This is a genomic window from Candidatus Uhrbacteria bacterium, assembly GCA_016187485.1.
Taxonomy (GTDB): domain Bacteria; phylum Patescibacteriota; class Patescibacteriia; order UBA9934; family UBA10169; genus JACPJO01.
This window is the reverse complement of sequence record JACPJO010000005.1, coordinates 167,756-225,426: the sequence shown is the minus strand read 5'-3', so window position 1 is coordinate 225,426 and position 57,671 is coordinate 167,756. Positions and strand designations below refer to the sequence as shown.

The window sequence follows — 57,671 nt, the reverse complement described above, 5'->3', positions numbered from 1 at the left end:
TCTTGACACTATCCATACGCATGAGATCGTGGATCTCCTCAAAAAGATCCACGCTTTTGGGACAACGGTACTTCTTGTGACGCACAATCGTGATGTGGTGAACAGCCTCCGTCAGCGCGTGATCACCTTGTCCGACGGGAATATTGTGTCCGACGAGGCCCACGGGCGCTACAAACTCGCATGACCCTTCTTCGTATTCTCAAATTCGGCTGTCAAAATATCGCCAGAAATTTCTGGTTGTCTGTGTTGACCGTGACCATGTTGTTGCTTACGCTTATCACGATCAACGTCCTCCTGGTGCTTCAGGTGGCGGGCCAGACGGCTATTACGTCAGTGGAAAAACGCATTGATTTGGTTGTGACGTTTCGTCCGGATACACGCGAAGAGCTTGCGCGTGCGACGCAGCAATACCTTATCGCGTTCTCACAGGTGAAGGATGCGCGTGTCGTGACGCCCGACGAAGCGCTTGCGGAGTTTCGGCAAGAGCGTGCCAACGACCCGGAGGTTCTTGAAGCGCTTGAACAGGTGGGGGACAACCCGTTTGGATACTCGCTTGTCGTGACCGCGCGCGACCCAAATGATTTTCCGTTTGTGCTTGAGGCGCTCGACCATCCAAGTTATGCCCCTTCCATCGAGCAAAAACACTTTCAAGATTACGAAGCGATTATTACGACGCTCGCCAACATGACGCAATCACTTCGGATATTCGGGATTGTCCTTGCGGCGCTTTTTCTCTTCATCTCGATTGTGATTGTCGTGAACACGGTGCGCGTGGCCATCTACATTTATCGCGAAGAGATTGCCATTATGCGTCTTGTGGGCGCATCGAGCGCTATGATCCGCGGGCCATTTTGGTTTGAAGCCGTGTTGTATAGTTTTCTTGCTACGCTGGTTGCCGCGGGCGTGACGTATCCTGCCATCCTTATTTTGGAGCGCTACGCCGACTCTTTCTTTGCCCCGGAAAATGCCGGCATCTGGGACTTCTATGTTGCCTACGCACCGGTTGTCTGGGCGGCGCAATTTCTTGGTCTTGCTCTTATCAATATTCTTGCCGCCAATCTTGCGATGAGGAAGTATTTGAAGGTGTAAGCATTTCTGTGTTATCCTCGCCGCGGCGATCCGGGATCGTCTAATGGCAGGACATGGGCCTTTGAAGCCCAGTATCGTGGTTCGAATCCACGTCCCGGAACCACACTGTACAAAGAATCTATGAACGATTTCTCGGAAAAAATTTGTCTCTTTATCGGCCGGTTTCAGCCGTTTCATACCGGTCATTTGATGGTTGTGCAGGGCATGGCGAAAAGCTGTGCGGGGGTAGTTATCGCCGTGGGCTCTTCACAGGAGAGTGACACAAAGGAGAATCCTTTTAGTTTTGAAGAGCGCCGCGAGATGATTCAGCGCGCATTGCAAGGAAAGGATTTGATTCCCCAATTTGATATCACGATTGTGCCCGTGTCGGATATTCCCGAAGATGAACGGTGGCTTGACCATGTTCGGGAAAAAGCCGGAGCATTCGATGTCGTGTGGAGCGGCAACGCAGGAGTGTTGGCACTATGTCGTGCCAAAGGTGTGGAGGTAAAGGAGATCAAGGAAGTGCCGGGTATTGATGCGACAGATATTCGCCGTATGATGATGGAAGATCAAGCGGCTTGGGCGGAGAAAGTCCCGCGTGAAGTGGCGGAGTACCTCAAAAGTATCCAGGGCCCCGAACGTGTCAGGAACCTCTCTTAATAGTTCGACACCTTCTGTAGAGGTGTGTTAAGGTGGGATGGATCCCCTAGAAGGCAACTTCGAGGGAGTTTGATTTTTATGACATTTGATTTACAAGCGGGCTACAAACCAGCTGGGGACCAACCAAAAGCAATTTCGGCGCTCTCGGAGGGGATAGAAAAAGGTCTAGACAGGCAAACGTTGTTTGGCGTCACGGGGTCGGGAAAGACGTTTACAATAGCAAACGTCATTCAAAACATTGAGCGACCCACGCTTGTTATTGCTCACAACAAGACGCTCGCAGCGCAGCTCTGTAATGAGTTTCGTCAGTTTTTCCCGCACAACGCAGTTGAGTATTTCGTAAGCTATTACGACTATTACCAACCGGAAGCTTATCTGCCACGTACGGATACATATATTGAAAAAGATGCGCAGATCAACGACGAGATTGATCGTCTGCGCCATGCGGCGACGCAAGCCGTGCTTTCGCGCCGCGATGTTGTGGTGGTGGCTTCCGTGTCGTGCATTTATGGCTTGGGTTCGCCGGAGTCGTATCAAGCGTCGGTTGCGCATCTTATTGTTGGCGAAACAGAACGCGAACCACTTTTACGCCAGTTCGTGCAGATGTTGTTTGAGCGAACAACCGCTGATCTTACTCCGGGCCACTTTCGTCTTCGTGGCGATGTCCTTGAACTGATGCCGGTGAGCGAAGAAGTGATTGTTCGTGCAGCATTCGAAGGAGATAAGCTTGTAGCGCTTTCTCGGCTCTCCGCCGTCACACGCAGACACGAGCGCGCGCTTTCTGATTATTGGCTTTTTCCCGCCAAGCATTTTATGTCGACGCCTGTTTCTCGGGACCGCGCCCTTCGACAGATCCGCGAGGAACTCGATGTGCGCCTCGGAGAATTCGAGCAGGGAGGAAAAGTGCTCGAGGCCGAGCGTCTTTCGCGGCGAACGCGTTACGACCTTGAGATGATCCGCACGACTGGGACGTGCGCTGGTATTGAAAATTATTCGCGCCATTTTGACGGACGTAAAGAAGGGGAACCGCCTTTTACTCTGTTGGATTACTTTCCCAAAGACTTTCTGTTGGTGATTGACGAGTCGCATGTCACGGTGCCGCAAATCGGTGGCATGTTCCATGGTGACCGTGCGCGCAAAGAGACGCTTGTGGAGCATGGGTTCCGGCTTCCGAGCGCTGTGGACAATCGTCCGCTTACCTTTGAAGAGTTTGCGGCAAAGGTCGGACAGACGATTTTTGTAAGTGCCACGCCTGGACCGTACGAGAAAAAGACGAGTCAACAGATCGTCGAACAGATCATTCGCCCCACGGGACTAGTGGACCCTGAGGTGATGGTGCGTCCCGTAACGGGAAATGGGGCGGGTGGCAAAGGGCAAGTTGAGGATCTCATCGGGGAGATTGAGATGCGCGTACCCAAAGGGGAACGTGTACTTGTGACGACCCTCACAAAAAAAATGGCCGAAGACCTGACGGAATTCCTGAGCGAAAAAAATATCAAGGTGCAGTATCTCCACTCGGGTGTGGAGACGCTTGACCGTATTGGCGTGCTCACCGATCTACGCCGGGGAAAATACGATGTTGTGGTAGGGGTAAATCTCTTGCGCGAAGGCTTAGATTTGCCCGAAGTCACGCTTGTGGCGATTTTAGACGCCGATAAAGAGGGGTTCTTGCGCTCGGAATCCTCGCTCATCCAGACCATCGGCCGCGTGGCGCGCAACGTAAAGGGACAAGTGATTCTCTATGGCGATGAGGTAACAGGCTCGATGCGCCGCGCGATTGCAGAAACGAATCGACGGCGCGAACTTCAACTTGCCCATAACAAAGAGCATGGCATTACCCCACAAACAATTCAAAAAGACGTGGGAGATATTCGCGCTCTTCTTGGTGGGGAAAGTGAGGAAGAGGTGAAGTCCATTCTTCATATCGAGCTTACTGCTGAACCGCACGAGATTGAGGAAGTGATACGCGAGAAGGAACGCGAAATGAAGAAAGCGGCGAAAGAACTCCGTTTTGAACTTGCCGCTCTTCTTCGTGACCAGATCGGCGAATTGCGTCAAGAATTACAACATAAGGTATGAAGAACACCATCCGCATCAAAGGAGCCAGAGAACATAATCTCAAAAATATCTCGCTCGAGATTCCGCGAAACAAACTTGTAACCATCACGGGTGTTTCCGGCTCTGGTAAATCCAGTTTGGCGTTCGATACGATTTTTGCCGAAGGGCAAAGGCGCTATGTTGAATCACTCTCTGCTTACGCGCGGCAATTTTTGGGGCAGATGCAAAAACCTGACGTGGATGAAATCGAGGGCCTCTCGCCGGCGATCTCTATTGATCAGAAGGCGCACTCAGCAAACCCACGCTCAACGGTGGCCACCATCACGGAGATTTATGATTACCTTCGCGTACTCTTTGCGCGCATTGGCAAACCGCACTGTGTTGTGTGCAAACGCCCGATTTCGAAAATGACGGTGGAAGAGATGGTGGACCGCGTACTTAAAGAGGTGGCACAGTGGCAAAGGGGCACAGTGGCAAAGGGGCACAGTGACAAAGTGGCAAAGAGGGAAGTGACTGTGCTGGCGCCGGTCGTGTTGGGCCGTAAGGGAGAGTATTACCAGCTCCTCTACGATCTCTACAACGGTGGTTTTGCACGCGTGCGCATAGATGGCAAGACGCATGACCTTTCCAAGAAGATTTCTTTGGGCCGGTACCAGCAACATACGATTGAAGTTGTCGTGGATACCCTCTCGATGGCGACGCTTTCCACAAAAGAAGGACGCACGCGATTGGCGGATGCGATCGAGATTGCGCTCAAGCACAGTGGGAGCACGGTCGGGTTTGTTTTTCCAGATAAGACCGAAGTCACGCTCTCCTCGAAATTCTCTTGCCCGCACGACGGGTTCGCCTTTCCAGAAATTGAGCCACGCCTGTTTAGTTTTAACTCTCCCTATGGAGCGTGCCAGGCGTGTCATGGACTGGGGACAAAAGAATTGTTCTCGGAAGAAGTGTGTCCGGTGTGCGGAGGACTTCGTCTGCGTCCGGAGAGTTTACATGTGTGGATTGGCGGGAAGTCTATCATGGACGTAGCGGCCCTTTCTATTGAAATGGCGACAGATTTTTTCTTGGCCGTATCGCTTTCGGAGCGCGAGCGCGCGATAGGTGAGATGGCTCTACGCGAGGTGCTCAATCGTCTGCAATTCATGCTCGATGTGGGACTGCATTACCTCACGCTTCACCGCATGGCCGGGACACTTTCGGGCGGGGAGGCCCAGCGCATCCGCTTAGCCAGTCAAGTCGGCACACGGCTTGTCGGCGCCCTTTACGTGCTCGATGAGCCGACGATCGGCCTCCATCAACGGGACAACGAACGGCTCATTCAAACATTGGAAGAACTTCGAGATTTGGGAAACTCCGTCATTGTGGTTGAGCATGACGAGGACACTATCCGCGCTTCGGACTATATGATCGAGCTTGGGGTGGGCGCGGGTGTGCACGGCGGCGAGATTGTCGCAGAGGGTCCTGTGCCAGAGATCTTTACGGATAAAAAGTCTCTTACGTCTGCCTACCTCCGTGGGGATGAGCAGATTCCTGTTCCAAAAAAACGCCGATCTATTGGTGAGGATGTTATCAAGGTTATTGGCGCTGGGGAAAACAATCTCAAAAATATTTCTGTCCATTTTCCTCTTCGACGCCTTGTCTGCGTCACGGGTGTTTCTGGATCGGGAAAATCCACGCTCGCGTATGACATTATGTACAAAGCGCTTTCCCGGCGACTCTATGGAACAAAAGATGCGCCGGGGCACCACAAGGCTGTACTTGGAACAGAGTATATTGATAAAGCAATTTTGATTGATCAGTCGCCGATTGGCCGAACCCCGCGGAGCAACCCCGCGACTTACACGGGGGCGTGGGGGCCTATCCGCGATCTGTATGCGGAGCTTCCGGAGGCACGATATCGCGGGTACAAACCCGGCCGATTCAGCTTCAACGTGCCCGGCGGTCGTTGTGAACAGTGCGAAGGACATGGGGTTATTGCGATTGAGATGCATTTCTTGCCGACCGTGTATGTGCCCTGTGAAGTATGCAAGGGACGGCGGTTTGATCGCGAGACCCTTGAGGTTGAATACAAAGAAAAAAATATCGCGGATGTACTCGAGATGACGATTGAGGAAGCCGCGAAGTTTTTCGAGGACATTCCTCTTGTGCAAGATCGTTTTGGGAAGCTCTGCGAGGTGGGACTTGGATACTTGCGTGTGGGACAGAGTGCGCCTACACTTTCAGGAGGAGAGGCTCAGCGCGTGAAGCTTGCCGCGGAACTTTCCAAAATGGCCACGGGCCGGACACTCTACCTGCTGGATGAGCCGACCACAGGGCTTCACTTTCACGACGTGCGCAAGCTCATGGAGGTGCTCCACAAGCTCGTGGACAAGGGCAACACGGTTATCGTCATTGAGCACAACCTTGATGTCATTAAGCAAGCGGATTGGATTATCGACTTGGGTCCTGAAGGAGGCGACAAGGGTGGCGAAGTCGTCGCCGAAGGCACGCCCGAGGACATTTGCAAGGTGCCAGCGAGTTACACGGGACAGTATTTGAAGAAATATATTTAGGTCTTATGGGTCGTGTTGGTCTTATAAGTCTTATCTTCTTTCTCGGCGCTGGGTGTGTGGCGCCGGGAGGATCAGAAACACCGAAACCTACGGTGGCTTTTCCTGTGGAAAATTACCGCGAGGGGAGGTGGTTTAAAAGTTTTGGCGAATATCTTGATGATCGGTTTACCGGGTATCATGTTGCCGACGATGTGGAGGCGGACGTGGCAGGAGAAACACCGGTGAAGGCGGTGAAGGATGGCGTCGTACGGCGAGTGGATTACATTGGGGGATACGGCGGACTTGTTGCGATTGAACACGGTGACGTGACGGCTCTTTATGGGCACATGGATTTGGGGTCCGTTTCTCTCAAGGCGGGAGATTCAGTGAGCGCCGGACAGATTATTGGAAATCTCGGTGACGACAAATCGGAAGAAACGGATGGTGAACGCGAGCATCTGCACTTTGGATTGTACAAAGAAGGGGAGAGGAAGATTCACGGGTACGAACAGCAGGAAGCAGCCGTTCAGAAATGGCTCAATCCAAACGATTGGTTTGCGGCACAAGGGCAAGAGGCAACATCGCCGAGCCGCACGATTGACCCAGCCATTGAGCGCGGGGGTGACGTCCTTCGGCTCTCATTTGATCTTCCTGCCGGTTGGGAAGTAGAGTGGGTGCCGCAGCTTGAAGCGTGGAATCTCTTTGCTATGTCTGGCGAGGGGTCAGCGCGTGAGCGATCGCAGATGTTTATTCGCTATTTTGACGCGAGTGATTTTCTGACACTCTCGACCGTAACGATCTACTCAGCGGAAGATCTCAAGGTGGGAAGAGGGAACTATACAGCCCGTCGTTACGACATCGAAAAAAAGCCGGGCGTTCCCGACTTTCCCGACCAACCCGCATGGCGCAACGAGCGCCACATCGTCACGGACTTCCGCGACAGAGAAGGCGCGACGCGATACTACGTTGTCGCCGCAGCTCCTGGTCTTGATCCGAAGATTTATGAAGAGGTACTAGCGAGTGTGAGAGTGAGTTTTTAGGGAGGGTTGCCCCGATAGACAGGAAGTTACTTTTATGCTAGGTTCCACGTATCCGGAAGGCGTAGTGACTTTCGGAAAGCAACCGCATACGGAGGTTCTGTCATGTTCTCTCGTTCATTTCTGGTCGCGGCGCTCCTCGCCATCGTGTCCCTCCTTCCGATCACGAGCGTGGCAAGGGACGTGTCCTACAGCCTCGAGTCCACTAGTGAGGTCGGGAAGCAAGCGTACATCCTCCGCCAGTACGTGAACGCGCGTGTCGGACTGGAGGCACTGACGCCTCTCGCAGAGCCGGCGTTCACGCCCCAGGCCAGGATTGGCAATGCGTTCGACACGTTCGCCCTCCACGCTGTCCGGCTTCTAGTCGGCGGCTACGTGTTCACGGAGGAGGAGGAAGGCCGCATGCTCGCGGAATTGGAGCAGGCGCCGAGGGACTACGCGAGGAATATTGCTGACTATCCCCCAGCGGAGCGCGACAAATGGACGCTCGGGCTTTCGCTCGCCATCGCCTATGTGCTCGGCGATTCCCTACGGTTGAATCCTGCACTCGATCGCCAAGTGTCGCAGCAGCGGAGCATGGTTGCGCTCAAAGTGCTCCGGGAGGCCGTCAATCGAGATCGGGACACCTCCGAGTTCGATTCGCTCGTGGAGATGGTGCGAGAGGTACTCGACGAGGCCACGGAAGCAGGAGCGGAGACGGCTGTGGCTGTCTTCATGGCTCGCTACCACGGGTCCTACATCGAGCATCCATCGGACGAGGAGTGGCACGGCTCGTCCGACCAACATCTCCGCCGCGGTCTGGATGTTCTCCAGGCGGCCTTCATTCGGGCGGACGACAACCTGGCGCAGGCTGCGTTGCTTCTCGAGATGACGGATTTGCGAAAGGCCATGGTCGATAGGCTCATGCCTGCGAGTGGCCGCAACCTGGATATCGCCGTCCAATCCCTGACGCACACGATGGCACGACGGCAGTGCGCTCTCGAGGCCTTTGCTCGAGCGGCGCCGAGTCAGATCGATGGGCCGGAGACGTTCCAGCGTGCCAAAGAGAGCGTTGTCGGCGCGTTCTTTAGAGAGTTGTATCTTCTGGCGCAGGAGGTTGGGGATGCGGCTCGGGCCATCAAGGTGGGAGAAGAGTTCGACCAGTTACTGCAGGGGAATCTCCGGTTGGAAGGCGCGTCTCTCTGCAATCCGTACAATCCACACCAGGGTTTGCCGGTCGGACCGCTGTCCCTCGTCACGGACGATATGGAGCCGGAGGCGCTCGCCAATGTGGCCGAAGTGTTCTACTTCTTGGCCAGGGCCCACTGGGACAGACTTCTTGTCGAGGAGGTTGGGTCATCTCACGCTGCGTCCATTGATCGATGGACCGAGCGCTTCCTCGCCACATGTGATGAGGTATCGTCTCGGGCCAAGGCTGGATCGCTCAGCGTGCAGAGGGTCGAGGCACTGACTCTCGAGGCGAACAATCTTGCGACATTGCAAGAGAATCTCGGCCGGGATGTCCGAGCGCACGAGATCCGCGTCCTCTTCGACCGGACCATCGCACCCATGCTTCTCGCCGCGCAAACGGACAACGCCATGAAGCACTAGGGTTGCCTCCCGCTCGGGGAGGGCCCTCACTTACCTACCGCCCCATTGGGCGGTTTTCGTATCTAAAGAAAGCACCCCATACTACCTACAACACCGAGTGTTGTAGGTTATTGTGACAGGTTTTCCACAGCGACACCTTGATTTTTAAATGAAAATATGATTGACTAAGCAAAGTAAGTAATAAACTCCCCACTATAAGAGCTGGGGAGTTTATGTTTTTGACGACAACACCGAGTCTCGACATTTTATGAGGAACACTGAATTAGCCATCGGAGAGTATTACCACGTCTTTAATAGAGGAGTAGATCGACAAACCCTCTTTCATAATGACGGGGATTTTGAAAGGTTTCTTTTGCTGCTTCATTTTTGTAATCAAGAAGATCGGCTTTCCAGGGATATACTTAGAACAACACCGAGTGTTGTTCTAAAAGAGAAGCGGCTTGTTGCAATCTGCTCTTACGTTATTATGCCGAATCATTTTCACATGAAATTGAAGCAGGTAAAGGAAAATGGGATTCAGAGGTTCCTTCAACGATTCCAGATGGCATATGCAAAATACTTTAATACTCTCCATGAACGTAGAGGCACACTCTTTGAGTCTGCCTACAGGTGTGTCCATATCTGCAGGGAATCTCAATGGTTCCATCTCACAAATTATATTCACTTAAACCCCCTCGATTTAAGCGGAATATTATGGAGGGAGGGGGTTTCTAAGGAATGGCCAAAAGCCAAAACATTCCTGGACGTGTATTCCTGGTCTAGTTATCATGCATTTCGTGGACAGTTGGAGCGAGTCCCTATTTTAGACGAGCAGTATCTAAAAGAAAGAGCTCCAGACCCGTTAGAGTACCTTAAGGAAATGGAAGAGTGGGTCGGCCGCATGGCACTCACATTCGATATTCCGGGAGGTTCTTTCGACGAATAAACCACGACGACACCGAGTGTCGTGTCGTCGTCAAAGTTCTCGTTTTTCCCACCAGGTCTTCAAATCGGGATAAAGAAGGGCGAAGGTCCCCGTCAACAAACCGATGTCGCGGACGGTGATAGGATTGATGCCGGAGACAGTGAGAACAATCACAAGATGGATCATGCCAAGTAGAGCGGCGAGCCAGACGTAGAAATCCAGTAGAAGAGCAAGGCCAATGAGTAGATCTAAAACGGCGGTGCTGGTCATGGCCTGTTCAATAGGCATGGGAAGAATACCCGCTGCCCAGGGTTGCAAAAACGCGCCCCACGCTTCAGGCTCTTTAAAGATAAGTAGTCCGATCCACAGGAAGGTAATGGCAATTCCGACGCGCAGAATATGGTAGGAAGAGTCTTTCATAGAACAAGAATAAAACCTTTGGTTATCAAAATGGCGGTCATAAGGAAGATGGTGAGGGCGGAAAAAAGACACCATGTACACCACGCACGAACCACGCGTGCTTGAATGTAGATGAAATAGAGGGAAGTTATGGCGGCACCGGTAACCATCATGGCAGCGATGACGCTCCAGAGGGCGGTAGCTCCCACTCCGAGCACGACAAGCGCTGTAAGGACCAGCAGACCCGTATAAAATCCGAGGCCGAGAAGGTCGTTGTGTACGCCAAATGTTCTGTTATACTCGCTATTTAGTACCAGCTCGCACTGACCGCCGATCGGGCAGACGGGATGTTCCTCTGCGAGACGTTTGTGGAGGAGGTAGCGCGCTTCGGCGACGCCGATGGCGGCAAGTGTAAAAAGAAGAGCGAAAGATGTCATAATGCACACAGTATAACACGCATGATTCCAGAGATGATTACCATCAAGAACGGAAAGCTCCCGGATGAGCCCGGAGTGTATTTTTATTACGACAAGAGGGGAGAATTGCTTTACATCGGCAAGGCGACATCGCTCAAACGCCGGGTGGAGTCCTATTTTGTCAAAGCGCATACGCGCCGTACCGAGGAACTTGTCGCACGTATTGCGCGAATTGAATATGAGCAACTTCCCACGGTGCTCGAAGCGCTGGTGCTTGAGGCGAACCAAATTCGCGCGCATCAACCGTTTTACAACGTGCGCCAGAAAGACGATAAGAGTTTTTGTTATCTGGCTATCACGAATGAACAGTATCCACGACCGTTTATCCTGCGCGGTCTTGAGCTTGAACGTTTAGGAGTGCGACCGTTTGAGCGGAAACTTTCCCACATCGCGCGCAAGCAATTCCTTACGCTCTTCGGCCCCTACATGAGCGCGCAGAGCCTCCGTGTCGCGCTTGATCTGGTCCGGAAGTTTATTCCGTGGAGTGACTGCTTACCCGGCGCGCGCCGCGCCTGTTTTTCTGTCTCGATCGGACTCTGTCCCGGCGTCTGCATAAAAACCATTTCCCCCACCGCCTATCGCAAATATATCCGTGACCTCATACTCTTCTTTCGCGGGCGAACACGAGAACTCCGCACACTTTTACGAGAACGCATGGAGAACGCCGCGCGACGGGAACGCTTTGAAGAAGCCGCAACGCTCCGTAATCGTCTGTTCGCTCTTGATCATATCCGTGACGTGGCGCTTATTCAGCGTGACGTGCCGGACGTTCGGGGAACATATGAAGAGTCAGGGATTGATCTTGAAGGGCGCATCGAGGCATATGACATCTCAAACATTTCTGGCACCTCGGCTGTGGGATCAATGGTGGTCTTCGAGCATGGAAAGCCGGCAAAGGACAAGTACCGCCGATTTAAGATTCGCACAGTGAAAGGCGCGAACGACGTGGCTATGATGGAGGAGGTCCTCCGCCGTCGTTTGGCCCGAGCTCGCCGGCAGCCCCATGCATGGCCGCTTCCGGAAGTCCTGGTTATTGATGGAGGGGAGGGGCAGGTGAGAACGGTGGTTGAGGAGGTTGGAAAAATTGGAAAGGGTGGAAAAGTTCCCAAAGTCATCGGTATTGCTAAAGGCTTTGATCGCAAACAGGACCGTCTCGTCTTCGACCACCATGACGCGGAACTTGCGCGCGTGGCGACGCGGGGTAAAGAGTTGTTTCAGCGCGCGCGGGACGAAGCACATCGCTTTGCCGTGGCCTATCACCGTAAGTTACGCACACGCTTCTCGCTTGGGCTGTGATATACTCTTAAAAACTTTTCTTAATTTTTTTATGCGATCACGCGATCCGCTCGTTCATGTGGTCGCCGGAGGATTTGTCGGCGCGTTTGCCGGCATGCTCGGCGGTCTCATTTTTGGCCTTCTCATCTTCCTTATTCTCTCCCTTTCTGTCCCGGCATCCTACATGGGGGGCGAGTTCATACCCGTGCCTATACTTCTTACGATGGCCATGGGGTGGGGAACATTGATTGGAGGGATCTTTGGCGCCATTGTTGGTCTCCGGAGAAAGTAGATCCACTATCAGAAGTTATAGACGGGGTCCCTCGACCTCGTCTTTGTTTTCTTTATCCACACCTCCGTATTGCCGGCAAAAACAAAGTGGTATAAAGTGGGGAGCGAAGGGTAAATCGTGGTTGGACGTGGGGAATCTCTTTTCCCATTTTTTATTCCCCTTCGCCGAGCCTCAGCTGGGCTTTCCGTGGAAGTCAACATTGGTCGTGGGCGAACCCCATATGTTTTTTGGTGAATACCGACATCGTTTAGACGAAAAAGGACGCGTGGCCATTCCGGCCCGCTTTCGAGATGCTCTCAAACGCGGTGCGGTGGTGACACGAGGCCTCGACACCTCGCTGTTCCTGTTCCCTAAAGAGGAGTGGGACAAACTGGCGAAACGTTTAGCTAGTTTGCCCTTGGGGCGCGCCACTTCTCGCGCGCTTTCGCGGCTTATGCTTGCGGGCGCGATGGAGGTTGACGTGGATAAACAGGGACGCGTTGGTCTGCCCGACTACCTTCGGCACTACTCTGGCATACGCAAAGAGATCGTTTTCGCAGGCGTCTTTGATCGCATTGAACTTTGGGATCCTGCCCGTTGGGAGTCGTATAAACGCTCGGCGGAGAAGGATTCGGGGAATATCGCTGAACAACTTGGCGAGCTTGGCCTATGAAGATCTTCTCTCATGCCCCGGTTATGTTAACGGAGGTGATAGAGGGCCTGGCGCTTCGTCCAGGCCTTACGGTTTTAGATGGAACCGTAGGACTGGGCGGGCATGCCGGGGCCATTCTTGAGCGAATCGGGAAAAACGGGAGGCTTCTGGCCATAGACCGCGATCCTGCACAGCTTGCACGCGCCAAAGATCGCCTCCGAGGGTGGAAGAATGTGGAGTGGAACGCGGGATCGTACAAAGACGCGACCCGCATAGCTTATGAACATGGAATTCGTAACGTGGATTGCGCACTGTTGGACCTCGGGTTTGCTTCGTCCCATGTGGACGACCCCGCACGCGGTTTCAGCTTTCAGACGGAAGGGCCGCTCGACATGCGCTACGATCCGTCTCTTTCCTTCTCGGCTGCGGACATCATCAATACGTGGAGCGCACAGGACCTCGCGATGATCTTCTCCCGTTATGGAGAAGAACGACATGCCGCGCGCCTCGCACAGGCGATCATTGCTCGCCGGCGCGCACAGCCGTTCCACACCACGACTGATATAGCCAACTTCATTGCGGAGCAACGCCACAGCGATAGCCGTCGGATTCATCCAGCGACGCATATCTTCCAAGCCTTGCGCATTGCTGTAAACGACGAGCTCGGCGAACTCCGCGCAGGACTGCCTGCCATCTGGAACCTACTCGCTCCGGGCGGCCGTCTCGCGGTCATCTCCTTCCATTCGCTTGAAGATCGCATCGTAAAGATGTTTATGCGAGAGCGAGTTGCAAAAGGAGAAGGCGCTTGTCAGCCAAAGAATGCACAGAAACCAACAAAAGAGGAGATTCGCACAAACCCGCGCTCACGGAGCGCGCGACTGCGGATCATACAGAAATATGTTTCAACGATCCCCCAAAACAACGCAACAAGGAACAGCACGCACCTCCATGTGGACGCTCCTGCTTAACACGTTCCTCCTTGTGGCCTCACTTGTACTTGGCATCCTTTACGTCAGTACAGTTAATGTGGCCGCACAGATGGGATACGAGATGAAAGACTTGCAAACGCGCGTGGACGAACTTGCTATCGCGAATCAACAACTGGAATATCGAGCGGCGGACAATCGCGCTATGTATAACGTCGCGCGCCGCGTCTCGATTCTCGGCATGGTACGTCCCGAGTCTGTCTCGTACGTCCCAGCAACAACGCCTGCCGTGGCTGTTGCTCCCTGACGGCGTCGGTCCTGTGCATCTTCCGGGTGCAGAGGATCGACGCAAGTCGAGCTCTTCGGCCGTTTCGGATCTTCTGAAACGTTCGACGAGAGAAAACAAAAACGAAAAGAAACGAAAGCTCCCTCCTCTGGGAGTTTTCGATTTTCTCTCGCTTTGTGATAGTGTGCCGACATGTTTACGCTGCACAAAACGGATAAGGCACGCCGGTGGGGCACTCTTCTCACGGGACATGGGACTGTTCCCACGCCGTGTTTCATGCCTATTGCTACGACAGGCGCGGTTAAAACACTTTCCCCAGGTGACGTGAAGGCGCTTGGCGCTAGTATGATATTGACTAACACGTATCATCTGCTTTTGCGTCCGGGAATGGATGTGCTCAAGGATCTTGGTGGACTTCACGGTCTTATGGGCTGGGCGGGCCCACTTCTTACCGACAGTGGTGGGTATCAGGTGTTTAGCCTCTCTCGACTTAACAAAACAACAGAAGACGGTGTCGAGTTCCAGTCGCACATCGACGGATCTCATTTGTTTCTTACCCCGGAGCGTTCGATGGAGATGCAAATGGCCATTGGCGCGGATGTTTTAATGCAATTTGATGATGTTGCTGCTGGCGGTTCGCCGCGTGAACGCGCGGAGGAGGCGATGGAGCGTTCTCTCCGCTGGGCCACCCGCTGTAAGGATTATTTTTCTTCCTGCAAGCCGCATAGTACAAGCGACAAGCTTTTTGGTATTGTCCAGGGTGGCACACACGAGGACCTTCGGGAGCAATCAGCAAGAGCCCTTGTGGATATCGGTTTTGATGGATACGCCATCGGCGGACTTTCGGTAGGGGAAGCGCGCGAAGACGCGTACCGGATTGTGCGTGGGGCGACTCCGCTTTTGCCGAACGATAGGCCACGTTACTTTATGGGCGGCGGCATGCCGGAAGAAATCGTGTATTATGTGCACCAGGGAGTGGATCTGTTTGACTGCGTGCTTCCCACGCGCAATGCGCGCCACGGAACGTTGTTTGTCTGGCGGGGACACCCATCAACGATTCAATGGCGTGAGGATAAGACAGATTTCTATGAGCGTCTGCATATCACGAACGAACAGTATACACGCGACGACTCCCCTGTTGATCCTCTCTGTGATTGTCCCACGTGTATGACAACGTCGCGTGCGTACCTCCGACACCTTTTCTCCGTGGGCGAGATGCTGGCCTATCGGCTGGCGACGGTTCATAATCTTCGTTTTTACTTGCGCCTTATGGAGGCGCTTCGTGCTTAATATGTTGTGGCCGTGGATGATCGCGAGTTTTCTGGTCGCGTGCGCTTCTACACCCCTTGTGGCCGCGTGTGCGGTGCGTGCGGGTGTTTTGGATGAGCCGAAAGAGGAAAGGAAAACTCACGCCCGCCCCACCCCGCTGCTTGGGGGCCTTGCGGTGTTTGTCGCTGTGGTCGTTGTGACGGCGATAGCGCTCTTTGCCACAGACCGTCTTACCGTAGGTCTGATTGACGTGCGACACTATGTGGGTTTCTTTGTCGGGGGAACCATCCTTATGATCGGGGGAGTCCTTGATGACCGATTTCGTCTGCCCCCGTCCGTGTCGTTCCTTTTCCCTGTCTTTGCCGCGCTCGCAGCCGTTGTGGGAGGGATCGAAGTGAGTAAGCTCACGAATCCGTTTGGCGGCGTTCTTGAGCTCTCGGCGGGGACTTCACAGATTCTTGTCTTTGTCTGGCTCCTTGTGGTGATGTATGTGACAAAGCTGCTTGACGGGTTGGATGGATTGGATACGAGCGTTGTGGTCACGGGCACTGTAGCCATTCTTTTTCTCTCTCTTTCCGCTACCTATTTTCAACCGGATATTGCGCTGTTTGCAAGTATCGCCACAGGCGCTCTTCTTGGATTTCTGGTCTGGAATTGGTACCCGGCGAAGATTTTTCTTGGCGAGGGAGGGAGTACGTTTGTTGGGTATTTGTTGGGGACACTTGCGATTATTTCTGGAAGTAAGGTGGCCATGGCATTGCTCGTCTTGGGTATTCCCGGGATGGATCTCCTCTCTGTGGTTGCCCAACGTCTGCGCGGGGGGTGGCATGCAGTCGTGGAGGGCGATCGCCGGCATTTACACTATCGTCTGTTGGATAAGGGCTGGAGCCAACCGCGTGTTGTCTTTTTTTACATTATCGTCGCATTGCTCTTTAGTCTTGTCGCTCTCGCTCTTCAAACACGGTAGCGGTCATCACATACAGCAGAAATCCACGCGAGGCGTGGACGTGAAGAAAGAACGGACGAAGTTGTTGCTGCGGCTAGGCAGCGGGCGGATGGGGATCAGGCTTGTCTCTTGTTGAACGCAGGTGCAGCCACGTCGTGGCGGCGGCCTCGTATTCGGGGGAAGCTGGGAACCACGCGACGGCACCGTCCACGCCGATGCGGAACTCGCTTGTCGTGATGATGCCGCGGATCGCCGTGACGATCGGCTCCATGGAGGGACGGTCCTCACTGTAGAAGACGAACCGTTGCTCGAAGTAGGCCATGGTCTCCTCGAAGGTCCATCCGCGCTTGGCGCAGAGACCGAGCATGCTCTTGGCGATGGACGTGCAAAGGCTGACACTCTGTCCCTTCGCCGTGGAGATGATGTTGAACAGGTACAGGTCGAAAAGCACATCGAGCGAGAGCGAGCTCAGCTCCTTGTACTTGTCGGCTGCTCGCGCCACGCGCTTGGCTTCCTTGGCTAGTCCGTCGTATGCCTCGGTCTTGAGCTCGAGCTTCCGCTGCTCGGCGCGGTAGAGGGAGGAGAAGATCACGCACAGGGCACCGAGGGCGGCGAGGGTGGAGACGGTTGCGATGAGAACGTACGGGTCCATTGGGCACTCCTGGGAATTTTCCGTGGGGGTTTGCTGATGCGCATCTCGGCTCCCTGCCGTGCGCACCAGTGGGGCACTTTCGCACAAAACTTCACTCCCGTCAATCGCCACCCCCAAATCTCTCTTAGTGATCACTAAGAGAGAAAACACGGACAAAAAACTTTCTCTTCTTACTTTAGCGTTTTTCTTTGTCAACCCCCACTTATCCTCACTTAGTGATGACTTAGAGAGAAAGTTTGGGATTGGATGGGTTCCCAATTTGAAAAAGGCCGTGGGGCCTTTGTGAGAAGAAGAGGGGTCGCTAGGCGGCCGGAGGAGCTCGTTGACATTTCCCCCTAAGTCCTCTACACTCTCCCCATTCTTAAACGAGCCGTTGGCTTTCAAGTCCTCTCTGCGAGGCGCCGGCGGACGAAAAACATCTATGTTTGCAGTCATTGCGACCGGAGGGAAACAGTACCTCGTGCACGAGGGGCAGGTGCTCAAAGTGGAGAAACTTGAGCAGGCCGTTGGCGCGCCGCTGGAATTTGACGCGCTTTTGGTGGCGGAAGAGGATGGAGGCCAGATTACTGTGGGAAAGCCTGGAAGCGGCAAAATGGTGAGCGCCACAGTGGTGGAGCATGGCCGCAGCGAAAAAATCTCGGTCATCAAGTACAAAGCGAAGGTCCGTTATCGCCGCAAGGCAGGCCACCGACAGCCGTTTACGAGCATCAAGATTGAAAAAATTGCATAACAAAAACGATGCTTGGCACAAAGTCGCCGGGCATCGTTTTATATTTCGCGCCGACCAGCAAATGCATCCCCAAGCGTCACCTCATCAGCAAACTCTAGTTCGGCGCCGGTGGGCAGCCCGCGCGCCAAGCGTGTCACGCGCCGGCTCAAAGGTTTCAGCGCTTGGAAGACATGGCTCATGGTCATTTCCCCCAAAAGGTCAGGGGAGATTGCCAAAATGATTTCTTCAATTTTCTGGTCGGTCATCACGCGTTCTACGAGCTCGCGCACGCGCAAATGCTCCGACGTGACTCCTTCGACAGGATCGAGAAATCCCCCAAGCACGTGGTAGCGTCCGCGATACGTTCCCGTTGCTTCTACGGTGGCAATGTCTCGCGACTCTGCGACCACGCACAACAGCCGGTCGTCCCTTGTAGGGTCGCTGCAGAGCGGGCAGAGAGGGGATTCCGCGTGGACAAAACACCGCGAGCAGAGCTGGATGTGGGAAAGATTATTGACGGCTTCCGCAAACGATTCACGCGCGGCTGCGCCCTGTTTCAAGAGCGCGTAGACATATCGAAGCGCCGTCTTTGGTCCGACGCCTGGAAGACGCATGAACTCTGTCATGAGAGTTTGGATGGGTTCGGGAAACTTCCTCACACGCCAAGATTTTTGAATGCATCCAGCCCGCCCATTTCTTTTACTTTTGCCGCCATCTTTTTTTGGATTTTCTGCACGGCTTCATTGAATGCTTCTTTAAGCGCCCCCTCGAGCCTTATTTTTTCTGTGAGCATGGTGTCGGCGACTTCTACACGTTGCACGACTTGATTACCATCCATCGTGATGCGTATGCCTCCGTGCGCGGCTTCACTTACTTCGATAATTTCCGCAAGCGCGCTCTGCATCTTCTTTGCCTGATTGCGCATGTCCTTGATGGCTTTAATTTTGGAGAACATAGAGGTAGCTTGTAGGAGTTAGGGGAGTTGCCAGAGGACATGGTAGCACATTACGTCTCGTCGGATGAGACATCGGATGAAGGTTCGGGGGGTGGAGGAATCTCAATCGTTTCCAAAGGCGGAGGCTCAATGAGTGGCATCGAGGGTTTTTGAGATACTGATGGCTGTGCGGAAGGGTGGCGTCGATCCATAGACCGGAAACACACGCGTTGTGGATCAAAGGCGAGCCGCACCATACCCACGGGCCCATTGCGGTGTTTCGCTATATAAATTTCTGCGGAACTTCGTTCTTCGAGCGGCAGTTCTTCGTTGCGGAAATTCGGGTCAGCCGATTTGCGATAGATGAACAACACGACGTCGGCGTCTTGCTCAATAGAGCCGGACTCGCGTAGGTGAGCGAGTTTGGGGATCGCGGGTTTGGAAAGCTCGACCGCGCGGTTCAACTGTGACAGCACTACTACCGGGACGTTGAGTTCGCGTGCAAGCTGTTTGAGTCCGCGGCTCATTTGGGAGACTTCTTGTGTGCGGTTGCTGTCATTGGTAGATCCGCCTGGGGCCTCCATCAACTGAAGATAATCAATAACAACAAGACCAAGCCCTTTTTCGCTTTGGAGGCGCCGGCATTTTGTGCGGATCTCCATAATATTGGCGCCGGCGGAATCGTCAATGAAAATTGGCGCCTCGGAAAGAACACCAAGCGCATGTCCAATACGCGGAAAGTCGTCGTCGCGTTCGGAAAGCCGCCCCGTGCGCATCTTCCACAAATCCACGTTTGCCTCGGTACAGATCATGCGGTCCACCAGTTGCTCCTTGCTCATTTCAAGAGAGAAAACGGCAACAGGCAGTTTTGTTTTGATCGCAACGTTGCGTACCACATCAAGAGCAAGACTCGTCTTTCCTACCGATGGGCGGGCAGCAAGTACGACCATGTCGGACTTCTGCAGGCCGGCAAGGATACTATCGAGCTCGGAGAAACCCGTGGGGAGGCCGCGGAGCTTGCCGCGTTCGCGATGGAGTTCATCAATACGCTCGAATGCTTGCGCCAAAATATCGGTAAGCGGCACAAAGTTTTGCTTAAGCATCCGTTGGGATACGCCGAAAAGCCGCTGCTCTGCTTGGTCGAGGAGTTGTTCAATTTCCTGTTCCTCGTGGTACCCAAGCGCGGAGATATCGTTTGCAGCGGAAATCAGTCGGCGCAAAACCGCCTTCTTCTTGACGATGTCTGCGTAGTGTCCCACGTGCGCCGCCGTGGGAACCGTATTGGAGATCTCTGCAAGTCCGCTTCGTCCGCCGATCTCTTCAAGCTTACTCATTTCCTCAAGTCGGTTGCCCACCGAAAGCACGTCGATCGGCTCGTGACGCGCAAACAAATACATCATGGCCTCATAGACAGTGGCGTGAGCCGGGCGATAGAAGTCCTCGGCGCTTAGGCGGTCGGCAATCTTGATGGCGGCTTGTTGATCAATCAAAAGCGAACCAAGCAGAGATGCCTCGGCCTCTAGATTGTGCGGGGGGACGCGATCGATTCCTGCCATAGGGTGGGCGTATAGTACGACCAGCGTTACGCTCTCGCAAGCGCACAACCTGTGTATGTTTTGGGGACGGTTCGCAGTAACTTTGGTATACTGATGCCAATATGACGGAGGCGCGGAAACGTTCCCTGCAAGCAACCGCAGTGTTTGTTGGCTCGACGCTTGGGGCGGGGGTGTTCGGGCTTCCGTATGCGTTTGCACAATCGGGGTGGGTGGCGGGCGCGTTCTTCCTTGTCGTACTTGGATTTTTTCTCCTTCTTCTCCAACTTCTTTTGGCGGAGATCACCATACAAACGCCAGGGCAGTCGCGACTGGTGGGACTCGCAGGGCACTACCTCGGCCCGGGCGCGCGCGCTATTGCCATGCTCATTTTTTTTGGCGGGCAGTGGGGGATTTTGCTCTCGTATCTTATTTTAGGTGGCGAATTTTTGCGCACGCTTTTTCCTGCGCTCCCGCCGCTTGCGGGACCCTCGATGTTCTTTCTTGTTGGCCTCTTGCTGGTCGTTCTTCCGTTGCGCCGCGCCGCGTCTTTCGAGCTTCTCATCGGTGCTGTTCTTCTCACACTGTTTCTCGTACTCATGCTTTCTGGCCTCCCCGCGTTTGATCCCGCTCTCATTACTGCGGTGAACCTTGAGCATTTTTTCGTTCCCTACGGCATTATCCTGTTTGCTACTTCTAGTCTTGGTGTCATGCCCGAGATGCATGCGATCTTGGGTGAGAGGTATGAATATCGCTTGCCTCGCGCCGTGTTGTACGGATCGGGAATTATTTTTCTCCTCTACCTTCTTTTCACATTTCTCATGGTGGGTGTGACAGGTTCAACCACGACTCCCAACGTGCTTCTTGGCTTTGCGCGCGTGATTGGACCCGACATGGCAGCGGTGGGATCAGTGCTCGGCCTTCTCACGCTATGGTCTATTTTCATGATGATTGGAGAGCAGTTGAAAGATACGTGTCGTCGTGATCTTGGATTTGGTCGTCTATCGGCCGTTGTACTTGCTCTTGGAGTTCCCGCACTGCTCTTTCTTTTTGGTGTACGCGAGTTTATTACCGTTATTAGTTTTACCGGCACGGTCTTCTCGGCGCTTCTTGCCTGCCTTATTCTTGTCATTTACCGCCGGCTTCAACGCACCGTGTGCCGCCGGATAAAATGCTTTACTATTCCACTCCCACTCTTGTGGCTCATCGGCCTCCTCTTTTTTGCGGGAGCCGTCGTGGAACTTCTTTCGCATGTTGTATGATACATCCTCTCGCGCGTCTTGCCAGCCGGTTTGTCATCTTCTGGGTTGCATTCCTTCTCCTCGTACATGCGGCGTCTGTGTTTGTCGTCTCGTATGCCGTGTTGTACACCCCTGGAAGTCTGTGGCCAGGGTATGCCATGATGGCGAGCATCCCCGTATTGAGCGCACTTTTCTCCGCGCTTTTCTTTCGCGGCCACCCAACGCCGTCTGCGCGGCACGGCGGGGAGATGGCGTTAGCGTGGGGAGCGTTGTTTGCGCTCGCATCCGCTCTTCTCAATCCATTTCTCTATGGTATCCCATGGCAAACAGAATTTACCGAGCTGTTCTCGATAGCGGTAGATCTTGCGGTTGTGTTGGGGTTTCTGGTACCTATCTTTCTCAAGCGCCGTCGTGCTGAAGATGTGCCGCTCTTAGAACATTCAGAATCAGCATGGCAACCGTCATCGGCCCCACGCCCCCCGGAACAGGCGTGAGCCAACCAGTGTTTGCCTCCGCGACAGATGGATCCACGTCGCCGACAGTTTTGTCGTCTACGCGCGTGGTGCCCACATCAATCACGATGGCGTCAGGCTTAATCATCGGGGAAGTAATCAGTCCGGGTTTTCCTACAACCGTAATAAGAATGTCGTAATTTTTTGTTTGCTCGGCGAGAGTGGGGGAAGAGGGGTCCAGGCGCGTCGTTTCAACGCCGCGCTCGGCCAGGAAGGTTTGCAGAGGATTGGCAAATAATTCTGATCCGACAACGCATGCATGTTTTCCTGTGATCGACTCGCCTGTTGACTCGATGAGTTTCATGATGCCAAGCACGGTGGGTGGAGCAAGAGAGGAGTTTTGCGGATGGAACCCGTCCACATCTTTTGCCGGGTGGATAGTGCGGATAACCGCGTCTTCGTCTTGAGAGGGAAGGGGGAGCTGGACTAAAATTCCGTGGATGTCCCCGCGCGCGTTTAATTGCTTCACAAGGAGGACAAGTTGGTCTGTCGGCGTATTTGCGGGAAGGACATGTTTTTCAAAAAGAAACCCGACCTCTTCGCAGGCTTTTTCTTTGAGCTGCACGTACAGGTGTGACGCAGGATCGTCACCGACCAAAATAATTGCAAGACCGGGCTGGTGGCCGAACTCGCGCGTCTTCTCCGCCACACGTTCTCGAATCCGCTCAGCTAATACTCGCCCATCAAGCATCTTCATCATAACGCCCGCCACGATACCAATTTCTCTCTAAGTTGTCACTAAGAGATCACTAAGAGACAACGTGGAGATTTCGGCTTGAGACCACTGTTTAAGAAATGAAATATATTCCTTTGGAGTAGGAAACATTTCCTTTACAATCCGCATCTCAATAATTGGAATGGCTTGTGACCTTGTGCTGTATGCGTGGTGACTCGACCATGGGTATTGTTCTAGGTGGGCAAGAGCATCGTTCCAATTTCTTACACTCCCATTACGCCAATCGTGGGCAGTGAGATCCAGGGCATTTAAGTGAATGTATCGTGGTATATGCTCTAGGTATGCATCTGATGAGATGTGCTTGGCCTGGAAGGCGTTTTCAAAGAATCGGCCTTTTCTCCCATATTTTGCATTAAAGTACTTTGCATAGCGCATACCGATTTTGTGGAGATACTTGGAGATTCCGCCGTCCTGTTCCTGACGCATTGCCAGATGAAAATGGTTGGGAATGAGGCAGTAGCTGATAATAGACACAAGTGTAGTGCGAGAGTGTCGAGAAGTTTTAATGCTCTGGGAACTATTAAACTGATAAAGGTATCCGAGGAAGACGAGATAGTCCTCTCTCTCTCGGAACATTGTCTGCCGGTCTACGCCACGATTATAAATATGGTAAAACTCCCCATTTGTAAACTCTTCTAGCCGCATAAATTCTCTCTTAGTGATGACTTAGAGAGAGTTTTGTTTAGAAAAAACAAATCTCCCAGCTCAAGGGGGAGATTTGTTAAGCTGTGGTTATGTAAACACTTTTTCTTGTTCTTGTCAACCCCAGTTATCCTCACTTAGTGATCACTTAGAGAGATAAGTGAGGGAAGGGTAAAGGGGAAAACGGTCAGTGAGGGTGCGGACGGACTGTTTGATGGCGGCAAGTTTTGCCTCATCGGTATGTTGGGCAACGGCCTCTGCAATGTATCCGGCGATTTCGATCATCTCGCTCTCCTTCATGCCACGGGTCGTGAGCGCCGGCGTGCCAAGCCGGATGCCCGAAGGGTCGAATGGCTTGCGTATGTCAAATGGCACGGTGTTTTTGTTGACCGTGATACCGGCTTTATCGAGTGCAATTCCTGCTTCCTTACCGCTTAGCCCTTTGTTCGTGAGGTCGACGACCATCAAGTGGTTATCAGTTCCTCCCGTGACAAGCTCAAAACCATGCCCCGTGAGTGCGCCCGCGAGCGCTTTCGCATTCCTCACGATTTGGTGGCCGTACTCTTTGAATGAATCTCGTGCCGCCTCGTGGAGAGCGACGGCGATGGCGGCGGTTTGGTGATTATGCGGCCCGCCTTGAATACCTGGGATGATCGCACGATCAACAAGCGTGGGGATATTCTCTTTTGTCACGTCGGCGGGTTTAAGCGGTTGTGAAGGATTGCCGTTGCACAGAATCATCGCGCCACGCGGGCCACGAAGCGTTTTGTGTGTGGTCGTAGTGATGACGTCCGCGATACCGGCGGGGGAGGGATGGTCACCAGAAATAATAAGACCTGCAACGTGAGAGATGTCGGCTAAAAGGAACGCTCCAACCGTGTCGGCAACCTGTCGTGCCTTTGCCCAATCAATCACGCGCGGATAAGCCGTGGCTCCTACAATGATGAGTTTTGGTTTGTGTTCTTCGGCAAGTTTTTGCATCTCTTCAAAATCCATCCATCCATCTTTTGTCGCCGTGTATTGAACGGAGTTGTAATACCGGCCAGAGAAATTTACTTTGAGTCCGTGTGTCATGTGACCACCAAAGGGAAGGGACATTCCCATGAGCGTGTCGCCTGGGTTCAATAAAGCAAACATGACGGCAATGTTGGCCGCACATCCCGACGCCGGCTGAACATTAGCGTGCGAAACTCCAAACAACGCTTTTGCCCGATCGCGTGCCACATTTTCGATCGCGTCCACGAATTCGTTCCCCCCATAGTAACGCATGCCGGGATATCCTTCGGAGTATTTGTTGGTGCCAACGGAACCGAGCGCCTCGAGTACGGCTTGACTTACAAAGTTCTCGGAAGGAATCATCTCGAGTCCGCGTCGAGAACGCTCCAGCTCAGCCTCGAGATACTCGGCAATCTGTGGGTCGGTTTGGTGTAACATACTGCCACATTCTACTTGAGTTGTTACTAGTTGACAAAGCGAAATCCAGCCGTGGGCTGGATTGAAAAGAAGGAACGTACTAGTGGTAGAACGGGCCCCGGACGAGGCAGGTGCCCACGTTGGGCGGGTCCGACGCCAGGCCCCCGGGGGTGGTGGGCTCGTAGGGCCGGCCGTTCGCGTCGAGCGGGACGCAGAAGACGGTGTACCCGTTCGCCTGGTAGACGAACCGAGTCTCGTGGCCGACGATCTCACGCCAGCCGAGTCTTCCCGTGACGATCGTGGCGAGGAGGCCGGAGACGTCGCGCTCGTCGTCGTCGCAGCCGTCCTTGTTCCAGTCGTTGGGGTAGTAGGTCGGCGGGAAGCCTTGCGGGAAGTTCCGTGGCGGCTTCATGGGGCAGGTGTCCTTGTAGTCCGGGAGGCCGTCCTCGTCCTGGTCGGTGAACTCCGCCACGAGGTGATCCACCACCTTCGGGTCGAGCGCGCGGAGCCGCACGAGCGTCTCGCTGTTGCCCACCTCGACCAGTGAGTCCGCGATCTCGGTCGTGGACTTGTTGCTGGCCTTCGCCGCGTGCTCGAGGGGCACGGCGATTTGGGCAACGCGCCTCGCGATCTTGTCCGTGCGTCCCCGGCTCACGCCCCAGAAGAAGTGCATGAGCCCGAGCATGATGACGAACATGAGGAACACCCAGACGGGAACGCTCGCGCTGAAGATCTTGTCGAGCGCTCCGGGCTCATCTTCCTTGTTCTTGTTGGTGGCGCCAGAAGCGCCCAAAGCGGGGTCGGACATGCCCGTCTTCCTTTGCCCAAAGGGCGAATGTGGCGGACAAGGATTGCCCGGCACAAGGGGAGGAGGTTAGATGAATTTAGAGAAAAAGTCAACAGCGGTTAATACCACGGGAAATTCTCTCTAAGTGAGGACAAGTGGGATTGACGATATTAAGCTCTAAAGTAAGCACAAGAAGCTCTCCCCCAGTATTTTCTCTCTAAGAGATCTCTTAGAGAGAATTTAAAAGCACGAAACCTCCCAGGGATGGGAGGTTTGAGGAGAGAGAAAGAGCGAGTGAGCGGCGGAGGCCGGCTCGGAGTGTTGCCCCGAGCCGGCCCCTGTCGCGTTGGTGCCGATCAGCTTGCGGAGGCGGGCCGGACAAAGCACTTGTCGACGTTGGTCGGCGTCCATCCGTCGGCGATCGTGGCGTCTGCCGCGAGCTCCTTGCCCTCGTTGTCGAGGGCCAGGCACGAGACCTCGAACTTGATCTCGGCCTCGTCGGCCGGGGACTTGGCCGTGGCGGTGTAGGTCACGCGCCAGCTGGCGCCGACCTTCCGCACGCCCTTGACGCCGTTGATCCCGAACTTGGCCAGTCGGGCGGTGCTGTCCGTATCGTCGTTGCAGCCGTCCTGGTTCACGTCGGGGACGGTGGCAGGATCCATCGTGGACTCGTTCGGGCAGAGGTCGCGTTCGTTCGTGATCCCGTCCATGTCGCTGTCGAGGGCCTTCACGAGCCCGACGAGCGTGGCGACGTTGTGGACCTTGAGTGCGCCCGAGATGACCGGCAGGACGTCGTTGTCCTTGTAGGGGCCCAGTGCGGCGTTGATGTCCTTGATGGCCTTCTCCTGGTCGGTCACCCACTGCCCGAGGATGAAGTTCTCCGGCAGGTCTCCCGAGAGGTGCTGGTCGATGTACTCGTCGTGCGTCGCCAACTTCTGCTCCAGGATGGCGATCTGCGCCTTGTCCTTCCGGAGATCCCGCGTGTTGCTGATGCTGAACCAGGCGCTTCCGATGATGATGAGGAGCACGATGCTGAAGAGGATCTTGTCGCCGGTGGTCATCTTGTCCGTGGGCTCGGTCTCGGTCGGGGAATCGGGGTCGGTCATGGCATTGTTCCAATCTTTCAAATGGTCGAACGGCACAAAAGCCGATCAGAGGCCAACGGGAAATTCCCGCTAGCATGACGCGCTAATTTAGCAAAAATAGGCCATTTTGTCAATAGATGCTACACTTTCCCCATGTTTGACCACGTTCATCATGTCCATTTGGTCGGTGCGGGCGGAGTGGGGGTTTCTGCCGTGGGGAAGCTTTTTTTAGGGTGGGGGTGCAAAGTCACCGGCTCTGACCTTCACGGAGGACTTTTTGTTGATGATCTTGTAGAGGCCGGCGCCATAATTCACCTGGACCACAAAGCGGAAAACATTCCAAACGATTGCAATCTGATTGTTTACTCCTCGGCAGTGCCGGAAACCAACCCCGAACGGCTGACGGCAAAGGCGCGGGGGATCAGGCAGCTTACTCTGGCGCAATTTTTGGGTGAGCTTGCAAAGGGGTACTTCACGATTGCGGTCACGGGTACGCACGGCAAATCCACTACCACTGCCATGGTTGGAAAAGTTTTAGAAGCTGCGGGGCTTGACCCGACTGTTATTGTCGGCTCGCGCGTTCCCGGCTGGGACGGGAACATTCGTCTAGGAGGGAACCGTCCCGGGGCAGCCCCGGGGCAGCCCCCCCAGTTGGTGATAGAGGCGTGCGAACATCTCGCCAATCATCTTCTCATCCACCCAAAAATTGGAGTGATCACCAACGTCGAAATGGATCACCCAGATTTTTATCGCAATGTCGGGCACGTGCAGGAAACAATGGAGCAGTTTGCCAAGCAGTCCGAAAAATCCATTTGGGTCGAGAAGGAACCCGAGCTTGATATTCACCTTCGTATCCCCGGTCCTTACAACCAACGTAACGCGGCGGGAGCAATGGCGGTGGCGCGGACGCTTAGTGTCGACGAGGGTGTAGCACGCAAGGCACTCGAGGAGTTTCCCGGCATCTGGCGGCGGTTTGAACATGTCGGCACGTGGAACGGCGCGGATGTTTATTCGGACTACGGACATCACCCAACAGCGATCAAGGTTGCTCTTGCCGCGGCGCGCGAGGCTTTTCCCCGTCGTCGTCTGGTACATATTTTCCAGCCGCATCAGCACGCGCGAACAAGGGAGTTGTTCAGTGATTTTGTTGCTGCTTTGGGGACGGCGGCAGACCTCACGATTGTTCCTGAGATCTATGGCGTTGCCGGCCGCACCGAGGACACGCACGTCTCGAGCCGTGATATTGTGGAGGCGGTGAAGAAAAACCATCCTGATGTGGCCATCTTCTATACCGAGAGTCTTGAGGCAACGAATCGGATGGTGCGAGAACTCGCAAAACCGGGAGACGTACTCTTTTTCCAGGGCGCCGGAGACATTGATGAAGTTGCCCGGAAGTTCAACCAAAACTCATTCAGTCAGGAGCTTAGCTCCTAATGAACTCGATCTGTCAGGAGCTAAGATCCTTACTTGTATGCATCTCAAAACGATATTCGGTACGCGGCTCAAGGAAAACGAACTCATGAGCAAACACACCAATTTTCGCATTGGCGGGCCCGCACGTTTTTATGTGGAAGCGCAGTCAGCGGAGGAGATTATGAGGGCGTTTGAGGCGGCGCGAACGGATGGCGTGCGCGTGATTGTCCACGGCGGAGGGTCGAACACGCTTGTGGCCGATACCGGCGTGGATGCGCTCGTCCTTGTGCCGGCGCTACGCGATGTGGCGATCGAGGGGATGCAGGTGATCGCGGGGGCGGGTGTTCCTTCGGGTCTTCTTGCACGAAAGACGGCAGAGGCTGGGCTTGCTGGACTTGAGTGGATGATCTCGCTTCCGGGAACTGTCGGTGGTGCCGTGCGAGGGAACGCGGGATGTTTCGGCGGCGAGACAAAAGATCATCTGGCATCCGTTTCTCTCTATAAACCCGCGGAAGGCGTTATTGTTTCTCTATCGGCCGCGGAACTTTTCTTGCGCTATCGCCACTCCATTTTCAAGGAGCCAAGCGGAAAAGACTGGGTGGTGCTTTCGGCAACATTTATGTTGGAATGGGGGAACGCCGAAGAATTAAAGAAACAGCTTGATGAGCACGTGGCGTCGCGCAAGGCGTCTCAGCCGACCAATGTCGGCTCGGCCGGATGCATTTTCAAAAACTACGAAGTGAAAGACGACGCCGAGCTTGCGCGTTTGCAAGAACACTTTCATCTGCCCGAAAGCATGTTGGCGTCACGCCGCATCGGTGCCGGATGGATAATAGATCAGCTCGATCTCAAAGGCACGGCGGTCGGTGGCGCGAAGGTGAGCAATGTGCACGGAAACTTTTTGGTGAATGAAGGAAAAGCCACGGCGGACGACATTATGCAGCTCATCGCTCTTCTTAAATCCCGTGTCCGAAACGCGCTTGGCATTCAGTTGCAAGAAGAGATACAATTTCTTATATGAACATAAAATCCCTCAACATTGAACTCACGCCTTCCATTGCCGAATACGTCCAGAAGCGCCTTGAGCCTATTTTAAAAATGCTTGAAGGCCACGAGTCTCTGGAGTTGGATGCGGAAGTGGGGAAGGAGACGAAACACCATAACAAAGGACCGTATTTTCGTGCGACGTTCCATCTTCACTTGGGAGCCAATCACTTTCAGGCGGAAGAAGAGCACGAGGATTTGTATGCGGCTATCGATGGCGCACGTGATGAATTACGCCGACAAATTGTGGATTTTAAGGAGCGTTTGGCTGACCGGCGAAAGAAAGCGCAAAGGCCGGACAAAATGTAGCTCAGCGCATTGATTTCTTGGGCGGTTTCGGCTATCCTTGTGTCCACTATGGCCCAATGGCTTAATCGGTTATTTCCGGATCCAAGCGTAAAAAAACAGCAGACGTATCTCAAACGCGTGGCAGACATCAACGCGTTAGAGCCGTCTGTCACGACTCTCTCGGCAGACGAGCTGAAAGAACAAACGGAGAAGTTTCGGGCGCGGCTTGCTACGGGCGAGACGCTTGATGCGCTCTTGCCTCTGGCGTTTGCGGTGGTGCGCGAGGCGGCGCGCCGCACGCTTGGCCAGCGGCATTACGACGTGCAGATGGCGGGTGGCATGGCGTTGCACGACGGCAACATTGCAGAAATGCGCACGGGCGAGGGAAAGACGCTCACGGCCACTGCGCCGCTTTATGTGAATGCCCTTGCAAAAAAGGGCGCGCATCTCGTGACGGTCAACGATTATCTTGCCAAGCGTGATGCCGTGTGGATGGGACAAGTGTTTTATGCGCTTGGTATGAGTGTGGGATGCATTCAGCACGACGCGAGTTTTGTCTATGATCCTGCGTATCGCCATGTGGAGAATGAAGAGGCGTCAGATGCGAAACGTGATGCGACGGGATCGTTCCGCGTGGACATGGATTATTTGCGTCCCGTCTCGCGCAAAGAGGCGTACGCTGCGGACGTCACGTACGGCACGAACAATGAGTTTGGGTTTGATTACTTGCGTGACAACATGGTGATCCGGACGGAACAGCTCGTTCAGCGACCGCTTTTTTATTCGATTGTAGATGAGGTGGACTCCATTTTGATTGACGAAGCGCGCACCCCGCTTATTATTTCGGCGCCATCCGAGACGCCGAGTTCTCTGTACATGACGTGCGCACATATCGCTGCCGAGCTTACGGTGGGCACGCACTATAATGTGGACGAGAAATTGCGTGCGGCGACGCTTACGGATGAAGGCATCAGTCGCGTGGAGCAAGCGCTCGGAGTGGAAAATTTGTACACGGCGCAGGGAGCCGAGATGGTGCACCACATGGAGGAGGCGCTCCGGGCGCACGCGCTCTATCGCCGTGATAAGGATTACGTGGTGCGCGAGGGGGAAATCATTATTGTTGATGAGTTCACCGGCCGGTTGATGGAGGGACGGCGATATTCGGAGGGTTTGCACCAAGCTATTGAGGCGAAAGAAGGCGTAACGATCAAACAGGAGAGCCAAACGCTCGCAACGATCACGTTTCAAAATTATTTTCGGCTCTACGAGAAACTCGCGGGCATGACAGGAACGGGTGCCACAGACGCGGAGGAGTTCCACAAAACCTACGGTATGGATGTCATCATCATCCCGCCGAACAGACCGTCTTCGCGTACGGACCTGCCAGACCGTGTATATAAATCCGAGCTTGGAAAATTCCGCGCTGTGATTGCAGAAATCAAGCGTTTGCATGAACAAGGCCAGCCTGTTTTGGTGGGCACGGCTTCTATTGAAAAGAATGAACTGTTCGGGCAGATGATGACGGCCGAGGGGCTTCCGTTTGAAATACTGAATGCAAAAAATCACGAGCGAGAGGGGGCAATTATTGCGCAGGCTGGTCGGCGCGGTGCGGTGACGGTTGCGACGAACATGGCGGGACGCGGTGTGGACATTGTGCTTGGCGGAAATCCATCCGATCCCGAGGAGGCGAGAGCGGTGCGTGAACTCGGCGGGTTGGCGGTCATCGGCACCGAGCGGCACGAAGCGCGGCGCATTGATAATCAGCTCCGCGGGCGGTCGGGACGTCAGGGGGATCCGGGCGCGACGCAATTTTACGTCTCGATGGAGGATGACCTCATGCGCATTTTCGGCAGCGATCGCATGAAGCGCTTGATGGATCGCATGGGCATCCCCGACGACATGCCGATTGAAAATAAGATGGTATCGCGCTCGCTTGAAAAGGCGCAGGAGCGTGTGGAGGGCAACAATTACGATGCGCGCAAACATCTGCTCTCCTATGACGACGTGCTTAATCGCCATCGTGAAGTTGTGTATAAAAATCGTCGCGCCGTGCTAGAGGCGTATGATGGGGGAGAGCCGCAAGCCCTGCGCGAGCTTATCTTGGGTCACTTTGATGAGGCCCTCGAGGAAGTGGTGATGTTTCACACAGGCGAAGAGGTGCATGTGCCCGCACAATTTCAAGAAGCACTGCCGGCGAAGGGCGATACGAATCGCAAAGAGATCCTTGAGACACTTTCCGCGATGTTGCCGCTTTCGGTTGCTGAGCAGGAAGAAATCTCCCCCCTGTTGAAGGAAACCAGCGTCTCAAAGGCGGGCACCGCCAAAGCGCGCACAGAGATTTCCGAGAAGCTTATGGCAGTGGTACGGCGAGCGTACGACGAGCTGGAGGGGCGGTTTGCTGACCGCAAGGATTTGCGGGATTTGGAACGCGCAGTAATTTTGCGTAGCATTGACCGGTTGTGGATTGATCACCTCGATGTGATGACGGCACTCCGCCAAAGCGTGAACTTGCGCGGCTACGGCCAGCGCGATCCGCTTATTGAGTATCGGCGCGAGGCGTTTGGACTGTTCAATCGTCTTTTGCTGGCTGTATCGATGGAAGTGGCTAACAATTTTTTCAAGTTTGCTCAACACGTGGCCGCGACACGCGAGGCAGAAGAGTTGGCGAAGTCGGTTTTTGAGCGGCGCGGTATTCACCTCTCTGCTCCCGCGAAAACCAGTGATGTCATTTCCTCTGCACAACCTGCCGTGTCTGTTGCGAAAGTCGGTCGCAATGATCCCTGCCCATGCGGGAGCGGGAAAAAGTATAAGAAGTGTCACGGAGCGTGACATGCGTCTTGCGGTAAAAGCCCATCCAGGAGCTGGAAAAGATGCTGTGATCAGGAATGATGACGGGAGTTATGATGTTTGGGTTATGGCGCCGCCGAGCGATGGGCGGGCAAACGAGGGGGTGATCCGACTGCTTGCAAAAGAGCTCGGGGTGGCCCCCTCGACTTTGCGAATTGTCCGCGGGCGCGCGTCTCGCCATAAAGTCGTAGAATATTGACAAAAACGCCTTTTTTTGCTAGGGTTTTCACATTATGAAAGCTTTTTTCGTGCGTGTTGCCTCGATAGCTGTTGCAAGCACAAGCCTGCTCGCCCCTGCCATTCCTGCCCTGGCTATTTCGGTGGAATCTGTTGCGAGCCGTCCCAACTTTGCCGGTTCGGTCGGCCAATGGGAGGTCTCCGGCGGACCAAGTGTCCTTTCCGATGGTCGCGTCATCTTGCGTGAGAGCGGGAACCAAAAAATGTTCCTCTCGCGTGACGTGTCTCTTTCCGACAATGACGGGAACTACGCGGTTTTCATTGCGTACACAAAAGCGCAACGTATAGACAACCGTGGAAACGCGAATGCCATGGATATTACGGGCCTTCCCTATCTCTACGGATACCTAATGGACGGCACGCGCATCCGCACGTACATGCAAGGACAGGAAATGCGTCACGATGCCGGCACGGAAAACGTGTGGGCCATCAGTTACGGAGTTTTTTCTCTTCCGAGCGGGACTGATACGGCGCGCCTTTTCTTGAAGCAAGCCGAGCGCCGTGGGTCAGTGAAGGGCAACCTTGAGGCCTGGTTTTATCGCCCGGGATTCTACGTTGTTGACCGTCCCGCCGACGCTCTGACCGTGGTGGAGTGGTACCGCTCGCGCCTTTCGGATATTCCGGCTTCTCTCTCAACGGTGACCTCCGCTCCTGCGCCTCGTCCGAATCCTTCCGGCGATACCTGTGCTCCGTTGAACGGTGAACTTGTTTTGCGCACCGCATTTGAGCCGGGTGTGGGTATAGACGCGCGCTTCCGTTTTGGTGCCCTTATCTCGAGCTGGACATCCAGCGTGCATGATTATTCGTCTGGCACATCGGTTGCCAACACACTTACCTCGACGCAAAGCTACGACGGTTTTCAGTCACTTGGACTCTCCAACGCGAGTTATGGTCAAGACAATGGCCGCGAGCGGACAGCGCCGTACCTTTATGACGAGGCCGTGGGATATGACGTAACGAATTTGTTCTCGGAAGGAGAATGGTACCGTGTCTCCATGCGCATGAAGTTCATCAACGGCGGTTCTTCCGTGCCGGTGACCATCGCAAAAGAAACGCGTGGCACGCAGTCATACTCGGCCATCACGCAGTCCTATTCAACGCCTGTCGGTTCGGAATGGAAGTGCGTGTACCTTGATGTTCGTCAAGGCCCGCGGAGTCTTTACGGAAACGTGACGCAGCCAACAGCGGAGGATGTCACACTCTTTTTTGGGAACGTACCGAAGAGCACGCGCCTCTTTATTGACGATGCACGCGTCACACGCCTCTAAAAGCAGAAACGCACCCGGAGGGGTGCGAAGGTGAAGGAGAAAAAGAACGTTCAGTCGGACAAGGTGGGCTCGCCTGAGCCCTTCTTTGCTTTTCCGCGGTACATGGCCTGGTCGGCGGCCTTGTAGAGTTCCTCGTGGCTGTAGCCGGTGTCCGCGACGCATGCCCAGCCCACGCTGGCGCTCATGATGACCTCGCCATCATCGGGGATGCGGTAGGGATCCTTGGCGATGGCGGCGTAGATGCGCGTCGCGACACGCTCCGCCATCTTCTTGGGCGTCCCCGGCAGGATGACGGCGAACTCTTCGCCGCCCACACGTCCTGCCAGGTCGGTGAGGCGGAGCACGCGCCGGAGACGGCGCGCGGCCTCTCGCAAAACCGCGTCGCCTCCCATGTGACCGTGCGCCGTGTTGACCTCGCGGAAGTCGTTCAGGTCCACGAAGATCATGCTCAACGGCTCGCTGCTGTTCTTGGCGCGGCGTACGATGCCGGGGAGGGCGCGTTCCAGCTCGGTCTTGAGGAGGAGTCCGGTGAGGCCGTCGGTGTGCGACGTCTCCTCGCTCTCACGGATCTGTGAGCGCAGGTTCACGACGCGACGGGCGAATTGGCTGATGATCCCGTCTTTGGTCCCGATCTCGCGATCTTTGGCTGCGATCGCAGCCTCGAGCGCTTGCACCTGTTTGCGGAGTCGTTCGAGCTCCTCTGTCTGGGAAGGGTCGCTGTTCCCCATGTCGCTTCCTTTCTTGGCGTGAGGTGTCCAGTATGGACATCCCATTCTGCACAAAAAAGGGGAATTTGTCAATCGCTTGCGCTCCTTTTCTCCCTCCGCTACACTTCTCCCCAATTATGGGTTATAGCTATCGTAAGTACCTTGATGCAAAGCACCGCTCTCAAGCATCCAGAAGTTCCGGCAGCGGCCGCTCTTGGCTCTGGGCGAAAATCAGTGTCCTTGTGGTTCTTGTTCTTTTAGCGCTTGGGTTTGCCGTGCCGCAAGCCTTTCAAGCTATTGGGCTTCCGGGGCTTTCTACCGAGTCTTATCGTTTAGGCCTTGATCTAAAGGGCGGCACGCACTTGGAGTACGGTGCTGACATGAGTGATATTCCTTCATCCGAGCGAGACGAAGCGCTTGAGGGCGTGCGTGATGTTATTGAGCGCCGTGTGAATGCTTTCGGGGTTTCTGAACCGGTTGTGCAGACGATCACAAGCGGCGGGGGCTATCGCGTGGTTGTCGATTTAGCAGGAGTGCTTGATGTATCCGAAGCGATTCGTGAAATTGGCGAGACACCCATTTTGGAATTTAAAGAACCTGGGGCGAATCAAGAAGGGCTGACCCCTGAACAGAAAACAGAACTGGAAACAAAGCAGGCCGAGGAGCGCAAGGCGGCAAAGGATCTTCTTGCGAAAGCTCGTCGAGAGGGATTTGGGGACACGCAAACGGAAACACTCACAAACATTGCGCCCGCGCACCCGCTCTACGGGCCGCTCGTGTCTGCCATTGTGACAAACAAAATTCGTGTGGGTGGGTATACATCCGAGGAAAACGCCGAGGGCATCAATGTTCTCCGATTGGATTCTGTCGGGGAAGACACCGAATGGGATCTCTCGCACATTCTTATTTGTTTTGAAGGGAAAACGAATTGTCCTAATCCCATTCCGGCGATTGAGGCGTCTATCCAAGTGCAAAAGGCAACAGACGGCATTATGGCAGAGAATTTTGCCGACCGTGCCCGTGAATTTTCCACGGATCCCTCTGCCAAAGAAAACGGCGGAGAACTTTCGTGGACGCAACCGGGATTTTTGCCGCCGGCAGCGGAGTTGGCAGTGCGCTCTCTTCCTGTGGGAAGCGTATCGAGCGCCGTCGAAACAGAGTATGGCTATCACGTCTTTTTGAAACGCGCAGAAAAGCCGGTGAAAACGTACACCATGACACGCAACGTCTCCAAACTCACGCAGCCGTGGGATGTTGCGCCCGATGCGGGGGCATGGGTGAACACGCCGCTTTCAGGCAAGCAGCTTGAGCGCGCCGGCGTTGAGTTCGATCAATCCACCGGCCAACCCTATGTTGCGCTTCAATTTGATGCGGAGGGCGACAAGTTGTTTGGGGAGATCACGGCGCGACGCATCAAGCAGCAAATTGCCATCTTCCTTGACGGCGAGGTGATCTCGGCGCCGGTTGTCCAGCAGGCGATCTATGGAGGCCGCGCCGTTATTTCGGGAACCTTTACGGTAGAAGAAGCTAAACTATTGGCGCAGCGTCTCAACGCCGGCGCGCTTCCCGTGCCCGTCGAGCTTCTCTCGCAGCGCACGGTTGGTCCCACGCTCGGCGCCGACTCGCTCGACCGGTCACTCAAGGCGGGCCTTATCGGCTTTTTCCTCGTCGCTCTCTTCATGGTCTTGTACTATCGGCTCTCCGGTGTCATTGCGATCATTGCGCTTACTATTTACGCGCTTCTCAACCTTGCTGCGTATAAAATCTTCGGTGTAACATTGACGCTTTCTGGGATCGCGGGTTTCATCCTCTCGCTTGGTATGGCTGTAGACGCAAACGTTCTCATCTTCGAGCGCACTAAAGAAGAACTCCGCGATGGGCGTGACCTGCATATGGCAATGATCGAAGGCTTCAAGCGCGCATGGACATCCATCCGTGACGGAAACGCCACATCGCTCATCACCGCGGCCGTGCTCTTTCTCTTCAGTACAAGCTTTATTAAAGGTTTCGCCGTTACGCTCTCAATCGGTATTCTTCTCTCCATGTTCACCACCATTACGGTAAGCCGTCTTCTCCTTCTCGTCGTAAGTAAGTTCGCCAAGCGTTCGTGGTGGTATGGCGTATCTCAAAAAGCTTCCGTATGACCCTTCATCCTATTGCCGGACGAAAAATTTGGTATGCCGTTTCTGGCACTATTGCCGCAGCCAGTATCGTGCTTCTCATTGTTTTCCATCTGCCATTTGGGATTGACTTCACTGGCGGGAGTTTGATGGAGGTGCGCTTCGAGACAGCGACGGAGGTGGTCGTCGTGCGCGAGGCGGTGAAAGAAGCGGGATACCCCGAAGCGGTCGTGCAAGAGACAGAAGAGCAGGGAGCGCTTATGCGGCTGCCCGTTCTATCGGAAGAAAAACACCAAGCGCTTCTTGGAGCACTCCGAGAGAAATTCGGCACTGTTGAGGAGCGAAGGTTTGATTCGGTGGGCCCGGTGATTGGCTCTGAACTTAAGCGGAAGTCGCTCTTTGGTCTCGTGCTTTCCGTTCTCCTTATTGTGGTGTACATCACCTGGATGTTCCGGAAAGTTTCCGAACCGGTCGCCTCATGGAAATATGCGGTGCTGACCGTCCTTGTAGGATTGCATGACATTCTTATTCCACTCGGAGTCTTTGCCGTGTTGGGACGTTCGCAGTCCTTTCAGGTGGATACGGCGTTTGTCGCCGCTATTCTCACGATTCTTGGGTACTCAATTAATGACACGATTGTCGTGTTTGACCGCACGCGGGAAAATCTTGCCCGTGAAGGCGGCCGAGATTTGAGCGGACTTGTGACGAAAAGTTTACGGCAAACCTACGCTCGCTCTATCAATTCGACTCTCACAACTCTTTTGGCGATTCTTGCCGTCTTTCTTTTTGGCGGGGAGACCACACGCTCGTTTGCTCTGGCGCTTCTTATCGGTATGTCGGCGGGAGCCTACTCTTCGATCTTCATTGCGTCGCCTCTTCTTGTCACGTGGCATGAGTGGGACAAAAAGCACGCTCTCTCCCATTCGTGATATAATGGGGGCGCTATGCTTCTTGCGACAATTGGAGGGTTTACCCTGTCGCAATTTCTGAACCAGCCGGTGGACGAGATCATCATTGATCTCTTGTTGTATTTCGGCTGGATCCCGTTTCTTGTCGTCTTCCTCTACGGCATTTTTGAAATGTGGCTTGAGATGCAGCGCCATTATTGGCGCCACCACCGGCCGTATATCCTACTTGCGATAGATGTCCCACGCCTCACGGAGCAAAGTCCCCGTGCCGTGGAAAACATCTTTGGTGTTACCGTTGCCCTGAAAGCTTCTCCCACGTGGCTTGAGACGTACCTCATGGGAAAGGTGCCCTGGCGCCATAGTTTTGAGATTGCCTCGATTAACGGCTATATCCAATTTTACATTTGGACGGAGCAGCGGTATCGCGATGTCTATGAAGCGGTTATTTATGCACAATACCCCGATGCGGAAATTGCTCTCGTCGATGACTACGCGAAGGAGGTGCCGCACCATTTTCCCCATGAGCAGTGGGACGTATGGGGGGCAGAGTACGTGCTTGCGAAACCAAGTTTCATGTCTGTGCGCACCTATGTAGATTTTGAGCACTCGCTGACACAGGACCTCAAGGACCCGCTTGTCACACTTTTTGAAGGGATGGCGCAGATGAAGCCCGGCGAGCAATTATGGTTTCAAGTGCTTACTGAGCATGCGGGCGAAGAATGGAAAGAAGAGGGGGACGCCTTTATCAAAAAGACCTATGGGGTGAGTAACAAGCATGCAGAATCCGGCGGTTTGTTGGGCGCCATCGGCGGCGCGATTGCATCGGTACCGGGCGTCGTAATTGGAGACATTCTGGGAGGTGAGGCCGAGGCCGGGAAAGATAAATTCCAAGAAGAGGTATGGAAGGCGTTTAAAGTTACAGAGCAGGAGCGGGAAATCAGTAAATCGGTTGTGCGCAAGATCGGCAAACCAGGGCTCAAGACAAAAATCCGCGTGATCTATGTAGCGCGCAAAGAAGTCTTCACGAAGGTGACACGCAAAGATATCGTGAAAGGATTCCTCAAGCAGCTCGCACACCAAGATTTGAACGCCTTTACGGGGCATGGGAGTCCGGAAGATGACTACTTCTGGCAAGTGTGGTGGTACGCGTACTACCAAAACAAGCTCATGAAAGGATATGTGGAGAGAAGTACCGAGATTGGCGCCGAGGCGTTTGTGTTGAACACTGAGGAGTTGGCGACGCTCTGGCACTTCCCGACGATCAACGTAAAGGTGCCGCTTATCAAGAAGACGCTCGCCAAGCGTGCCGAGCCGCCTACAGATACGCCGTTTGCCGATGAAGAAGAGGAAATGTTGGTCGCGCCCAAAATGATTCTGCCGGGCGGGGAAGTACAAAAGGAAGAGGCGCCGGCGGATTTATTCGAGATGCCTATGGCTATTCCGCCCGCGCATGGGATGGGCGAGGTTGTGCATACATCCCACGCTAAAGCGGCGCCGTCGCACGAAGTGGCAATCGAAGGAGATGCTCATGCCGATAGACCGGCAGAGGGCCTTTCTGCCCCGCGGCCAGTAGCTCCGACCGCGCATGCTGCGCCGTCCTCCTCACTGACGCCGCAAAATATCGCCCCGCGCGCGAACGCATACGATGCACGTCCTCCCACCCCTTCGCATTTGAAGACAGGATCACCGGCAGGTATTCCCGATGAAATCCGCGTGCTTATTGAGCAAGGGGTTGAGCCGGAAGATGTAGGGCTTCGTGATACAATGGACGACGTCCGTTAGTATGAAATACTTTCACGATCACGAACAAGATGTAATTTTCTTCGCGCGAACAAACTTCCGCAACCGTTTGCGGAAGTTTGGCATTCGCACGGATGATCGCCGCCGGCACATGTACATTGTGGGAAAATCCGGTGTGGGAAAAACGACGCTGATTGAAAACATGATCTTGGCCGACATCTACTACGGCCACGGCGTCGGATTTATTGATCCGCACGGGGATTCTGCCGAGAAGATCATTGATGCCATTCCCGAGCATCGGATCAATGACGTCGTGTATTTCAATCCATCCGATCTCAATCATTGCATTGGGTTCAACGTACTCGAAGCCGTGGACGATAGCCACAAGCACGTGATTGCCTCGGGTCTCATGGGCGTCTTTAAAAAGATTTGGCCGGATGTGTGGAGTCCACGCATGGAGCACATCATGAATAACTGTATTTTGAGTTTGCTGGAAAATCCCGGGAATACCCTTCTTGGCATCAACCGTATTCTTGTAGACCGCGACTTCCGCCGGAAAATTGTGGCGGGCATTCGAGATCCGGTGGTGAAGGCTTTCTGGGTGACAGAATTTGAGCAGTGGGATCCAAAGTTTCGCACGGAAGCAATTGCGCCGATTCAAAACAAGGTCGGCCAGTTTCTTTCTACCTCGCTTGTGCGCAACATCGTGGCACAAGAGAAGTCCACGATTGACATGCGCCACATCATGGATGGAAACCACATCTTTATTGTGAACCTGTCGAAGGGACGTATTGGGGAGGACGCAAGCCGGCTGCTTGGGGGGCTTCTTGTGACAAAGATGCAGCTTGCCGCAATGGCGCGCGTGGATATTTTGGAGGAAGCTCGTGAGGACTTCTACCTCTACATTGACGAATTTCAAAACTTTGCCACGGAGTCGTTTGCGAACATTCTCTCCGAAGCGCGTAAATACCGCCTCGCGCTTATCATGGCTCACCAATACATTGAGCAGCTGGATGAAACGGTCGAAGCGGCCGTGTTTGGAAACGCCGGAACGCTTATTTCGTTCCGTGTAGGATCGGCCGATGCAGAAAAATTAGCCGTGGAGTTTGCGCCAAAATTTATCGAGGACGACCTTGTAAATCTCCCCAAGGCAAACATTTATTTGAAACTTCTCTCGAAAGGAATTGCCGGTGATCCGTTCTCTGCCGTAACGCTTCCGCCAATCCAGATTCACACAAAGAATGAGGTGAAGGTTATTGCGGCTTCCCGACAGCAATATGCCGTCCCGCGCGAACTTGTGGAAGAGCGGATTCTGCGGTGGAGTGAAAGTAAACCCGTGATCGAAGAGGGGGCGCTTCCAGAAATTCCAGAAGTTGCGCCGCCTGTGTCGAAGAAGAAGTCGTGGATGCATGAGTATACGTGTTCGCGATGCCAAAAACACATGGAGTTACCGGTTGAACTGGATCGCTCGCGGCCGATTTACTGTGAAGATTGCATTGATATTGTGAAGGCAGAACGCAAAGCCGGTAAAAAACCGTCCAGACCTGGAGAAACGCCGGTCTCTGTTATGAAAGACGCTGAAGTGGTGAGGACGGAGACGGTGGGAGAGGTGTCGTTGTCGGCGCTAAGCGCTCCTCGTCCAACAGGGATAACGACCCCGACACCTGCAGCCTCTGTTTCTGTGGCAACTTCTCCTGTGACGCCGACGAATGCACCGACCGTCTCTGTGGGTTCTCGTCCGGATGAAGGAGGAAAGCGTAAACGCCGCCGTCACAAGAAGCCTCATGGAAATTCCCCACCGTCCGCGGGGAGTGCTCCACAGAAAGATGACGGTGGGGATGATGGGGAAGAGGAGGAGCCCCTGCAAGTGGCAAAAGAGCCGAGTATTTTTCCGTGGTGATGTATGGCCGATCCACTTTTTCAATCACCGACAACGGCGGGCGACGGAGAACTGGAGACGTTTGTTGCTCGGCGTCATGAACCACCCGATACTCTCCCGACCCCGCAAGACGTCGCACCGGAAGAGATTTCTCTTTTTGGTAAAACAAACTTTTCCACCGGCTATGCAGCGAAGCGGTACATTTTTGGTATTAAGCGCCGCGATCGTCGTCGCCATTTGTATGTGATTGGGAAGTCTGGCGTGGGGAAAACAAAACTCATGGAACTTCTCATGCGAGCGGATATTCATTTTGGCCACGCGGTGGGTGTTGTGGATCCGCATGGAGATTTGATCAACTCCATGTTGGAGTTCATTCCGGAGAATCGTATTGATGATGTGGTGCTGATTGACCCAGCCGACCGTGATTTTCCCGTAGCGTTTAACCCGATTGCCAACGTTGCCGACGAGGATAAGCATATGGTGACGGACTCGATTATCGAGATTTTCAAAAAGCAATTTGCCTCCGACTGGTCTCCACGCATTGAACACTTACTGCGCTTTTCGTGTCTGGCCATGATTGATTATCCCGACGGAACGTTGAACGGCATTGTCTCCATGCTTTCCTCGGGTCCATTTCGCGGTAAGGTAATTGAGCATATCAAAGATTCGGTGGTGCGACGGTTTTGGGCGATTGAGTTTCCGGAGTGGTCGCAGCGGTATGATGCGGAAGCGGTGTCGCCTCTTCTCAATAAATTCGGCCAGTTGCTTACTGATCCGCTGCTCCGCAATATTTTTGGACAGAAAAAAAGCAAGATCGACTTGTATGAGATCATGCAGAACAAAAAGATTCTGCTCGTGAATCTGTCGAAAGGTCGTGTGGGAGACGAGAAATCTGCTTTCTTTGGCGCGGTACTTGTGACAAAACTCTATCAAGCGTCCATGCAGCGCATCCGTCTGCCGGAGAAAGATCGTACCCCGTTCTACCTCTATGTAGACGAGTTTCAAAATATCGCCACAAGGACATTTGAAAATATTTTGGCCGAAGCGCGCAAATTCGGCTTTTGTTTGACGGTGGCCAACCAAAACCTCTCCCAACTTTCGCCATCGCTGCGGTCATCTTTGTTTGGCAACGTCGCCTCTATCGTGTCATTTCAGATCAGCGCGGAGGATGCGGAGATTATGTCCAACGAAATGCAGCCAGTTTTCTCGGTGAACGACATGATTAATCTTTCTGAGCGGGAGATTTATGTGAAAATGACGATTGACGGGCGCCGATGGGATCCGTTTTCTGCCGATGTGCTTACCGTGGACAAGCCCAAGCATGGAAATTTTGTCGAGCGTATTGTTAAACAGTCGCGCGAGAAGTACGCAACGCCTCGCGTGCAAGTAGAAAAAGAATTGGAGGGCGGCGACTCGGTCGCAAAAGAACCCGAAGCCAAGCCGATTGATATGGGAGAGATTATTGTGTAGGGTATTTTCTTTGTGTGCTGATCTCAAAGGCAACCTTTCAATTGAAAGGTTGGGGGCATCTATGAAAATTCTGGCAGATTTTTTCCGAGCTTTGGGCAATGAACGACGTCTCACTGTCTTCATGTACCTTCACGAACACGGCAAGGCTGCTGTTTGTGATCTTGCCCACGAACTCGACATTTCAGAGCAAGCAACATCTTCGCACTTGAAACGACTGGCTCGGGTGGGCCTGATTGAACAAAACCGAGCTGGTGAAGTGGTTCTCTCCTCGCCAGCGCGTCGGTTTATCAAACAACCCTTCAATTGAAAGGTTGGGAGATCGGCGGGGCGCAGGGTTTTTAGTTTTTGGGGGAAATGAGATAGACTGTGGGCGTTATGTCTCATACCCCCAACTACGATGTACAGATCAAAGCGATCCTTGACGCCGCACAACCCGGCGAGCGAGTGTGCCCGGTTTCAGGTGAGAGATGGATGATGACGGAAGAAGAGCTTATCTGGATGCGTAAGTTCCAGGTCCCACCTTCTGATATTTCGCCGACGATTCGGCGGAAACTCCTGTTCGGTTTCAACTCCGGTGTTACCATCTGGTGGAATACCGATGCCGTGACCAAGAAACTCATCGTCTCCTATATCCATCCGGACAATCCCATTCCGGTCGTTGAGGACTCTCTGTGGCACGCACAGGATTGGAGCGATCGCGGAGCGAGGGGTCTTGATATCGCGCAACCATTTTTTCCACAACTTCGCCAGGTATTACACGCCGTGCCATTTCAAGCGACACGCACCTTTGGTACCCCTGTGAACAGTATGGGTGTCGGGATTATTTCTGCTGAAGATTCGTTTATGGTTTTTGGCGGCGTGAAAAACACCAGACGTTCCGCGTACGGGTTCATGTGCAAAGAGCTGGAAGATTGCGAGGACACCTTTATCGGGACATCGTCACAAGAAAGCTTTTCGCTCAACCGCTCTACAAAAATGTATCGCTGTCGGGTGGCGATGCAATGTCAGGAATGCGTGTCTTGCGATTTCCTCTTTGATTCCCGCAATTGCGAGTCCTGCTTTCTCGGGAGCAATTTGCGCAATCGGAAGTACGTCTTCGCAAATGAACAACTTTCGAAAGAGACGTATGAGCAAAAAATGAAAGAAGTGGATCTCACGTCCTGGAAAGTTTTTCAGTCATGGATGCAACGCTATCTCGAGATGTTGCGAACGGAAGCGGTATGGCCAGAAAACTTCAATGTCGGCTGTGAGGCGTCGAGTGGAGAGTATCTCATGAAGTGCGTGCGTTGCACCGACGGTTTCGGACTTTCGTTTGCGACGGATATGTACGCCTGCCAGCTTTGTCATTCCGTCGTCCAGGGGAATGCGTACACGAGCGGAATTGACGGGACATCGGACAGCTACATGGCGGTTGGTGTTATCAACGGGAGTCGCGTCTTGTTCTCGACGGCGTGCATGCGCTGTCAAAACATCGAGTACTGTCTCAATTGTTCCGATTGTGAAAACTGCTTCGGATGTGTTGGACTCAAGAACAAGAAGTTTCATATTCTCAACAAGGCCTATGCTGAGGAAGAATATTGGAACAAGCTCGACGAATTGAAATGCGCGATGCTTGATCGGGACGAGTACGGGAACTTTTTCCCTGGAGACTTTTCTCCGTCGGGCATCCAGTGGGGTGGGGAGCTTCATGCACCGCTTACCGACGAGGAGGTTGTTCGTCTCGGTGGAATTGTTTTTGATGCGAAGCGCGGGGCGGTCATCTCTCTCTCGCAATCGGCCGTGTATGGTGAGTCTATGGATCCGGAGTTGTTGCCGGATGGACTGGAGGCCTGCGCGTTGTTTGCTGGAAGGCCTATTATGGATCCAGAGCTTGAACGTCCCTTTACCGTACGAAAAGAAGATGTGGCGTTTTATACGCACATGAGACTTCCATTTCCTCGGCGACATTTCATGACACGCATCCGTGCGCTCGCTCGACTAGGGAATACTTTTATGGCCGAGCAGGGCCTATGTCAAAAGTGCTCAAAGGAAGTGGTGATACACAAAAACATCGCGTTTCCAAAACGGAAGATTTACTGCACGGCGTGCTACCTTGCGTATCTCGAACAGGTCGGCTAATTCGTACGAATTAGAGAATAGTTTATGTCCCGGACTCCAAGTTACGACGCGAAAATCAAAGTCATCCTTGATGCTACCCAACCCGGCGAGAGGGTTTGTTCGTTGCTCGGCGACAAGTGGGTGCTTACGCAAGAGGAGATCGATTGGTGCCGACGTTTGAATGTACCCCCGTCGAGTTATTCACAACGCACGCGATGGGTTTTGATGGCGCATTACACGACGGGGTACCAATTTTGGTGGAACAAACATTTTGAGACGGGTGTGCCTGTGTTGTCGTTTCATCATCCCACCTCCGGCGTTCGTGTGTTGCCAGATGCGGAGTGGTTCAACAAGGACTTCTCGGATATTTCTTTGGAGGTCGATCCTGCGCAGTCTCTCTTCCCGCAACTGCGGGAGCTTCAGAAAAAGATTCCCATGATCGCGACCTCGACGATTGTTCCGGCGGTGAACTCCATCTCGCTCGTCTCCATGGGCGACCAGAATTGTTATTTCACGCTGGCCTGCAAAGCAAAGAATGCCTACTACAGCGTGCTTCTAATTGATGGGGAAGAATGTGCCGACATGATCACCGTGAACAAGTCCAATCAGTGCTGGAACATGCTTCATTGCGATCGAATGTACCGTTGCCTTGTGGCGCGTGAGTCATTCGATTGCGTGGACTCTGCGTTTCTCTTTGACTGCCGCGATTGTGAATATTGTTTTGGCGCTACGAACAAGCGTCGGCGAAAGTATCTCTGGTGGAACGAGCAACTCTCGAAAGAAGAGTGGGAGAAACGTCGGGTCTCCGTGGATCTCTCTTCGCGCCGAGTCCTGGAGGAGCAATTTGCGAAGTTCGAGAACCTTCTTCAGACGGAAACCATCTGGCCGGAGAACTTCAATGAGAAAGCGATCGATTCAACAGGAGAGTATCTCACCGACTGCACGAACTGCCGAGAGTGCTTTACGCTCACGGAACACTCGACGGACAATTATCGTTGCGCATACGGGCATAACACGCATGGGTGCTTCGATTGCTTTGGTCCATTCAATGCAACCGAGTGTTATATGTCCATGACGGCGGCGAATTCCACGCGGCTTGTCGGGTGCTGGCGCACGATCGGGTCGGATACTTGCGAGTACTGCATCACCTGTTACAACTGCAAAAACTGTTTCGGGTGCGTGGGGCTTCAGCACAAAGAGTTTCACATCTTCAACAAGCCGTACTCTCCTGGGGAGTATTGGAGACGTGTGGACGAGCTCAAGTGTGCGATGCTCGAGCGCGGTGAGTATGGGAGGTTCTTCCTCTTGTCGATGGCAACGACGTACGCGCCGCATGGGGGCTCGATGCTGTATTGCGGTGCAAGTCTTGAGGAGATGAAAAAACTTGGAGCCAACATGCTCGAACAATGCAGTGACGGTGCGTGCGGCGTGGAGACTGCCGGGGCGGCGATGAAATCTCCGGATGAGATCCCCGACAAACTCGACGAGGTAACGGACGAATGGACAAGAACCCCTATTTTCGATACGAAGGCAAACAGAAAGTTTGCTTTTCTTCCCGCCGAACTTGAACTCTATCGAAAACTCCGTCTTGCTCCACCGAAGGAGCACTTCATCTCGCGCGTGATCGAGCTTTTCCGTACGATGCAAGGATGCGGGTTCGAGAAGCGCGTTTGCGTGGCATGTTCCGCCGAGGTTACGATCTCATTCAATGCAAAGTATCCAGATCGGAAGGTGTATTGCAAGAAGTGTTATTTGGAGTATCTCGAGAAGAACGGCTAGGGGCAATCTCTAATTCGCGCGAATAGGCGAACATGAAACTTTTTCTTACATCAGCGGGGATGAGAATGAAACACGAGATCGAATCGTTTGTCGCTCCTCTTGAGGGAGCGCCCCATGTGTTGCATATCATCACGGCGTCCGTTCCGGAATCGGATTGGCACTATGTGGACGGAGACCGTGTCGTAATGGAGCAGATGGGTTGGATTGTTGAGGAGTATGATCTGGCTGGTAAGACGCAGGATGAAACCGTAAGAGCACTTGAGCGCAGTCGCATTATCTATGTCCAAGGCGGCAACACCTATTACCTCATGAAATATATTCGCGAGAGCGGCTTCGATGTAGCAGTAAAGTCATTTTTAGAAAAAGGGGGGATCTACATCGGAGTAAGCGCCGGCTCGATAGTGGCGGGGAAGGATATTGGACATTCAGGACTTGGTGTCGGGGGAGATAAAAACATTGTTGATCTCAAGGATATGCGCGGTATGGGGCTTGTCGATCTCACCATTACTCCGCACTATGAACCGGCTGAAGAAGAACAGATCGCTGAATATGAGCGACAGCATGGAGTCATGAGCACCCGCTTAACGGATGATGAGGCGGTTCTTGTGCAAGACGGACACGTGGAAGTCATAAAGACACATAATTCATTCCTACGTCTATCGACTTAAACATAGTGGATAAATCTATTCTCTAATTCGCGCGAATGATAGAATAGTTTTGTATGAGGCAATTAGAGCGTACATTGAAGGCGTTGGCGAACCGCAGGCGGCTTGCGATCGTTGAGTTCCTAAGAGAAAAAGAGGAAGCACCGGTGTGGGAGATTGCCAATAAGATCAAGCTATCACTTAAAGCAACCTCGAAGCATTTGGGGATTCTTTTTGCAGCTGATATCGTTGATCGTGATCAGCGGAGCCTGGAGATGTTCTATCGTCTTTCCAAAGACCAGCCGTCCGGCGCAAAGCAGATTATTTCTCTTCTCTAATTCGCGCGAATAGGCGAATATGAATCGGACACCTAACTACGATGCCAAAGTAAAATCCATCCTCGACGCGATAAAACCTGGCGAGAGGGTTTGTGCGTTGACGGGGGAGAAGTGGAACATGACCGAGGAGGAGATTGGATGGTACAAAAAGTTCAACGTGCCGCCGCATTCCTGCGCGCCGATTCCGCGATTGAAACAGCTCCTGGGCTTTCCTGTTGGGATAGCCATTTGGAAAAAGCCGCATGCGGAGACTAAGGAGCCGCTTCTTACGTTTGTGCACCCAGACAGTCCATATCAAGTGATTCCCGACCGCGACTGGCATAACCGTGAATTCGCACAAACAACAAGAGAGCTCGATCCTGGAGAACCATTCTTTGCTCAGTTTCAACAACTTGCATATTCGATTCCTGTGGGTGCTCTGCGCGATGAGGGGTCAAGTACCAACAGCGTTGGCGTGGACATGATCAAATGCCAAGACACCTATCTTTTGTTTGGCGGAGCGGATTTACAACGTGTTTTGTATGCGTCGGTGAGTTTTCATGGAAGTGATTCGGCCTGTATCACGAACACCCTTCGGGTAAATGAGAGCTATCACATCAACGCGGCCGAGAACATGCATCACTGTACCTATTGTTTCCAATGCGGTGATTGTATCAACAGCGCGTTTCTCTTTGATTGTAGCCGCTGCCAAGACTGCTTCGGTGCAACGAATAAGAAGGATAAACAATTTATATTCTGGAACGAACAGCTGTCGGAGGGAGAGTATCGTAAACGTCTTGAGATGGTCGACCTCCGATCACGGCGTACATGGAACGAGTGCTCGGAAAGATACCTTGAGATGATTCGTGGGGAAGGGTATTTCCGCGACCATTTCAACTTTGCGACAGACGTGGAGAGCACGGGAGAGTATTTGGTGCGCGCCACAAGATGTCGCGAGAGTTACTGGGTCGAAGGGAGCACGGACCTCTTTCAATGCTGGATGAGTCTGGATGATCGTGACAGCATGAGTGTCGTGTGGTTGGGGTGGGGAGACGCGGCGTACTGCTCGGCGGATATCGCGTATTATCACAACCTCAAATTCTGCTCACGCTCATGGCGGTGCCAAGACTTAGAATATTGCATGGACTGCTACGACTGCGAGCACTGTTTTGGCTGCGTCGGTCTCAAAAAAAAGAAGTTTCACATTTTCAACAAGCCGTACGGCGAAGAGGAATATTGGCAGCGGGTGGACGAGATCAAGTGTGCGATGCTCGACCGTGGCGAGTACGGCATGTTTTTTCCTGCGAGTCTTTCGCAGACAGGATTTCAGTTTTCGATGGGGGAGTTTTACTTTGGGTATAGTGACGATGAACTCAAGAAATTCGGCGCGCCGACGTTCGATCCTACGAAAGGGAATATCAATGAGTCCGAAGGGCTGCTCAAAGCATCTGAACTACCTGACCGACTTCTGGATATTGATGTTTCCCAACATGTTGGGAAACCAATTCTGGATGAGTCACTTAATCGTTTATACACGATCACACCAGCGGAACTTGCCTTTTATCAAAAACACCGATTACCAATTCCCGACAAGCACTTTCTCACTCGCCTTCTCCACCTTGTACGCCACTCGAATGTGCCTATCCCTGAAGAAACGACATGCGCTATCTGCTGCACCTCAGTTACGACAAGCCGAAACGCACTTTTTTCCAGCCGTCGGCGCGTGTTATGCAGACCATGCTATCTTCGGTACATGGAAGAACGTGGCTAGCAATGATCTCTAATTCGCGCGAATAAGCGAATAGTATGTCCAAGACTCAATATTTTGACCTGAGAGTAAAATCCATTCTCGACGTCACGCAGCCGGGCGAGAGAGTTTGTGCGTTGACGGGAGAAAAGTGGAACATGACGGATGAAGAGATTGGCTGGTACAGAAAATTCAACGTCCCGCCGAGTAAGCGGGCGCCGTATACGAGAATGCGGCACTTAATGGGGTTTGTGTCGGGATTAGCGCTTTGGAAAAAACCACATGCCGAGACGGGAGAGTCAATCTGGAGTTTTGTGCACCCTGACTCGCCGTTTAACATCATTCACGATAAAGAATGGTTCTCGAAAGAGTTTCTAGAACCGGGGCAGTTACTTGATTCTCAACGATCATTTTTCGACCAGCTTCTTCCTCTGGCTCACCGTATTCCTGTCGGGGCGCTCCGCGATGATGGTTCGAACCTTCGCTGTACCGGCGTCGACCTTATCAAGTGTGAGGATGCCTACTTGGCCTTCGCGCTTATGTATAACCGGCGTGTGCTTCATGCGTTCCTCGGTCTTGAGAACGAAGATTGCATGGACGTGATCGACAACAGTCGATGCCGATTTTGTTTTCAGACGAGCTATTCGAGCAAGTGCTTTAGCTGTGTTGATTGTTTTTCTTGCAACGGCTGTTCATCAAGTGCATTCCTCTATGATTGCGTTGATTGCGAATTCTGTTTTGGTGCGAGCAATCAGTTGCATAAAAAGTATTTGTGGTGGAACGAGCAACTTTCCAAAGAGGAATGGGAAAAGCGGCGACAAGAAGTTGATCTCTCATCGCGCGCCGTGTATCAAAAACAGCATGAACAGTTTCTCGAGATGATCCGTCAGTCGGTCTGGCCGGCGTATGTCCATGTTGGCTCGGAGGGGTGCACGGGGGAGCATATTTCCGACTCAACACGTTGTAAGTTTGCTTATCGCAACTACGACTCAACGGATTGCTTTCGTTGCTATGCGACGCTCGAACTTCAAGAGTCGGCGTTTACCGGTTGGGGTGGCAAGGGCGGACAGATGTATGAGTGTTGCGACATGCTCTCGGGAAGCCAAAACCGTTTCTGTTTCCGCACGTGGCGTTCGATCGGCATGGAGTACTCTCTCAACTGTTATGATTGCGAGCATTGTTTCGGCTGCGTTGGTTTACGGCACAAGAAGTTTTGCATTCTGAATCAGCAATATGACGAGGCGAATTATTGGCAGAAGCTCGATGAACTGAAATGTGCAATGCTTGATCGTGGAGAGTACGGCGAATTTTTCCCTGCTGCATTTTCCGAGCCAGGTTTCCAGTTCTCGATGGGTGACTTGTATGCGGAATACTTACCGGACGAGCTTCGTGCTCACGGCGCCCCCATGTATGAAACATCAATAGGATCGACGACGCCCGATCTTCTCTCACCGGACGACCTTCCGGATCGTGCCGATGATCCCGCATGGGAAAACTTCATCAACAAATCTGTTCTCGATCCCATTCTCCACCGTCCGTTTGTTGTAACACAAGCCGAGCTGGCATTTTGCCGCAAGCAAAATGTTGCCGTGCCGAGTGAGCACCCATTCCTCTCCATGAAAAACCGTTTTCGGTTCTCGAACGGCCCGCGTGAAGAGCAGGCGATGTGTGAGAAGTGCCACGCGGAAGTTACGACGTACCGAAACTCGACATTTCCTATGCGTCGCATTCTATGTCAAAAGTGCTATTGGGAGTATCTTGGGGAGAGAGGATAATATGTCCAACACACCCAACTTTGACACCAAGCTCGATGCAATCCTCGCCGGCTTGAAGGCAGGGGAGGAGCGGGTTTGCGCATTGACGGGCGAGACGTGGGTGTTGGATGAAAGCGAAATCGCTATCTGTAAAAAGTTTCGTGTCCCGCCGTCGAAAGTGAAACCTGGTACGCGCATGAATATGCTGAATGGCTACAACACCGGGTTGGCCATTTTTTGGAACCGTGATGTGTTCTCGAGCAAGCCGATCGTCTCTGCCATTCATCCCGATCTTCCGTTCAAAGTCGTTGAGGACATTGATTGGTACAAACATGATTTTTCCTCCACGTATCAAGACATTGATCCCTCCCGTCCGGTGTTCGATCAAATCTGGGATCTCGTGACGATGGTTCCCATGCGTGCCAAACGCAATCGTGATGTGGATGCTGCGTCGGTCGCGGTCGGTTCGTGGAAAAGCGTGGAGAGTTATATGTCGTGCGCCTCGCAGGCTCTTCGCTCTCTCTACACCTACGCAGCATTTCAGGCGGAGGACTGTGTGGACGTGGTCAATGGAACACACATTGCCCGCTCGTTTTCCATAAGCGATTCGCATAATATTGCCGATTCGGAATATCTCTTCAGCTGTTATCGGTGTCTCAAAAGTTCCTTCCTTTTTGATTGCCGCGATTGCGAGCTGTGCTTCGGGGCTACGAACAAACGGCAGAAAAAATATCTGTGGTTCAACGAACAACTCTCGGAATCAGAATGGAAAAAGCGGCGCGCGGAAGTAGATCTCGGCTGTCGATCGACCGCAGATGCGTGGCTCGAGAAGTTCTACAGACTCTGGCACGAACAGAGTATCTGGCCAGCCTCCTTCGGGATCCGAAACGAAAACAGTCGCGGTGAGCACCTGAACTTTTGTGTTAATTGCGATGGATATAGTTATTGGCTCGACAAGTGCACGGGCTGTTACCACTGCCGATTCGGCATTGAGGCGAACGATTGCGCGTATTGTAGTGGATTTGGCTGGGCGACACGGACCTACATGAGCACGGGGGACACGAACGGCGCTGATAACAAGTTTACGATGGGATGCAGCAATGGAGTAGAACTTGAGTATTGTGCCGTCTGCGATGATTGCCAGCGTTGCTTCGGGTGTGCTGGACTTCACAAAAAGGAGTTTCACATCTTCAACAAGCCGTATCCAAAAGAGGAATACTGGAGACGTGTAGATGAGCTCAAGTGCGCGATGCTCGATGACGGAAGTTATGGCGAGTTTTTTCCCGGAAAGTTTTCGCTCTCGGGTTTTGAACACTCGACGGGTGCCGTGTACTTTGATTACCGCGAGCGAGACCTCGAGAGGTTCGGCGCGATTCGTGTGGATCCAAAGCAAGGATTGGTGCTTGCGCCGAAACGGGAGGAGGCGCATGTGGTACGGCTTCGCATCGAGGATATCCCGGATTGCATTGATGAGGTCTCGTCCGAGCATGTGAACACGCCGATCCATGATGAGGAGCTCGATCGCGATTTCAGCATCGTGCCAAAAGAGCTTGCGATCTACAAAGAAAAGCGCTGGCCATTCCCACGGCGGCATTTTATTACGCGCCTCACACACTGGCTCCGCCACGCGAACTCCCCCTTTGCGATCGAAGTTGTCTGTGCCTCCTGCAGCGCCAAAACGACCACGTATAAAAATTTCACGTTTCCCGAGCGGAGAGTATACTGCATGAATTGTTATCATGGGTTTATTGAAAAGAACGGGTAAGCGCGGCTAATTCGTGCGAATAAGCGAATAGTTTGTATGAGCAAAACCTCCAACTACGATGCAAAAGTCAAAGCCATCCTCGATGCTACCAAACCCGGGGAGCGGACGTGTGCTGTGCTTGGGACGAAGTGGATGATGGACGACACGGAGATTGCGCAGTATCGCAAATACAACGTCCCGCCGTCGAAATATGCGCCCATGACGCGGATGAAGCTCATGAATGCCCACATCGTCATGTTTGACATGTGGTACAACGCACAACCGAATGGCGGCAAACCGCTTATCTCCGTCGTTCACCCCGCAAGTGGCATCCGTGTGATCCCGGATGACGAGTGGTTCAAGCAAGACTTCACGTCGCACGGACGCGAGCTTGATCTCTCTCGCTCGTTTGTCGATCAACTCTACAAGCTGTCTCTTGCCGTACCACGTTCGGCGAACTTTAATTACGTCCAGCCGGAAAATTCTCTCGCGTTCATCTCGCGTGGGGATCAGAACAGCTACTTCGTCTTGGCGTGCAAATCAAAGAATTCTGTTTTTTCGATGAACGTATCGGACATGGAAGACTCTGCCGAGGTCGCGCTCTCCACCCACATCTCGCGCTCCTACAATGTCGTCCATTCTCAAAACATCGCGGACTGTTTGTATCTGCGCGAATGCCTCGATTGTCTCTCAGGTGCGTTTCTCTTCGATTGTCGAAACTGCGAGTTTTGCTTCGGTGCGACGAATAAACGCAATGCGAAATATCTTTGGTGGAATGAACAGCTTACTGAAGCGGAGTGGAAGAAACGACGTTCAGAGGTTGACCTTTCTTCGTATGCGGTACGCGCGGAATACGAGCAGCGCTTCAAAGATCTTATTGCGCACGCCGCCTGGCCGGAAAACTGGAACGTGCATGCAGAAGACGTGACGGGGGAATACATTTACGATTCAACGCGCATCCGCGATGCATTTTATGTCTGCAAAGGGTGTGCCGATCTTGGATGGGTCAATATCGCCTATGGTGTGCCGTCGAGCGATTGCTACATGTGTGCGGCGGTAAATGGTGCGTCGGATTGCTACTATGGTATCGGGAATGGGTACAGCTCGAAGACTCGCTACTCGCTCTCGCTTCTCACGCGCTGTCTTGAGTGCGAATATTGTCATGCGTGCATGGATTGCGAAAACTGTTTCGGATGCATTGGGCTCAAGCACAAAAAGTTTTGCATCTTGAACAAGCAATACACGGAGGAGGAATATTGGAAGACCGTGGATGCACTCAAGTGCGCGATGCTTGAGAGGGGAGAGTATGGTGACTTACCATCGGCGAAGTTTTCGACCCAGCACTGGAGCGGATGCGGCGCACGCTACATCTATGACACGCCGAAGGAGGAGCTGATCAAACTCGGTATGCCTGATGTTGATGTGACAAGCGAGGGAGCGGAGGGTGCCGCTATGGATGCGAGCATGATCCATGCAACGAGCGAGATTCCTGATCGCGCAGACGACGCCATGACGAAGACGGTGTATCGCGATGATGTCTCCGACCGGCGGTTTTCATACCTCGTGCCCGAGCTTGCGATTTACCGCGCGCTCAAGATTGCGCCGCCCAGGTCGCATGCCACGCGGCGTCTCATGGACCTCTACGCCGAGCTCAACATGGCGATCGTGGAGCCGGCATTGTGCGCGGAGTGCCAAAAGAGCATTTCCGTTGGGAAGAATAAGGTGTATCCAAAACGGGCGGTATACTGCAAAGAGTGTTACTATAAGTTTATTGAATCAGGAACCTCGCGCGGCTAATTCGTGAGCCTGCCTGCCGGCAGGCAGGAATAAGAGAATAGTTGTGACCATCCTCCAGGCTCTCATCCTCGGCATCGTGCAGGGCATCACGGAATTTCTCCCGATCTCGAGTTCGGGGCACTTGGTAATTTTTCCGGAGCTTTTCGGCTGGCCTCTTCAAGATGTGGCCTTTGATGCAACGATCCACTTGGCCACTCTTCTGGTCATCCTGTCGGTTTTTTGGAGGGACATTGTCGAGGTAGTAACTCACCGTCGTCATCTGCTTTGGGTGATCCTTTTCTCAACCATTCCTGTGGGTCTTGTCGGACTGTGGCTTGAACGCGTGAACGATCTGCGGTCGTTGCCAGTGGTGGCCAGTTCGCTCGCGTTTTGGGGCGCCATGCTCATTTTCGCCGATTGGCACTCGAACCGACAACCAGCAACCAGCAACGAGCAACCTCTTGTGGGCAACTGGCGTCAAACCCTTCTCGTCACTCTCTCTCAAGCCGTGGCGCTTGTTCCTGGCACATCCAGATCGGGCATCTCAATTATCGCTGGCTTGAGCGCCGGACTTGATCGCATTGCGGCGGCTCGCCTCGCGTTTCTTGTCGGTATTCCTATTACTGCTGTGGCTGGGCTCAAAAAGTTTTTCGATATTGCGTCGGGCGGAGTGGCCATAGATGCGATCCCACTTTTCGTGGGATTTCTTGCCGCCTTCTTTAGCGGCCTTGTTGCCGTACGCTGGCTTTTGCGCTTTCTTACAAAAGGCAAATATCTCTGGTTTGGCGCGTACCGCCTGATGCTGGCTGCTCTACTCTTTTTTGTGTGGATGCAGTAATCTAAAGAAATCTAAAAACCATAAAAGGGGGCGATATGGCTGAGTTTGAAATTCGCGACCCCATCCACAAACGCATCCCCTTCAATGCCCTGGAGCACAAGGTCATTGACCATCCGTTTGTTCAACGGCTGCGCTTCATCAGTCAACTTTCTTTTCTGCAAGCGTATGTGTATCCGGGTGCTACACACGACCGTTTTTCCCATGTGCTTGGCGCCATGCATGTGGCTGGGCGACTGGCGGGAAGGATGCGCACGTCACTTGAGGGCACGCGTGTGGCGCTTGGTGCGGAAGTGTGGGACGAGCTCGCCCAAGTCATGCGGCTTGCGGGGCTTCTGCATGACGTGGGACACGGGCCATTTTCTCATGCCAGCGAATCTGTCTTTCCGAAACTTACATCGCTCCCACTTAATAACAGTTGGTGGGTAAATGGGGAGAGACCAATGCGCCAAGCGCGGCACGAAGATTACTCCGTATTGCTTGTGCAGACGCTGGCCGAAGATGGCGTGCTGCCACAGACGATGGCGCAAGATGTTGCGTCGCTCATCCACGAAGAGGTGGTTCCGTCTACGTGGTTTGAAGATCTAGAGCACGAGGTTCCACGGCTTCAGCGCGCGTGCAAGGCGCTCATTTCGGGCGAGGTAGATTGCGACCGCATGGACTACCTTCTGCGTGATTCTTACTATTGCGGAGTCGCGTACGGCATGTACGATCTTGATTGGCTCATCAGCTCGCTTGGGTTTGCCATCGAGGACGGGCAAATGGTTTTGCAGCTTTCCGAAAATGGCGTGCGCGCGTTCGAGGACATGCTGCTGGCACGCTACCACATGATTGACCAAGTATATTTTCATAAGACTGCCGTGGGGTTCACGCACTACCTTACGCAAGTATTTCGCGAGCGTGAAATTGACTTGGTGATCCCTTCCGATCCTTATACCTACGCGTCTCTGCGTGATGGTAAGGTTGTCGAAATGATGGAGGAGGCGGCTGTGGCCGAGAAGTATTGGTCCAAGCATTTGATGCGCCGCGTTCCCGCCAAGCATGTAATGCGGTTCCACGAGGAGCGCGAGAAAGACCGCCTGCTCTTGGGTGGGCTTATGCAGTTATGCAAGCGAGAGGCAATAAGGTTTTTTGTCGTGGAATCGCGTAACGCACTTTCCAAAGTGGATGTGTCAGGGGAGAAGAGTGGTCTATTTGTGGCGCGGAAGATGATTCATGGATATGAGAATGTGCCGATTGCGGAATACTCTGATCTTCTGAAAAAATATAACGAAAAAATCCGCTTTACAGATTTTTATGTCTTGCGGGAGGACAGAGAAAAATTCCAGCAAGCCGTCTAGGCGGTACCTGGTACCGCGCTAGCTGCAGAAAGCAGAAATCCCGCACGGGGCGGGAGAGAAGGAAGGAGTCAGCGGATGGCGCGCAGGTTGCTGCGGCGCGGCTTCCATAATCGCCGGTTCGTCCAGCTTTTGCGATTTCTTGGGCTGGGCTTATCGTTGAGGGCGGCGACGATGAGAAAGAGCTGGCAGAAGCCGATCATGGACGCGAGGAGGGGGTAGACGTTGAGAATCTCCTGCGGGAGCGGCTCGATGGTTACTGACCACCAAAAGGCTCCTATATGGATGCCGATGCCAAAGATCGAGGAGACGATGCACGCGATGCGTTCTGGCCGCATGTGTCCTCCCGGTGTCTGAACACCCTACGCGGGAACGCAAAAATCTGCAACTACCAAAAATCAGGAGCTAAGCTCCTGATTTTTGGTAGTTTACCGATTGGCAGGATTCCCCCTCTGCAAGCAATAGTCGGCTGTGTTAAGTGTCCGGTCGGACAGATAACGAGGCATCATATCTATAATATTGCTAGAAAAGGGGGAATGGGGACGATTGGGTCCCCGAGAGAAAAGAGCAGTACTGGCGGGTAATGGCTAGTCGTCCTCGATCGGGTCGTCGAAGCCATCACCCACGTGGCCGTTGACCGGCGTGGCCGTCGTCTTCGTCAGGTGAGCGTGGAACATGAGAAGGGCGTGCCACATGTTGTCTGGGTGCATCCTCTGGCAGTAGTTGAAGAAGAACCATGCTTCTTTGGCTACATTGGGATGAGCAAGCACGGCGTGGATGGCGCGCTTGTGGTCGCGGACGAGTACCAAGTTCGCGTGACTGTCGCGGAGGCTCCTGGCCACACGCACCATGCAGCCACCGGTCACCACCCATAACACGCCGACGGTGACGATGCTCCAGACCGGCTTGCCGGCGATGACGAGCCCCGTGAAGAGCGCTGCGGTGATGTTCTGGGCCAGGAGGAAGCCGCAGAAGAGGAGGATGTCGATCACGACGGACCGTGCCGCTGTGGTCTCCATTTCCTTGTAGTTGGGGAGGATGGCGGGGATCTTAGGATCGGACATCGAACGTCTCCATGCGCCTGGCCTGCGTAGGGCTCGGATGCGCAAGTGGGGTTGGGGCTTCT

54 protein-coding genes and 1 tRNA gene (1 of these 55 cut by a window edge) are annotated in these 57,671 nt (G+C 53.5%); 41 read left to right on the top strand and 14 right to left on the bottom strand.

The genetic code is table 11. The features are described 5' to 3' along the window. The 9 genes from HYW18_03885 to HYW18_03845 all read left to right on the top strand — a co-directional run. Positions 1–184: the 3' portion of an ATP-binding cassette domain-containing protein gene (locus HYW18_03885; protein ID MBI2485259.1), read on the top strand. 632 nt of this gene lie to the left of the window's left edge; only the last 184 of its 816 coding nucleotides appear in the window; the start codon falls outside the window, past its left edge; it ends in the stop codon at positions 182–184. After that, positions 181–1,089: an FtsX-like permease family protein gene (locus HYW18_03880; protein ID MBI2485258.1), complete on the top strand. Its 909-nt coding sequence runs from the start codon at positions 181–183 to the stop codon at positions 1,087–1,089. The genes HYW18_03885 and HYW18_03880 overlap by 4 nt, the downstream gene beginning before the upstream one ends. Positions 1,090–1,118: 29 nt before the next feature. Beyond that, positions 1,119–1,192 (top strand) — tRNA-Gln (locus HYW18_03875). 17 nt (positions 1,193–1,209) lie between these two features. Further along, on the top strand, positions 1,210–1,731 hold the full coding sequence (locus HYW18_03870) for a nicotinamide-nucleotide adenylyltransferase (protein MBI2485257.1): 522 nt from the start codon (positions 1,210–1,212) through the stop codon (positions 1,729–1,731). A 72-nt stretch (positions 1,732–1,803) separates the two neighbouring features. Continuing rightward, on the top strand, positions 1,804–3,810 hold the full coding sequence (uvrB, locus tag HYW18_03865) for an excinuclease ABC subunit UvrB (protein ID MBI2485256.1): 2,007 nt from the start codon (positions 1,804–1,806) through the stop codon (positions 3,808–3,810). Continuing rightward, positions 3,807–6,341 carry an excinuclease ABC subunit UvrA gene (gene uvrA, locus HYW18_03860; GenBank protein ID MBI2485255.1) on the top strand — a complete coding sequence of 845 codons (2,535 nt, stop codon included), beginning with the start codon at positions 3,807–3,809 and terminating at the stop codon, positions 6,339–6,341. The genes uvrB and uvrA overlap by 4 nt, the downstream gene beginning before the upstream one ends. Positions 6,342–6,346: 5 nt before the next feature. After that, positions 6,347–7,360 carry a M23 family metallopeptidase gene (locus HYW18_03855; protein ID MBI2485254.1) on the top strand — a complete coding sequence of 338 codons (1,014 nt, stop codon included), beginning with the start codon at positions 6,347–6,349 and terminating at the stop codon, positions 7,358–7,360. A gap of 102 nt (positions 7,361–7,462) precedes the next feature. Continuing rightward, a complete protein-coding gene (locus HYW18_03850; protein MBI2485253.1) occupies positions 7,463–8,947 on the top strand; it encodes a hypothetical protein in 1,485 nt (494 codons plus the stop codon). A 247-nt stretch (positions 8,948–9,194) separates the two neighbouring features. Next, positions 9,195–9,872 carry a transposase gene (locus HYW18_03845; protein MBI2485252.1) on the top strand — a complete coding sequence of 226 codons (678 nt, stop codon included), beginning with the start codon at positions 9,195–9,197 and terminating at the stop codon, positions 9,870–9,872. A 30-nt stretch (positions 9,873–9,902) separates the two neighbouring features. Here HYW18_03845 and HYW18_03840 read toward each other — a convergent pair whose 3' ends face one another. Both HYW18_03840 and HYW18_03835 read right to left on the bottom strand, forming a co-directional pair. Then, positions 9,903–10,271, bottom strand: a complete 369-nt coding sequence (locus HYW18_03840; protein MBI2485251.1) for a DoxX family membrane protein — start codon at positions 10,269–10,271, stop codon at positions 9,903–9,905. Continuing rightward, positions 10,268–10,687: a hypothetical protein gene (locus HYW18_03835; protein ID MBI2485250.1), complete on the bottom strand. Its 420-nt coding sequence runs from the start codon at positions 10,685–10,687 to the stop codon at positions 10,268–10,270. The genes HYW18_03840 and HYW18_03835 overlap by 4 nt, the downstream gene beginning before the upstream one ends. A 21-nt stretch (positions 10,688–10,708) precedes the next feature. On the opposite strand from HYW18_03835, the gene HYW18_03830 reads away from it, so the two are divergent. The 7 genes from HYW18_03830 (at position 10,709) to HYW18_03800 (ending at position 16,372) form a co-directional block, all read left to right on the top strand. After that, the gene (locus tag HYW18_03830; protein MBI2485249.1) at positions 10,709–12,022 is read left to right on the top strand and encodes a GIY-YIG nuclease family protein; all 1,314 of its coding nucleotides are present in this window, start codon (positions 10,709–10,711) and stop codon (positions 12,020–12,022) included. Positions 12,023–12,053: 31 nt separating this feature from the next. Further along, complete coding sequence (locus tag HYW18_03825; GenBank protein ID MBI2485248.1) at positions 12,054–12,293, top strand: hypothetical protein; 240 nt, start codon at positions 12,054–12,056, stop codon at positions 12,291–12,293. A 220-nt stretch (positions 12,294–12,513) separates the two neighbouring features. Continuing rightward, positions 12,514–12,945: a division/cell wall cluster transcriptional repressor MraZ gene (gene mraZ, locus HYW18_03820; protein ID MBI2485247.1), complete on the top strand. Its 432-nt coding sequence runs from the start codon at positions 12,514–12,516 to the stop codon at positions 12,943–12,945. After that, positions 12,942–13,892, top strand: a complete 951-nt coding sequence (rsmH, locus tag HYW18_03815; protein ID MBI2485246.1) for a 16S rRNA (cytosine(1402)-N(4))-methyltransferase RsmH — start codon at positions 12,942–12,944, stop codon at positions 13,890–13,892. Before mraZ ends, rsmH begins: the two co-directional genes overlap by 4 nt. Then, positions 13,873–14,157, top strand: a complete 285-nt coding sequence (locus tag HYW18_03810) for a hypothetical protein (GenBank protein ID MBI2485245.1) — start codon at positions 13,873–13,875, stop codon at positions 14,155–14,157. Before rsmH ends, HYW18_03810 begins: the two co-directional genes overlap by 20 nt. Before the next feature lie 171 nt (positions 14,158–14,328). Further along, positions 14,329–15,426: a tRNA guanosine(34) transglycosylase Tgt gene (gene tgt, locus HYW18_03805; protein MBI2485244.1), complete on the top strand. Its 1,098-nt coding sequence runs from the start codon at positions 14,329–14,331 to the stop codon at positions 15,424–15,426. Between the two features lies 1 nt (position 15,427). Beyond that, positions 15,428–16,372, top strand: coding sequence for an undecaprenyl/decaprenyl-phosphate alpha-N-acetylglucosaminyl 1-phosphate transferase (locus HYW18_03800; protein MBI2485243.1), 945 nt, complete (start codon positions 15,428–15,430; stop codon positions 16,370–16,372). 73 nt (positions 16,373–16,445) lie between these two features. Here the strand turns inward: HYW18_03800 and HYW18_03795 are convergent, their stop codons facing one another. Then, the gene (locus HYW18_03795) at positions 16,446–17,003 is read right to left on the bottom strand and encodes a hypothetical protein (protein ID MBI2485242.1); all 558 of its coding nucleotides are present in this window, start codon (positions 17,001–17,003) and stop codon (positions 16,446–16,448) included. Positions 17,004–17,424: 421 nt separating this feature from the next. Between HYW18_03795 and rplU the strand changes: the two genes are divergently transcribed. Beyond that, positions 17,425–17,733, top strand: a complete 309-nt coding sequence (gene rplU, locus HYW18_03790) for a 50S ribosomal protein L21 (protein ID MBI2485241.1) — start codon at positions 17,425–17,427, stop codon at positions 17,731–17,733. A 38-nt stretch (positions 17,734–17,771) separates the two neighbouring features. On the opposite strand, the gene recR is transcribed toward rplU, so the two are convergent. The 3 genes from recR to dnaB are packed head-to-tail and all read right to left on the bottom strand — an operon-like array spanning position 17,772 to position 20,202. Then, positions 17,772–18,371 carry a recombination protein RecR gene (recR, locus tag HYW18_03785; GenBank protein MBI2485240.1) on the bottom strand — a complete coding sequence of 200 codons (600 nt, stop codon included), beginning with the start codon at positions 18,369–18,371 and terminating at the stop codon, positions 17,772–17,774. Beyond that, a complete protein-coding gene (locus HYW18_03780) occupies positions 18,368–18,667 on the bottom strand; it encodes a YbaB/EbfC family nucleoid-associated protein (protein ID MBI2485239.1) in 300 nt (99 codons plus the stop codon). Before HYW18_03780 ends, recR begins: the two co-directional genes overlap by 4 nt. A 50-nt stretch (positions 18,668–18,717) precedes the next feature. Then, positions 18,718–20,202 carry a replicative DNA helicase gene (gene dnaB, locus HYW18_03775; GenBank protein ID MBI2485238.1) on the bottom strand — a complete coding sequence of 495 codons (1,485 nt, stop codon included), beginning with the start codon at positions 20,200–20,202 and terminating at the stop codon, positions 18,718–18,720. A 101-nt stretch (positions 20,203–20,303) separates the two neighbouring features. On the opposite strand from dnaB, the gene HYW18_03770 reads away from it, so the two are divergent. After that, positions 20,304–21,440, top strand: a complete 1,137-nt coding sequence (locus HYW18_03770; protein ID MBI2485237.1) for a hypothetical protein — start codon at positions 20,304–20,306, stop codon at positions 21,438–21,440. After that, positions 21,437–21,913, top strand: coding sequence for a hypothetical protein (locus tag HYW18_03765; protein MBI2485236.1), 477 nt, complete (start codon positions 21,437–21,439; stop codon positions 21,911–21,913). Before HYW18_03770 ends, HYW18_03765 begins: the two co-directional genes overlap by 4 nt. Here HYW18_03765 and HYW18_03760 read toward each other — a convergent pair. The 5 genes from HYW18_03760 to HYW18_03740 all read right to left on the bottom strand — a co-directional run bounded on the left by HYW18_03760 (position 21,819) and on the right by HYW18_03740 (position 26,615). Next, the gene (locus HYW18_03760) at positions 21,819–22,631 is read right to left on the bottom strand and encodes a bifunctional 5,10-methylenetetrahydrofolate dehydrogenase/5,10-methenyltetrahydrofolate cyclohydrolase (GenBank protein MBI2485235.1); all 813 of its coding nucleotides are present in this window, start codon (positions 22,629–22,631) and stop codon (positions 21,819–21,821) included. The genes HYW18_03765 and HYW18_03760 overlap by 95 nt on opposite strands. Before the next feature lie 27 nt (positions 22,632–22,658). Continuing rightward, entirely contained in the window at positions 22,659–23,141 is a 483-nt protein-coding gene (locus HYW18_03755; protein ID MBI2485234.1) for a transposase, read from the bottom strand. 312 nt (positions 23,142–23,453) lie between these two features. Beyond that, a complete protein-coding gene (locus tag HYW18_03750) occupies positions 23,454–24,743 on the bottom strand; it encodes a serine hydroxymethyltransferase (GenBank protein MBI2485233.1) in 1,290 nt (429 codons plus the stop codon). A gap of 79 nt (positions 24,744–24,822) precedes the next feature. Continuing rightward, positions 24,823–25,530, bottom strand: coding sequence for a hypothetical protein (locus tag HYW18_03745; protein ID MBI2485232.1), 708 nt, complete (start codon positions 25,528–25,530; stop codon positions 24,823–24,825). 335 nt (positions 25,531–25,865) lie between these two features. Continuing rightward, positions 25,866–26,615 carry a hypothetical protein gene (locus HYW18_03740; GenBank protein MBI2485231.1) on the bottom strand — a complete coding sequence of 250 codons (750 nt, stop codon included), beginning with the start codon at positions 26,613–26,615 and terminating at the stop codon, positions 25,866–25,868. Between the two features lie 132 nt (positions 26,616–26,747). Here HYW18_03740 and HYW18_03735 point away from each other — a divergent pair, with 132 nt between their 5' ends. From HYW18_03735 to HYW18_03710, 6 genes are read left to right on the top strand one after another with little or no spacing between them, the layout of a single operon-like run. Next, complete coding sequence (locus HYW18_03735) at positions 26,748–28,028, top strand: UDP-N-acetylmuramate--L-alanine ligase (protein ID MBI2485230.1); 1,281 nt, start codon at positions 26,748–26,750, stop codon at positions 28,026–28,028. Between the two features lie 37 nt (positions 28,029–28,065). Continuing rightward, a complete protein-coding gene (gene murB, locus HYW18_03730) occupies positions 28,066–29,028 on the top strand; it encodes a UDP-N-acetylmuramate dehydrogenase (GenBank protein ID MBI2485229.1) in 963 nt (320 codons plus the stop codon). Beyond that, a complete protein-coding gene (gene raiA, locus HYW18_03725; GenBank protein MBI2485228.1) occupies positions 29,025–29,360 on the top strand; it encodes a ribosome-associated translation inhibitor RaiA in 336 nt (111 codons plus the stop codon). The genes murB and raiA overlap by 4 nt, the downstream gene beginning before the upstream one ends. 48 nt (positions 29,361–29,408) lie before the next feature. Then, complete coding sequence (gene secA, locus HYW18_03720; protein MBI2485227.1) at positions 29,409–32,168, top strand: preprotein translocase subunit SecA; 2,760 nt, start codon at positions 29,409–29,411, stop codon at positions 32,166–32,168. Between the two features lies 1 nt (position 32,169). Continuing rightward, on the top strand, positions 32,170–32,385 hold the full coding sequence (locus HYW18_03715; protein MBI2485226.1) for a DUF167 domain-containing protein: 216 nt from the start codon (positions 32,170–32,172) through the stop codon (positions 32,383–32,385). 34 nt (positions 32,386–32,419) lie between these two features. Further along, positions 32,420–33,691 (top strand): hypothetical protein, encoded by a 1,272-nt coding sequence (locus HYW18_03710; GenBank protein MBI2485225.1) that lies wholly within the window; start codon positions 32,420–32,422, stop codon positions 33,689–33,691. 50 nt (positions 33,692–33,741) lie between these two features. Here HYW18_03710 and HYW18_03705 read toward each other — a convergent pair whose 3' ends face one another. Further along, a complete protein-coding gene (locus tag HYW18_03705; protein ID MBI2485224.1) occupies positions 33,742–34,464 on the bottom strand; it encodes a GGDEF domain-containing protein in 723 nt (240 codons plus the stop codon). 71 nt (positions 34,465–34,535) lie between these two features. On the opposite strand from HYW18_03705, the gene secD reads away from it, so the two are divergent. The 16 genes from secD (at position 34,536) to HYW18_03625 (ending at position 56,548) form a co-directional block, all read left to right on the top strand. Beyond that, positions 34,536–36,542 carry a protein translocase subunit SecD gene (gene secD, locus HYW18_03700; GenBank protein MBI2485223.1) on the top strand — a complete coding sequence of 669 codons (2,007 nt, stop codon included), beginning with the start codon at positions 34,536–34,538 and terminating at the stop codon, positions 36,540–36,542. After that, a complete protein-coding gene (secF, locus tag HYW18_03695) occupies positions 36,539–37,447 on the top strand; it encodes a protein translocase subunit SecF (protein ID MBI2485222.1) in 909 nt (302 codons plus the stop codon). Before secD ends, secF begins: the two co-directional genes overlap by 4 nt. A 15-nt stretch (positions 37,448–37,462) precedes the next feature. Further along, a complete protein-coding gene (locus HYW18_03690; protein MBI2485221.1) occupies positions 37,463–39,208 on the top strand; it encodes a hypothetical protein in 1,746 nt (581 codons plus the stop codon). Position 39,209: 1 nt separating this feature from the next. Then, entirely contained in the window at positions 39,210–41,066 is a 1,857-nt protein-coding gene (locus HYW18_03685) for a type IV secretion system DNA-binding domain-containing protein (protein MBI2485220.1), read from the top strand. Between the two features lie 3 nt (positions 41,067–41,069). Continuing rightward, the gene (locus HYW18_03680; GenBank protein MBI2485219.1) at positions 41,070–42,515 is read left to right on the top strand and encodes a type IV secretion system DNA-binding domain-containing protein; all 1,446 of its coding nucleotides are present in this window, start codon (positions 41,070–41,072) and stop codon (positions 42,513–42,515) included. A gap of 61 nt (positions 42,516–42,576) precedes the next feature. Further along, positions 42,577–42,822: a winged helix-turn-helix transcriptional regulator gene (locus HYW18_03675; GenBank protein MBI2485218.1), complete on the top strand. Its 246-nt coding sequence runs from the start codon at positions 42,577–42,579 to the stop codon at positions 42,820–42,822. A gap of 68 nt (positions 42,823–42,890) precedes the next feature. After that, positions 42,891–44,633: a hypothetical protein gene (locus tag HYW18_03670; GenBank protein MBI2485217.1), complete on the top strand. Its 1,743-nt coding sequence runs from the start codon at positions 42,891–42,893 to the stop codon at positions 44,631–44,633. 24 nt (positions 44,634–44,657) lie between these two features. Further along, positions 44,658–46,391, top strand: coding sequence for a hypothetical protein (locus tag HYW18_03665; GenBank protein ID MBI2485216.1), 1,734 nt, complete (start codon positions 44,658–44,660; stop codon positions 46,389–46,391). A gap of 32 nt (positions 46,392–46,423) precedes the next feature. Then, a complete protein-coding gene (locus tag HYW18_03660) occupies positions 46,424–47,059 on the top strand; it encodes a Type 1 glutamine amidotransferase-like domain-containing protein (GenBank protein MBI2485215.1) in 636 nt (211 codons plus the stop codon). Between the two features lie 53 nt (positions 47,060–47,112). Further along, positions 47,113–47,373 (top strand): winged helix-turn-helix transcriptional regulator, encoded by a 261-nt coding sequence (locus HYW18_03655; protein MBI2485214.1) that lies wholly within the window; start codon positions 47,113–47,115, stop codon positions 47,371–47,373. A gap of 19 nt (positions 47,374–47,392) precedes the next feature. After that, entirely contained in the window at positions 47,393–49,123 is a 1,731-nt protein-coding gene (locus tag HYW18_03650) for a hypothetical protein (protein ID MBI2485213.1), read from the top strand. A gap of 35 nt (positions 49,124–49,158) precedes the next feature. Continuing rightward, a complete protein-coding gene (locus HYW18_03645; protein MBI2485212.1) occupies positions 49,159–50,874 on the top strand; it encodes a hypothetical protein in 1,716 nt (571 codons plus the stop codon). A gap of 1 nt (position 50,875) precedes the next feature. After that, the gene (locus tag HYW18_03640) at positions 50,876–52,618 is read left to right on the top strand and encodes a hypothetical protein (protein MBI2485211.1); all 1,743 of its coding nucleotides are present in this window, start codon (positions 50,876–50,878) and stop codon (positions 52,616–52,618) included. A gap of 36 nt (positions 52,619–52,654) precedes the next feature. Continuing rightward, positions 52,655–54,394, top strand: coding sequence for a hypothetical protein (locus HYW18_03635; protein MBI2485210.1), 1,740 nt, complete (start codon positions 52,655–52,657; stop codon positions 54,392–54,394). Positions 54,395–54,437: 43 nt separating this feature from the next. Beyond that, entirely contained in the window at positions 54,438–55,211 is a 774-nt protein-coding gene (locus HYW18_03630; protein ID MBI2485209.1) for an undecaprenyl-diphosphate phosphatase, read from the top strand. Between the two features lie 35 nt (positions 55,212–55,246). Further along, on the top strand, positions 55,247–56,548 hold the full coding sequence (locus tag HYW18_03625; protein ID MBI2485208.1) for an HD domain-containing protein: 1,302 nt from the start codon (positions 55,247–55,249) through the stop codon (positions 56,546–56,548). Positions 56,549–56,616: 68 nt separating this feature from the next. Here HYW18_03625 and HYW18_03620 read toward each other — a convergent pair whose 3' ends face one another. After that, positions 56,617–56,883 carry a hypothetical protein gene (locus tag HYW18_03620; GenBank protein MBI2485207.1) on the bottom strand — a complete coding sequence of 89 codons (267 nt, stop codon included), beginning with the start codon at positions 56,881–56,883 and terminating at the stop codon, positions 56,617–56,619. 249 nt (positions 56,884–57,132) lie between these two features. Next, on the bottom strand, positions 57,133–57,609 hold the full coding sequence (locus tag HYW18_03615; protein ID MBI2485206.1) for a hypothetical protein: 477 nt from the start codon (positions 57,607–57,609) through the stop codon (positions 57,133–57,135). Positions 57,610–57,671 lie beyond the last annotated feature (62 nt).

Bases quoted from the DNA above. Each gene is read 5' to 3' on its own strand.
- HYW18_03880 (MBI2485258.1), top strand. From the start codon at position 181: ATGACCCTTCTTCGTATTCTCAAATTCGGCTGTCAAAATATCGCCAGA.
- HYW18_03870 (MBI2485257.1), top strand. From the start codon at position 1,210: ATGAACGATTTCTCGGAAAAAATTTGTCTCTTTATCGGCCGGTTTCAG.
- uvrA (MBI2485255.1), top strand. From the start codon at position 3,807: ATGAAGAACACCATCCGCATCAAAGGAGCCAGAGAACATAATCTCAAA.
- HYW18_03855 (MBI2485254.1), top strand. From the start codon at position 6,347: ATGGGTCGTGTTGGTCTTATAAGTCTTATCTTCTTTCTCGGCGCTGGG.
- HYW18_03850 (MBI2485253.1), top strand. From the start codon at position 7,463: ATGTTCTCTCGTTCATTTCTGGTCGCGGCGCTCCTCGCCATCGTGTCC.
- HYW18_03845 (MBI2485252.1), top strand. From the start codon at position 9,195: ATGAGGAACACTGAATTAGCCATCGGAGAGTATTACCACGTCTTTAAT.
- HYW18_03840 (MBI2485251.1), bottom strand. From the start codon at position 10,271: ATGAAAGACTCTTCCTACCATATTCTGCGCGTCGGAATTGCCATTACC.
- HYW18_03835 (MBI2485250.1), bottom strand. From the start codon at position 10,687: ATGACATCTTTCGCTCTTCTTTTTACACTTGCCGCCATCGGCGTCGCC.
- HYW18_03830 (MBI2485249.1), top strand. From the start codon at position 10,709: ATGATTCCAGAGATGATTACCATCAAGAACGGAAAGCTCCCGGATGAG.
- HYW18_03825 (MBI2485248.1), top strand. From the start codon at position 12,054: ATGCGATCACGCGATCCGCTCGTTCATGTGGTCGCCGGAGGATTTGTC.
- mraZ (MBI2485247.1), top strand. From the start codon at position 12,514: ATGTTTTTTGGTGAATACCGACATCGTTTAGACGAAAAAGGACGCGTG.
- rsmH (MBI2485246.1), top strand. From the start codon at position 12,942: ATGAAGATCTTCTCTCATGCCCCGGTTATGTTAACGGAGGTGATAGAG.
- HYW18_03810 (MBI2485245.1), top strand. From the start codon at position 13,873: ATGTGGACGCTCCTGCTTAACACGTTCCTCCTTGTGGCCTCACTTGTA.
- tgt (MBI2485244.1), top strand. From the start codon at position 14,329: ATGTTTACGCTGCACAAAACGGATAAGGCACGCCGGTGGGGCACTCTT.
- HYW18_03800 (MBI2485243.1), top strand. From the start codon at position 15,428: ATGTTGTGGCCGTGGATGATCGCGAGTTTTCTGGTCGCGTGCGCTTCT.
- HYW18_03795 (MBI2485242.1), bottom strand. From the start codon at position 17,003: ATGGACCCGTACGTTCTCATCGCAACCGTCTCCACCCTCGCCGCCCTC.
- rplU (MBI2485241.1), top strand. From the start codon at position 17,425: ATGTTTGCAGTCATTGCGACCGGAGGGAAACAGTACCTCGTGCACGAG.
- HYW18_03780 (MBI2485239.1), bottom strand. From the start codon at position 18,667: ATGTTCTCCAAAATTAAAGCCATCAAGGACATGCGCAATCAGGCAAAG.
- dnaB (MBI2485238.1), bottom strand. From the start codon at position 20,202: ATGGCAGGAATCGATCGCGTCCCCCCGCACAATCTAGAGGCCGAGGCA.
- HYW18_03770 (MBI2485237.1), top strand. From the start codon at position 20,304: ATGACGGAGGCGCGGAAACGTTCCCTGCAAGCAACCGCAGTGTTTGTT.
- HYW18_03765 (MBI2485236.1), top strand. From the start codon at position 21,437: ATGATACATCCTCTCGCGCGTCTTGCCAGCCGGTTTGTCATCTTCTGG.
- HYW18_03760 (MBI2485235.1), bottom strand. From the start codon at position 22,631: ATGATGAAGATGCTTGATGGGCGAGTATTAGCTGAGCGGATTCGAGAA.
- HYW18_03750 (MBI2485233.1), bottom strand. From the start codon at position 24,743: ATGTTACACCAAACCGACCCACAGATTGCCGAGTATCTCGAGGCTGAG.
- HYW18_03745 (MBI2485232.1), bottom strand. From the start codon at position 25,530: ATGTCCGACCCCGCTTTGGGCGCTTCTGGCGCCACCAACAAGAACAAG.
- HYW18_03740 (MBI2485231.1), bottom strand. From the start codon at position 26,615: ATGACCGACCCCGATTCCCCGACCGAGACCGAGCCCACGGACAAGATG.
- HYW18_03735 (MBI2485230.1), top strand. From the start codon at position 26,748: ATGTTTGACCACGTTCATCATGTCCATTTGGTCGGTGCGGGCGGAGTG.
- murB (MBI2485229.1), top strand. From the start codon at position 28,066: ATGCATCTCAAAACGATATTCGGTACGCGGCTCAAGGAAAACGAACTC.
- raiA (MBI2485228.1), top strand. From the start codon at position 29,025: ATGAACATAAAATCCCTCAACATTGAACTCACGCCTTCCATTGCCGAA.
- secA (MBI2485227.1), top strand. From the start codon at position 29,409: ATGGCCCAATGGCTTAATCGGTTATTTCCGGATCCAAGCGTAAAAAAA.
- HYW18_03715 (MBI2485226.1), top strand. From the start codon at position 32,170: ATGCGTCTTGCGGTAAAAGCCCATCCAGGAGCTGGAAAAGATGCTGTG.
- HYW18_03710 (MBI2485225.1), top strand. From the start codon at position 32,420: ATGAAAGCTTTTTTCGTGCGTGTTGCCTCGATAGCTGTTGCAAGCACA.
- HYW18_03705 (MBI2485224.1), bottom strand. From the start codon at position 34,464: ATGGGATGTCCATACTGGACACCTCACGCCAAGAAAGGAAGCGACATG.
- secD (MBI2485223.1), top strand. From the start codon at position 34,536: ATGGGTTATAGCTATCGTAAGTACCTTGATGCAAAGCACCGCTCTCAA.
- secF (MBI2485222.1), top strand. From the start codon at position 36,539: ATGACCCTTCATCCTATTGCCGGACGAAAAATTTGGTATGCCGTTTCT.
- HYW18_03690 (MBI2485221.1), top strand. From the start codon at position 37,463: ATGCTTCTTGCGACAATTGGAGGGTTTACCCTGTCGCAATTTCTGAAC.
- HYW18_03685 (MBI2485220.1), top strand. From the start codon at position 39,210: ATGAAATACTTTCACGATCACGAACAAGATGTAATTTTCTTCGCGCGA.
- HYW18_03680 (MBI2485219.1), top strand. From the start codon at position 41,070: ATGGCCGATCCACTTTTTCAATCACCGACAACGGCGGGCGACGGAGAA.
- HYW18_03675 (MBI2485218.1), top strand. From the start codon at position 42,577: ATGAAAATTCTGGCAGATTTTTTCCGAGCTTTGGGCAATGAACGACGT.
- HYW18_03670 (MBI2485217.1), top strand. From the start codon at position 42,891: ATGTCTCATACCCCCAACTACGATGTACAGATCAAAGCGATCCTTGAC.
- HYW18_03665 (MBI2485216.1), top strand. From the start codon at position 44,658: ATGTCCCGGACTCCAAGTTACGACGCGAAAATCAAAGTCATCCTTGAT.
- HYW18_03660 (MBI2485215.1), top strand. From the start codon at position 46,424: ATGAAACTTTTTCTTACATCAGCGGGGATGAGAATGAAACACGAGATC.
- HYW18_03655 (MBI2485214.1), top strand. From the start codon at position 47,113: ATGAGGCAATTAGAGCGTACATTGAAGGCGTTGGCGAACCGCAGGCGG.
- HYW18_03650 (MBI2485213.1), top strand. From the start codon at position 47,393: ATGAATCGGACACCTAACTACGATGCCAAAGTAAAATCCATCCTCGAC.
- HYW18_03645 (MBI2485212.1), top strand. From the start codon at position 49,159: ATGTCCAAGACTCAATATTTTGACCTGAGAGTAAAATCCATTCTCGAC.
- HYW18_03640 (MBI2485211.1), top strand. From the start codon at position 50,876: ATGTCCAACACACCCAACTTTGACACCAAGCTCGATGCAATCCTCGCC.
- HYW18_03635 (MBI2485210.1), top strand. From the start codon at position 52,655: ATGAGCAAAACCTCCAACTACGATGCAAAAGTCAAAGCCATCCTCGAT.
- HYW18_03625 (MBI2485208.1), top strand. From the start codon at position 55,247: ATGGCTGAGTTTGAAATTCGCGACCCCATCCACAAACGCATCCCCTTC.
- HYW18_03620 (MBI2485207.1), bottom strand. From the start codon at position 56,883: ATGCGGCCAGAACGCATCGCGTGCATCGTCTCCTCGATCTTTGGCATC.
- HYW18_03615 (MBI2485206.1), bottom strand. From the start codon at position 57,609: ATGTCCGATCCTAAGATCCCCGCCATCCTCCCCAACTACAAGGAAATG.